The sequence below is a fragment of the Streptomyces sp. NPDC028722 genome, assembly GCF_040637655.1.
Classification (GTDB): domain Bacteria; phylum Actinomycetota; class Actinomycetes; order Streptomycetales; family Streptomycetaceae; genus Streptomyces.
In genome coordinates, this window is record NZ_JBEZWU010000030.1 from 57672 (window position 1) to 99028 (window position 41357).

General features: G+C 71.8%; 31 protein-coding genes, 1 tRNA gene and 1 rRNA gene. 13 read left to right on the plus strand and 20 right to left on the minus strand.

Features of this window, described 5'->3' with window-relative positions; translation table 11 throughout:
* Positions 1 to 120: 120 nt before the first annotated feature.
* Positions 121 to 528: a MazG nucleotide pyrophosphohydrolase domain-containing protein gene (locus AB0F03_RS32230; RefSeq protein ID WP_361998494.1), complete on the minus strand. Its 408-nt coding sequence runs from the start codon at positions 526 to 528 to the stop codon at positions 121 to 123.
* Between the two features lie 106 nt (positions 529 to 634).
* Here AB0F03_RS32230 and AB0F03_RS32235 point away from each other — a divergent pair, with 106 nt between their 5' ends.
* Positions 635 to 1633 (plus strand): TAXI family TRAP transporter solute-binding subunit, encoded by a 999-nt coding sequence (locus tag AB0F03_RS32235; RefSeq protein ID WP_361998496.1) that lies wholly within the window; start codon positions 635 to 637, stop codon positions 1631 to 1633.
* A 23-nt stretch (positions 1634 to 1656) separates the two neighbouring features.
* On the opposite strand, the gene AB0F03_RS32240 is transcribed toward AB0F03_RS32235, so the two are convergent.
* Positions 1657 to 3063 carry a HAMP domain-containing sensor histidine kinase gene (locus tag AB0F03_RS32240; protein ID WP_361998499.1) on the minus strand — a complete coding sequence of 469 codons (1407 nt, stop codon included), beginning with the start codon at positions 3061 to 3063 and terminating at the stop codon, positions 1657 to 1659.
* Positions 3064 to 3072: 9 nt separating this feature from the next.
* Positions 3073 to 3759, minus strand: coding sequence for a response regulator transcription factor (locus AB0F03_RS32245; protein WP_361998502.1), 687 nt, complete (start codon positions 3757 to 3759; stop codon positions 3073 to 3075).
* 290 nt (positions 3760 to 4049) lie between these two features.
* On the opposite strand from AB0F03_RS32245, the gene AB0F03_RS32250 reads away from it, so the two are divergent.
* The 8 genes from AB0F03_RS32250 to AB0F03_RS32285 all read left to right on the plus strand — a co-directional run bounded on the left by AB0F03_RS32250 (position 4050) and on the right by AB0F03_RS32285 (position 10377).
* Positions 4050 to 4826: an amino acid ABC transporter ATP-binding protein gene (locus tag AB0F03_RS32250; protein WP_361998505.1), complete on the plus strand. Its 777-nt coding sequence runs from the start codon at positions 4050 to 4052 to the stop codon at positions 4824 to 4826.
* A 79-nt stretch (positions 4827 to 4905) separates the two neighbouring features.
* Complete coding sequence (locus AB0F03_RS32255; RefSeq protein ID WP_361998508.1) at positions 4906 to 5742, plus strand: glutamate ABC transporter substrate-binding protein; 837 nt, start codon at positions 4906 to 4908, stop codon at positions 5740 to 5742.
* A 75-nt stretch (positions 5743 to 5817) separates the two neighbouring features.
* Positions 5818 to 6483, plus strand: a complete 666-nt coding sequence (locus AB0F03_RS32260; protein WP_361998511.1) for an amino acid ABC transporter permease — start codon at positions 5818 to 5820, stop codon at positions 6481 to 6483.
* A complete protein-coding gene (locus tag AB0F03_RS32265; protein ID WP_361998513.1) occupies positions 6480 to 7373 on the plus strand; it encodes an amino acid ABC transporter permease in 894 nt (297 codons plus the stop codon). Before AB0F03_RS32260 ends, AB0F03_RS32265 begins: the two co-directional genes overlap by 4 nt.
* 177 nt (positions 7374 to 7550) lie before the next feature.
* Positions 7551 to 9155, plus strand: a complete 1605-nt coding sequence (locus AB0F03_RS32270) for an FAD-dependent monooxygenase (RefSeq protein WP_361998515.1) — start codon at positions 7551 to 7553, stop codon at positions 9153 to 9155.
* 90 nt (positions 9156 to 9245) lie between these two features.
* Positions 9246 to 9317 carry a putative leader peptide gene (locus AB0F03_RS32275; protein WP_309544753.1) on the plus strand — a complete coding sequence of 24 codons (72 nt, stop codon included), beginning with the start codon at positions 9246 to 9248 and terminating at the stop codon, positions 9315 to 9317.
* A 71-nt stretch (positions 9318 to 9388) separates the two neighbouring features.
* On the plus strand, positions 9389 to 9940 hold the full coding sequence (locus AB0F03_RS32280; protein WP_361998518.1) for a cysteine dioxygenase: 552 nt from the start codon (positions 9389 to 9391) through the stop codon (positions 9938 to 9940).
* The gene (locus tag AB0F03_RS32285) at positions 9937 to 10377 is read left to right on the plus strand and encodes a rhodanese-like domain-containing protein (RefSeq protein WP_361998520.1); all 441 of its coding nucleotides are present in this window, start codon (positions 9937 to 9939) and stop codon (positions 10375 to 10377) included. The genes AB0F03_RS32280 and AB0F03_RS32285 overlap by 4 nt, the downstream gene beginning before the upstream one ends.
* 183 nt (positions 10378 to 10560) lie before the next feature.
* On the opposite strand, the gene recX is transcribed toward AB0F03_RS32285, so the two are convergent.
* The 4 genes from recX to AB0F03_RS32305 form a co-directional block, all read right to left on the minus strand.
* Entirely contained in the window at positions 10561 to 11523 is a 963-nt protein-coding gene (gene recX / locus AB0F03_RS32290; RefSeq protein ID WP_361998522.1) for a recombination regulator RecX, read from the minus strand.
* Between the two features lie 3 nt (positions 11524 to 11526).
* The gene (gene recA, locus AB0F03_RS32295; protein WP_361998525.1) at positions 11527 to 12654 is read right to left on the minus strand and encodes a recombinase RecA; all 1128 of its coding nucleotides are present in this window, start codon (positions 12652 to 12654) and stop codon (positions 11527 to 11529) included.
* Between the two features lie 359 nt (positions 12655 to 13013).
* Complete coding sequence (locus tag AB0F03_RS32300) at positions 13014 to 14147, minus strand: AI-2E family transporter (RefSeq protein ID WP_361998572.1); 1134 nt, start codon at positions 14145 to 14147, stop codon at positions 13014 to 13016.
* A gap of 273 nt (positions 14148 to 14420) precedes the next feature.
* Positions 14421 to 14615, minus strand: coding sequence for a DUF3046 domain-containing protein (locus tag AB0F03_RS32305; RefSeq protein ID WP_356945834.1), 195 nt, complete (start codon positions 14613 to 14615; stop codon positions 14421 to 14423).
* Between the two features lie 80 nt (positions 14616 to 14695).
* On the opposite strand from AB0F03_RS32305, the gene AB0F03_RS32310 reads away from it, so the two are divergent.
* The 3 genes from AB0F03_RS32310 (at position 14696) to AB0F03_RS32320 (ending at position 22031) form a co-directional block, all read left to right on the plus strand.
* On the plus strand, positions 14696 to 15640 hold the full coding sequence (locus tag AB0F03_RS32310) for a hypothetical protein (RefSeq protein WP_361998528.1): 945 nt from the start codon (positions 14696 to 14698) through the stop codon (positions 15638 to 15640).
* Positions 15641 to 16083: 443 nt separating this feature from the next.
* Complete coding sequence (locus tag AB0F03_RS32315) at positions 16084 to 21144, plus strand: ATP-dependent helicase (RefSeq protein ID WP_361998531.1); 5061 nt, start codon at positions 16084 to 16086, stop codon at positions 21142 to 21144.
* A gap of 41 nt (positions 21145 to 21185) precedes the next feature.
* Positions 21186 to 22031: a DNA-formamidopyrimidine glycosylase family protein gene (locus AB0F03_RS32320; RefSeq protein ID WP_361998534.1), complete on the plus strand. Its 846-nt coding sequence runs from the start codon at positions 21186 to 21188 to the stop codon at positions 22029 to 22031.
* 186 nt (positions 22032 to 22217) lie between these two features.
* Here the strand turns inward: AB0F03_RS32320 and AB0F03_RS32325 are convergent, their stop codons facing one another.
* The 10 genes from AB0F03_RS32325 to AB0F03_RS32370 form a co-directional block, all read right to left on the minus strand.
* Complete coding sequence (locus AB0F03_RS32325) at positions 22218 to 22493, minus strand: hypothetical protein (RefSeq protein WP_361998537.1); 276 nt, start codon at positions 22491 to 22493, stop codon at positions 22218 to 22220.
* Between the two features lie 138 nt (positions 22494 to 22631).
* Complete coding sequence (locus tag AB0F03_RS32330; RefSeq protein ID WP_361998539.1) at positions 22632 to 23102, minus strand: DNA starvation/stationary phase protection protein; 471 nt, start codon at positions 23100 to 23102, stop codon at positions 22632 to 22634.
* Positions 23103 to 23300: 198 nt separating this feature from the next.
* Entirely contained in the window at positions 23301 to 23672 is a 372-nt protein-coding gene (locus AB0F03_RS32335; protein ID WP_361998542.1) for a helix-turn-helix transcriptional regulator, read from the minus strand.
* A gap of 109 nt (positions 23673 to 23781) precedes the next feature.
* On the minus strand, positions 23782 to 24327 hold the full coding sequence (locus AB0F03_RS32340) for a CinA family protein (protein ID WP_361998544.1): 546 nt from the start codon (positions 24325 to 24327) through the stop codon (positions 23782 to 23784).
* Positions 24324 to 25097: a CDP-diacylglycerol--glycerol-3-phosphate 3-phosphatidyltransferase gene (gene pgsA / locus AB0F03_RS32345; RefSeq protein ID WP_361998547.1), complete on the minus strand. Its 774-nt coding sequence runs from the start codon at positions 25095 to 25097 to the stop codon at positions 24324 to 24326. The genes AB0F03_RS32340 and pgsA overlap by 4 nt, the downstream gene beginning before the upstream one ends.
* Entirely contained in the window at positions 25094 to 26566 is a 1473-nt protein-coding gene (gene rimO, locus AB0F03_RS32350) for a 30S ribosomal protein S12 methylthiotransferase RimO (RefSeq protein ID WP_361998550.1), read from the minus strand. The genes pgsA and rimO overlap by 4 nt, the downstream gene beginning before the upstream one ends.
* A 91-nt stretch (positions 26567 to 26657) precedes the next feature.
* Positions 26658 to 27494 (minus strand): RodZ domain-containing protein, encoded by an 837-nt coding sequence (locus AB0F03_RS32355; RefSeq protein WP_361998553.1) that lies wholly within the window; start codon positions 27492 to 27494, stop codon positions 26658 to 26660.
* Between the two features lie 278 nt (positions 27495 to 27772).
* Positions 27773 to 30541, minus strand: coding sequence for a DNA translocase FtsK (locus tag AB0F03_RS32360; RefSeq protein ID WP_361998556.1), 2769 nt, complete (start codon positions 30539 to 30541; stop codon positions 27773 to 27775).
* 124 nt (positions 30542 to 30665) lie between these two features.
* Entirely contained in the window at positions 30666 to 31346 is a 681-nt protein-coding gene (locus tag AB0F03_RS32365) for a response regulator (protein WP_361998559.1), read from the minus strand.
* Positions 31347 to 31658: 312 nt separating this feature from the next.
* Positions 31659 to 37118: a HAMP domain-containing protein gene (locus AB0F03_RS32370; protein WP_361998561.1), complete on the minus strand. Its 5460-nt coding sequence runs from the start codon at positions 37116 to 37118 to the stop codon at positions 31659 to 31661.
* Positions 37119 to 37533: 415 nt separating this feature from the next.
* On the opposite strand from AB0F03_RS32370, the gene AB0F03_RS32375 reads away from it, so the two are divergent.
* A complete protein-coding gene (locus tag AB0F03_RS32375; RefSeq protein WP_361998563.1) occupies positions 37534 to 40290 on the plus strand; it encodes a SpoIIE family protein phosphatase in 2757 nt (918 codons plus the stop codon).
* Between the two features lie 35 nt (positions 40291 to 40325).
* Here the strand turns inward: AB0F03_RS32375 and AB0F03_RS32380 are convergent.
* The 3 genes from AB0F03_RS32380 to rrf all read right to left on the minus strand — a co-directional run.
* Positions 40326 to 40401: transfer RNA gene (locus tag AB0F03_RS32380), tRNA-Thr, on the minus strand.
* Between the two features lie 84 nt (positions 40402 to 40485).
* On the minus strand, positions 40486 to 41148 hold the full coding sequence (locus AB0F03_RS32385) for a DegT/DnrJ/EryC1/StrS family aminotransferase (RefSeq protein ID WP_361998574.1): 663 nt from the start codon (positions 41146 to 41148) through the stop codon (positions 40486 to 40488).
* A gap of 116 nt (positions 41149 to 41264) precedes the next feature.
* Positions 41265 to 41357, minus strand: a 5S ribosomal RNA gene (rrf, locus tag AB0F03_RS32390); the annotation flags it as partial.

A 41357-nucleotide genomic window follows, 5' to 3' on the forward strand; every position in this document is an offset into this window, starting at 1 on the left:
ACCTCCGGCACAGGCCCGGGGAGGCTGACGGGCACCGGTCCGCCGGCCCCTCGCGGGGCAGGTCACGCGGGGCCTGCCCAGGACTCACCGGCCGCCGCCGACCGGCGCTCGCCGCCGAAGTCAGGCCGCGCCGCCCGGTGTCCAGCCCTGGCGGCGCAGTACGGCCGACACGTCCGGCGCCCGGTAGTGCTCGCCCTTGAGGACCTTGCCGTCGGCCCGGCGGGCCACCTGGCCGTCCGGGCCGAGTTTGCTCATGTTCGCGCGGTGGATCTCGCCGATCACCTCGTCGAGGTCGATGCCGTGCACCAGTGCCGTGCCGTACGCCACGTACACCACGTCGGCCAGCTCCTGCGCGAGCCGGTCGAGCGGGCCCCCGACCGCCACCTCGGCGACCTCCGCCGCTTCCTCGGCGAGCAGTTCCCCGCGGTGGGCCGCCAGCGCGGGGTCCACCTCCGTCGGCGTGCTGCGGGCGTCGAGGCCGAAGGCACGGTGGAACTCACGGACGAGACCGGCGGGCGAAGTGCTCATACGGCGACTCTAACGGCCGCCACTGACAGGGCCCGTCGGCCGCGGCCGCCCCCGGAACGGCCACGGCCCTGGTCAGTGCCGCGCATCGGCTGGCAGGATCGCCCGCATGTCCAAGACGTTCCCCCGTATCAGCAGGCGCCGGGCGCTCCAGGGCGTGGCCGCCGGTGTCGTGGCCCTCGGGCTGCTGCTGTGGTGGCTGCTGCCCCTGGGCGAGAAGCCGCCGAGCGGGACGATCGTGTTCAGCACCGGTACCCCCCGCGGGGTCTACCAGGAGTACGGCGAGCGGCTGCGCGCCGAGCTGGCCAGGGACATGCCCGGCCTGAAGGTGAAGCTGCTGAACAGCGCCGGTTCGCAGGAGAACGTCCAGCGGGTGGCGACCGGGCGGGCGGACTTCACCATCGCGGCGGCCGACGCGGTGGCGACATACGGACTGCGGCACGGCGAGGGCGCCGGGCGGCTGCGCGGGGTGGCCCGGCTCTACGACGACTACGTGCATCTCGTCGTGCCCCGCGGTTCCGGCATCCGAAGCGTCGCGGACCTGCGGCACCGGCGAGTGGCGACCGGGCTGCCCGACTCGGGGGTGCGGCTGATCGCCGACCGGGTACTGCGCGCCGCCGGGATCGACCCGGTGAAGGACATCACCCCGGTGTCGGACGGCATCGACACCGGACCCGACCAGCTCCAGCGGGGGAAGATCGACGCGTTCTTCTGGTCGGGGGGACTGCCCACGAAGGGGCTGGTCGCGCTGGCGAAGAAGGCGGCCTTCCGGTTCGTGCCGATCGACGACGCCCTCATCGCCCGGCTGCACGGCGAGGGCGAGGCGGCGCGCTACTACCGGGCCACCAACATTCCCGAGTCGGCCTATCCGGGCGCGCAGCAGGGCGCGCAGGTGCCGACGATCGCGGTGTCCAACGTACTGATCACCCGGACGGACCTGGACCCCCGGCTCACCGAGTGGCTGACCCGCACGGTGATCAAGAGCCGGGACGGCATCGGCGCCCACGTCCACTCCGCCCAGCTGGTGGACCTGCGCACCGCCATATACACCGACCCGCTCCCGCTCCAGGAGGGCGCCCGGCGCTACTACCGGTCGGTGAAACCCTAGACCGCGGGCCCGAGGGCGGCTGCCTAACGGTGTTCCGCGTGCCGCGGGACCGTGACCGTCACACGCAGTCCGCGCGGCTCGTGGTGGGCGTAGCCGATCGAGCCGCCGCCCGCCGCTAGCAGGGCGCGGGTGATGGACAGGCCCAGGCCCGACCCCCGTACGTTCTGGTGCCGGCCGCTGCGCCAGAAACGGTCGCCCACGCGCGCGAGTTCCTCGTCGGTGAGGCCGGGGCCGGTGTCGGTGACGACGACCGTGGAGGTGTCGCCGTCGGCCCGGACGGCCACTTCCACCGTGCCGTCCTCGGGGGTGAACTTCACGGCGTTGTCGATCACCGCGTCGAGGGCGCTCGACAGGGCGATCGGGTCGGCCCAGGCGGTGGTGGGCGGACAGTCCCCGGTCAGCCGTACGCCCTGGGCACGAGCGGCCGGCGACCAGGCGGCCACCCGTTCCTCGGCCAGCGCGCCGATGTCGGTCAACCGGAGGTCGGCCTCGGCGTGTTCGGCCAGCGCCAGGCCGAGCAGGTCGTCCAGGACCTGCGCGAGGCGTTTGCCCTCGGTGCGGACGGAGGCGATCTCCTCGTTGCCCTCGGGGAGTTCGAGTGCGAGCAGTTCGATGCGCAGCAGCAGCGCCGAGAGCGGGTTGCGCAGCTGGTGCGAGGCGTCGGCGACGAAGGCGCGCTGCTGCTCCAGCACGGCCTCGACGTTGTCCGCCATCTCGTTGAACGACCGGGCCAGCCGCCTGAGTTCCGGCGGCCCCCCGGCGGCCGCGACCCGGGATTTCAGGCGGCCGGTGGCGATGTCGTGGGTGGTGGCGTCCAGGACCCGTACCGGCCTGAGCACCCAGCCGGTCAGCCGCAGCGCCGCGCCGACGGCGAGCAGCATGGCCGCGCTCTCACCGGCCCCGATGAGCAGCCAGCCGCGCAGGATGCTGGAGCGCATCTGCCCGGTGGGTGAATCGGTGACCACGACCGCGACGACGTCCCCGTCCCGGATCACCGGTGAGGCGACGACGAGCCGGCTGCGCTGCCAGGGCCACACCTGCCGCGGGTCGTGGCTGCGCCGGCTGAGCAGCGCCTCGTCGAACGCCGTACGGACCTCCCCGGCCTGCGGTACGAACCAGTCGCCGGGCGCGTTCGCCATGGCCGAGCCGTTGCGGTAGAAGACACCCGCACGGATGCCGTAGACGCCGTAGTAGCTCTCCAGTTCGCTGCGCAGACTGTCCTGGCGCTCGTCCGTGGTGGTGCGGCGGGAACCGGTGGGTCCGTCGGTGACGAACTGGGCGAGCGCCGCGAAGCGTGCCGTGTCGTCGATCCGGTCGACGACGACCCGCTGCTGCTGGGCGGCGGCCCAGCTGACGGCCAGGGGGACGCCGAGCGCGAGCAGGACCGCCGCCAGCAGGACGATGAGCAGCGGCAGAAGGCGTGTGCGCACCCGTCCCCGCTAGGCGGTCGGGGCGACGAGCCGGTAGCCGACGCCGCGTACGGTCTCGATCAGCGCGGGCATGCGGAGCTTGCCCCGCAGGGAGGCGACGTGCACCTCCAGCGTGCGGCCGGTCCCCTCCCAGCTGGTGCGCCAGACCTCGCTGATGATCTGTTCGCGCCGGAAGACGACCCCGGGCCGCTGGGCGAGCAGCGCGAGCAGGTCGAACTCCTTGCGGGTCAGCTGGACCACCGAGCCGTCCACGCTGACCTGACGGGTGGGCAGTTCGATCCGGACGGAGCCGAGGAGGAGGGCGTCCTCGCCGCCGGCGGCGGGGTCCTCGTGGACGGTGCGCCGGCTGACGGCGTGGATGCGGGCGAGCAGTTCCCCGGTGTCGTACGGCTTCACCACGTAGTCGTCGGCGCCCAGGTTGAGCCCGTGGATGCGGGAGCGGACGTCGGACCGCGCGGTGACCATGATCACCGGGGTGCCGGTGCGCTTGCGGATCTTGCCGCAGACCTCGTAGCCGTCCTGGTCGGGCAGACCGAGGTCGAGCAGGACGACGCCGAAGCCGTCGCTCTCGGGGACCAGTGCCTGCAACGCCTCCTCGCCGCTGCGCGCGTGGGTGACGTCGAAGCCGTGCCGCGCGAGGACGGCGGACAGGGCCGCGGCGACGTGGTTGTCGTCCTCGACGAGGAGCAGTCTCATTCCGGCCCCCTCCGTTTTCAGTGGTCGTACAGTCGGTGGTCGCGGGGTCTTGTGCCGCACGCGCGCGCGTGCACCATGGCAGTGACGCCCATGGAGAGGACGGCGTCAAGAGGGCCCGGGTTGCCCGCCGTTTCCGTTACCCGGCCGATATGTGCGCGGCGGCGCGTACTACGACACGTGTCCGATTGCTATCGGATCGTGATGCTCAAGTTCCCCTCAGATGTGATGACGCAGGTCACAGCCGCTCACTACTGTCCTCGGAAACCCGAGGAGGACGGAGCCTGAGAGCGATGACCAAAGTAGCGGTGGCCAAGGAAGACGTGGCCACGTCCGACGACCTGGTCGTCCTGAGCGGCGTCAACAAGCACTTCGGCGCGTTGCACGTGCTCCAGGACATCGACCTGACGATCGCCCGCGGCGAGGTCGTCGTGGTCATCGGGCCCTCCGGGTCCGGGAAGTCGACGCTGTGCCGCACCATCAACCGCCTGGAGACGATCGACTCGGGCGCGATCACGATCGACGGCAAGCCCCTGCCGCACGAGGGCCGCGAGCTGGCCCGGCTGCGGGCGGACGTCGGCATGGTCTTCCAGTCCTTCAACCTCTTCGCGCACAAGAGCGTGCTCGAGAACGTGATGCTGGGCCAGCTCAAGGTCCGCAAAGCGGACAAGAAGCAGGCCGAGGAGAAGGCGCGCGCCCTGCTGGACCGGGTCGGCGTGGGCACCCAGGCCGACAAGTACCCCGCGCAGCTGTCCGGCGGCCAGCAGCAGCGTGTCGCGATCGCGCGGGCGCTGGCGATGGACCCGAAGGTCATGCTCTTCGACGAGCCGACCTCCGCCCTCGACCCCGAGATGATCAACGAGGTCCTCGAGGTGATGCAGCAGCTCGCCCGGGAGGGCATGACGATGATCGTCGTCACGCACGAGATGGGCTTCGCACGGTCGGCCGCGAACCGCGTGGTCTTCATGGCCGACGGCCGGATCGTCGAAGAGGCCGCGCCCGACCAGTTCTTCAGCAACCCGCGCAGCGACCGGGCCAAGGACTTCCTGTCCAAGATCCTGCACCACTGACGGCGTCGCCGCGGTACCGCCCCGGACGCGTCACCCGCGCCCCAGGGGCCTCGTTCCTCACCACCAAAGGATGTTCAGCATGAAGCTCCGCAAGGTCACCGCCGCCTCGGCCGTCCTCCTCGCCCTCTCCGTGTCCGCCACCGCGTGCGGCGGCGACAAGAAGGACGACAACGGCTCCTCCGGCGGCGGCAAGAAGATCACCGTCGGTATCAAGTTCGACCAGCCGGGCATCGGCCAGAAGACCCCGCAGGGCTACGCCGGTTTCGACGTGGACGTGGCCACGTACGTCGCCAAGAAGCTCGGTTACGGCGCGAACCAGATCGAGTGGAAGGAGTCCAAGAGCGCGGACCGGGAGACCATGCTTCAGCGTGGTGACGTCCAGTTCATCGCCGCCTCCTACTCGATCACCCCGGAGCGTCAGAAGCTGGTCGACTTCGCCGGCCCCTACCTGCTCGCCCACCAGGACGTGCTGGTCCGCGCGGACGACAACTCCATCAAGTCACCGGCCGACCTGAACAAGAAGAAGCTGTGTTCGGTCACCGGTTCGACCTCCGCGCAGAACGTCAAGGACAAGCTCGCTCCCAAGGCGCAGCTCCAGCAGTACCCGACGTACTCGGCGTGCCTGACCGGTCTCCAGAACAAGGCGATCGACGCCCTGACCACCGATGACTCGATCCTCGCCGGTTACGCCTCCCAGGCCCAGTTCAAGGGCAAGTTCAAGCTGGGCGGCCTGAAGATGACCAACGAGAACTACGGCATCGGCGTCAAGAAGGGCAGCGACCTCAAGGCGAAGATCAACAAGGCGCTGGAGCAGATGGTCTCCGACGGTTCCTGGGACGCGGCCGTGAAGAAGAACTTCGGCCCGGCCGGCTACAAGAACGAGCCGGCGCCGAAGATCGGCGACGTCAAGAGCTGAGGCAACGCCCGGGAGATGCGCCGCCCGTGAGGGCGGCGCGTCCGGGCACCCCAACACGCGGAAGCGCGGGAGATCGTGTTCGACTTTCTTGATGGTTACGACGTACTGGGCGCCTTCTGGACGACCGTGCAGCTGACGCTGCTCTCCGCCGTCGGCTCCCTGGTCTGGGGCACTCTGCTGGCCGGCATGCGGGTGGGCCCGGTGCCGCTGATGCGCGGTTTCGGCACCGCCTACGTGAACACCGTGCGGAACATCCCGCTCACGGTGATCATTCTGTTCTCCTCGCTCGGCCTCTACCAGACGCTGAACATCAGCCTCGGATCCGACCAGACGGACACGATCAACTTCCGGCTGGCGGTGCTGGGTCTGACCGTCTACACGTCGGCCTTCGTGTGCGAGGCGATCCGGTCCGGCATCAACACCGTGCCGGTCGGCCAGGCGGAGGCCGCGCGGGCCATCGGCCTGAGCTTCACCCAGGTGCTGTTCCTGGTCGTGCTGCCGCAGGCCTTCCGGGCCGCTGTCCTTCCGCTCGCCAACGTCCTGATCGCCTTGACGAAGAACACGACGGTGGCGGCGGCGATCGGCGTCGCCGAGGCGGCCCTGCTGATGAAGAACATGGTCGAGAAGGAGGCGCAGCTGCTGCTGATCTCCGCGATCATCGCCTTCGGCTTCTGCTGCCTGACCCTGCCGACCGGCCTGATCCTCGGCTGGGTGGGCAAGAAGGTTGCGGTGAAGCGATGACTTCGGTTCTGTACGACGCCCAGGGGCCGCGCGCCAAGCGGCGCAACGTCCTCTACACGGCGCTCTTCATAGTCGCCTTCGCCGCCGTCGGCTGGTGGGTGTACTCGGCCCTGGACGAGAAACACCAGCTGGACTGGGTGCTGTGGAAGCCGTACCTCAGCGGCTCCGAGGCCTACACGACGTACATCTGGCCCGGCCTGGAGAACACGCTGAAGGCCGCGGCCGCGGCGATGGTCATCGCCCTGCCGCTGGGCGCGGTCCTCGGCATCGCGCGGCTCTCGGACCACCGGTGGATCCGCGTCCCGGCCGCGATCGTCGTCGAGTTCTTCCGCGCCATCCCGGTACTGGTCCTCATGATCTTCGGACTGGCGCTGTACTCCCAGTACACGAACGTCACGACCGACGGCCGTCCGCTCTACGCGGTCGTCACCGGCCTGGTGCTGTACAACGCGGCGGTGCTCGCCGAGATCGTCCGCGCGGGCATCCTCGCCCTGCCGAAGGGGCAGTCCGAGGCGGCCATGGCGATCGGTCTGCGCAAGAACCAGGTGATGCGGCTCGTCCTGTTGCCGCAGGCGGTCACCGCGATGCTCCCGGCGATCGTCAGCCAGCTGGTGGTCATCGTGAAGGACACCGCGCTCGGCGGTGCCGTCCTCACCTTCCCCGAACTGCTCTCCTCGGCGAACACGGCGAGCGGCTACTACGGCGCCAACACCATCGCGTCGTTCACGGTGATCGCCGTGATCTACCTGATCATCAACTTCTCGCTGACCTCGTTCGCGAGCTGGCTCGAGGGCCGGCTGCGGCGGCGCAAGAAGTCGACCGGCGCGGTGCTCGGTGCCCAGGACGTGGCGGACGTCGCGGGCACCGCGGCGACGGGGGTATCCGCCTGACCGCCGGTCAGACCCGAATGCACCACCAGGAGGCAGTGGCGTCATCGCCACTGCCTCCGGTCGCTTGACGCAAACCTTGCCAATGGGTTGCATACCTCGTGTGATCGTGCACCCCGTTCCACCTTCCTGTTCACTCGTCTCCGTCAGGGCATCGTCACGGGCAGGGGGCGCCGCGTCATGGACCCGGTGATCATCGTGGGAGCGGGGCCCGTCGGACTGACGCTCGCCCTGTCGCTGGCCCGTCAGGACGTGCCCGCCGTCGTCCTGGACGAGGGCCCCGGCAAGGACGAACCCCGCCCGGCGCGCACCGTCGTCCTGCGCGAGGACACGGCCGCCCTGCTGGAGCGGCTGACCGGGGTGGCGCTCGGGGAGCAGGGCGTGCGCTGGGCCGGATGGCGTTCCCTGCGGCGCAAGCAGGTGATGAGCGAGATCACTTTCGACGAGGCCGGTCCCGCGGCTCCGCTGCACATCGCCCAGCACACCCTCACCGGTGCCCTGCGCGCGGCCCTCGCCGACGAGCCGCTGGTACGGGTGGCTGTCGACAGCCGCCTGGACGCGATCGAGCAGGAGCGTTCCGGCGTCACCGCGCGTACCCGCGGTACCGGCGGCACCTGGTGGCGGGGCAGCTACCTGGCCGGCTGCGACGGCCCCCGCTCGACCGTGCGCAAGCTCCAGGACATCCGCTTCCCGGGCCGCACGGCGGTGGAGCGGCACGCGGTCGCCGCGCTGCGGGTGGAACTCCCGTGGGAGGCTCACGCGTTGCTACACCGGATGCCGCCGTGGCGGCAGTCCGGGCCCCCGGCCGGGGAGGTCACCGCCCGCCCCCTCCCGGACGGTGTGTGGCGCCTGGACTGGCTGCTGCCGCCGGGCAAGGACCTGGTCACGCCCGACATCCTGCTGGCCCGCGTCCGCGAGACCCTCGCGGGCTGGTCGGACGGTTCCGCACCGGTGTACGACCTGCTCGACACCGGAGTCCACACCGTCCACCACCGCCTCGCCCGCCGGTGGCGCGCCGGCCGGGTCTTCCTCGCGGGGGACGCGGCGCATCTGCTCGGCGCGCTCGGTACGCAGGGGCTCGACGAGGGGCTCCGGGACGCCGACAACCTCGCCTGGAAGCTGGCCGCGGCCTGGCACCACGGCCCGCACGAGGCCCTGCTGGACAGCTACCAGACCGAGCGGCGCGCGGTGGTCGCCGCCCGGCTGCGCGCCGCCGACCAGGCGCTGCCGGTGCTGCGCGGCGGGGGCGGGCTGCGCCACATCGTCCCCGGCGCCGCCCGGAGCCAGGACGCGCTGCTGGCGGACGGTCATCTGGGGCGCGGCCCGCTGGGCGGACCCGGGACGTACGCCGGCTCGCCGCTCGCCCCCGGGCGCCTGGAGGCGGAGATCGCGGTCGGCACCCCGCCCGGCGCGCCGGTGACCGATGTGCGGGTCACGGCGGAGGACGGGTCCTTCGTCCGGTTGCGCGACCGGCTCGGCCGCGGTGCGCTGCTCGTCGTCCTGATCGCGCCCGGCACGGGTGTCTGGGACCGCAGGCACTGGATGTCCGCCGGGGTGATGCCCCGGCTGGCGGCGGCGGTTACCGCGCTGCCGCACCCCGCCGAGCTGCTGGTCGCCGAGAGCTACCCGGGTGCGCCGGCGCACAGCGTGCTGCTCGTACGCCCCGACGGTCACCTGGTCACGGCCCTGAGCGGGGTCCGCCCGGCCGACCTGTACGCGGCGGCCGAGGCCACGCTGGGCGGCGCGGTGAAGGAAGGGGCGGAGGCCGGTTCGGGCGCGCGCTGACCGCGCGCCCCTCACCCCCGTCCACAGGGTGACTGTCGGTTGACCGGAGTGCGGCAGCGTGCTGTACTCCGGATCGTGACCGACACCTGTGTGCGCCTGTGGCGGAGGGTCCATATGGACCTCGTCCGCTACGCGGGCTGCGTGTGTCGCCCGTCCTGCTGAATTCGCGTCTTTCTCCCTTTCCGGGCGCCGTCGCGCGCCCGTTTCCGCGAACCTGCTCCAGGACGGTGCATGTGTCTGTCCCCTCCCCCGCCCCCTCCCTGTCCGCTGCCGCCTCCCCTGCCGTCGGCGCGGGACCCACCCAGGCCGAACTCCTCGACTTCGTCCGGCGCACGGCCGCCGACGCGGAACTGATCGCCTCCCTGCCGCTCGACCCCGAGGGCCGCACCTGGGTGCGGCTGGAGGGTCCCGGCGGCAGCGAGGCCTGGCTGATCGGCTGGCCGCCGCGCACCGGCACCGGCTGGCACGACCACGCCGACTCGGTCGGCGCGTTCCTCACCGCCTCCGGCGACCTCACGGAACACTCCCTCGCCGCCCGGCTGCCCACCGACGGCTGGAAGACGCTGGAACTCACCGAGGGCGTGGACCGCACCCGGCGGCTGTCCGCCGGCAAGGGACGCGCGTTCGGCCGTCACCATGTGCATGAAGTACTGAACGAATCCGGTGACCGACACGCGATCTCCGTCCACGCCTACTACCCGCCGCTGCCCAGGATCCGCCGTTACAGTCGCACCGGCCAGGTGCTGCGCCTGGAGCAGGTCGAACGCCCGGAGGACTGGCAGTGAGCGGCACCGTCGAGCAGTCGCAGGCGGCGCGCGTGCCGGGCGGACCGCCGCCGGGCATCGACGACCTCCTGAACCGCGTGCGGGCGGGCTACCGGCGCGTCGAGGCACGTGAGGCGTACGAGGCGGCGCAGGCCGGTGAGGCGCTGGTGGTCGACATCCGGTACGCGGCCCTGCGGGAGCGTGACGGGCTGATCCCGGGCGCCCTGGTCATCGAGCGCAACGAACTCGAGTGGCGCCTCGACCCACAGGGCAGTCACCGTGTCCCGCAGGCCACGGGACACGATGTGCGGGTCGTCGTCGTCTGCAACGAGGGGTACGCCTCCAGCCTCGCGGCCGCGTCCCTGCACCAATTGGGCCTGCACCGGGCGACGGACCTGATCGGCGGCTTCCAGGCCTGGCGCGCGGCGGGGCTGCCGGTGGAGCCGGCGCGGTCCTGAACCACGGCAGGCCGCGTGCCCCGACTGGCTGGACTGGTACAACTACCAGCTACCCCACACCGGCATCGACGGCCACACGCCAGCCGGCCGCGTCACCAGCCAGCCGCGTCACCGACCTGCCGGGACAGCACACCTAACCCCACCCCGGCGCCGGTTCCCGTCGGCCGGCCCCGGAGGGCCGCGTCAGAAGAGGTCCCCGTCTCCGAGGAACTCCGTGTCCTCGCCCTCTTCCTCCAGGGCCTGGCGGACGATGCGGAGGGCCATGCCCTCGGAGTAGCCCTTGCGGGCGAGCATCCCGGCGAGGCGCCGGAGCCGTTTGTCCCGGTCGAGGCCGCGCGTGGCGTGCAGTTTGCGGGCGACCAGTTCGCGGGCGGTCGCCTCCTCCCGCTCGGAGTCGAGCTGGGCGACGGCCTCATCGATCAGCGTCGAGTCGACCCCCTTGGTGCGCAGCTCCCGGGCGAGTGCCCGGCGGGCGAGTCCCCGGCCGTGGTGCCGGGACTCCACCCAGGCGTCCGCGAAGGCGCCGTCGTCGATGAGCCCGACCTCCTCGAACCGGGAGAGCACCTCGTCGGCGACGTCGTCGGGGATCTCCCGGTTGCGCAAGGCGTCCGCGAGCTGCTTGCGGGTGCGCGGGGTCCCGGTGAGCAGGCGCAGGCAGATCGCCCGGGCCCGCTCAGCCGGGTCCCCTGAAGACTCCCCCCGCTCGGCCCTCGACGAGGGAAGGGCGTCTTCGTCCTCACCGGGCGCGTCCCCGAAACCGCGCCTCCGGCCACGTCTGCGGCCGCCACCCCGCGGGCCGCCGTTGGCTCCGGAGCCACGGCCGGACGAGCCGGCCCTTCGCGGCTCACCGTCCACGGCCGCCGGGTGGGCGCCGCCGTCACCCCCGTGTCCATCGGTGGCTCCGTACGCGTCGGACCCGTCGTCGGCGTCACGCCCGCCGTACTCGCCGTACGTGCCACGCCGCCCGGACTCGCCATAACCGTCGTCCGGATACCCGTCGTCCCCGGACCCGGCACCCCGGTGCCCGTCGCCCCGGTGTCCGTCGTCACCGTCCGTGGCGTAGCCCGGCCGGCCCCCGGTGCCCCTCCCCCGTAGGGCGCCGGGGGAGGCGTACTCGTACTCGGCCCAGTCGGTTCGTCGTGTCACGGGTCAGCTCTTGGCTGCGGTGGCCTTGGGCTTGGCGGTCTTGGCGGCTGCCGGGGCGGGCACCGACTTGGCGTCGTCCGCCGCCGCGGTGGTGACCGCCGCGTCCGCGCCCGGCTCCACGGCGGGCTTCTCCGGCCGGACGCCCACGCCCAGCTTCTCCTTGATCTTCTTCTCGATCTCGTTGGCCAGGTCGGGGTTGTCCTTCAGGAAGTTGCGCGCGTTCTCCTTGCCCTGGCCGAGCTGGTCGCCCTCGTACGTGTACCAGGCGCCGGCCTTGCGGACGAAGCCGTGCTCCACGCCCATGTCGATCAGGCCGCCCTCACGGCTGATGCCGTGACCGTAGAGGATGTCGAACTCGGCCTGCTTGAAGGGCGGCGCCACCTTGTTCTTGACCACCTTGACGCGGGTGCGGTTGCCCACCGCGTCGGTGCCGTCCTTCAGCGTCTCGATACGCCGGATGTCGAGCCGCACCGAGGCGTAGAACTTCAGCGCCCGGCCACCGGTCGTGGTCTCCGGGGAGCCGAACATCACACCGATCTTCTCGCGGAGCTGGTTGATGAAGATCGCGGTGGTCTTGGACTGGTTGAGCGCGCTGGTGATCTTCCGCAGGGCCTGGCTCATCAGACGGGCCTGGAGACCGACGTGGCTGTCGCCCATCTCGCCCTCGATCTCCGCGCGCGGGACGAGCGCCGCGACGGAGTCGATGACGATCAGGTCGAGGGCACCGGAGCGGACGAGCATGTCCACGATCTCCAGGGCCTGCTCGCCGTTGTCGGGCTGGGAGAGGATCAGGTTGTCGATGTCGACGCCGAGCTTCTGCGCGTACTCGGGGTCGAGGGCGTGCTCCGCGTCCACGAACGCGACCTGGCCGCCGGCCTTCTGGGCGTTCGCCACCGCGTGCAGGGTCAGGGTCGTCTTGCCGGAGGACTCCGGTCCGTAGACCTCGATGACACGGCCGCGCGGCAGGCCGCCGACGCCGAGGGCCACGTCGAGCGCGGTCGACCCGGTCGGGATGACCTCGATGGGCTCCTTCGACCGATCGCCCATGCGCATGACCGCGCCCTTGCCGAATTGCCGTTCAATCTGTGCGAGCGCGGCGTCGAGCGCCTTCTCGCGGTCGGTTCCTGCCATGGGTTCCACCCGGTTTGCTTGAGTCGATCGCTTCACGTCAAAGACGCTAACGCCTGCCACTGACAATGCGCCCCGACGCAGGCCCAGCCTGTGGATAACCGAGGGGCACCTACCCTCGAATCGGGACGTAATCCCCTGCCGAAAGCCTCGCCTGAGCCTCCATGTGAATGGATGTTCGATTTTCATGTCAAGCGCACCCCGCGGGCGGGCAGGGTTCCCGCGGGGCGGCCGAACGGCTCCGGCCGACGCTCACCGTGCGGACGGGCGACATGCGGCCCTACGGCCAACGAGCGGACGAGCGGACGAGCGGTCGTCCGGACGGGCTACCGCGGCGGTCCGTCGCGGTCATCGCCCCGGCCCTACGGCCGCTCCTGCCCGCCGGGACGGCCGGACCACAGCCGGCGGACGCGCGTGAGCGTTCCCGGACCGGCCGGCCGGCCCTGGTGCCCGTGCACCCGGGGGTCGTCCGTGACGGCGTACCGCTTCACGTACGCCCCGAGGAACGCCTGGAGCGTGGCCACCGCGGGGATGGCGATCAGCGCGCCGACCGCACCGAGCAGCGCGGTGCCCGCGATGACCGAACCGAAGGCGACCGCCGGGTGGATGTCCACCGTCTTGGCGGTCAGCTTGGGCTGGAGCATGTAGTTCTCGAACTGCTGGTAGACCACGACGAAGACCAGCACCCACACCGCGTACCAGGGGTTGACGGTGAACGCGATCAGCATCGGCAGCGCGCCCGCCAGGTACGTCCCGATGGTGGGGATGAACTGCGACACCAGACCGACCCAGACACCGAGCACGGGCGCGTACGGCACGCCCAGGGACTCGAGCAGGATGTAGTGCGCGACCCCGGAGATGAGTGCCATGAGGCCGCGCGAGTAGAGATAGCCGCCCGTCTTGTCGACGGCGATCTCCCACGCGCGCAGCACCTCGGCCTGACGGGCGGGCGGCAGGACGGAGCACAGGGCGCGGCGCAGCCGGGGGCCGTCCGCGGCGAAGTAGAACGAGAACAGTCCGATCGTCAGCAGCTGGAAGAGGCCGCCGAGGACCTGCGCGGACACGTCGAGGACACCGGCCGCGCTGTTCTGCGCGTACTTGCGCAGCCAGTCGGAGTGGAGCAGCCCCTCCTGGACGTCCACCCGCCGGAGTTCCGTGTGGAAGCTCTTGTTGATCCAGTGGATGAGCGAGTCGAGGTAGTCCGGGAAACCCTCGATCATCTTGATGATCTGGCCGGCCAGCATCGACCCGAGCAGGGTGACGAAACCGGCGGCGATGACGGTCAGCCCGAGGAAGACCAGGAAGGTGGCGAGCCCCCGGCGCATCCCGCGGCCCGCCATCCGGCTCACCGCCGGCTCGATCGCTAGAGCCAGGAAGAACGCGATCAACATGTTGATCAACAGGGCGGTCAGCTGGTGGAAGGCCCAGCTGCCCAGCTGGAACGCGGCGATCAGCGCGAGCGCGAGCACCATGGCGCGCGGCAGCCAGCGCGGCATCCGGCCGGGCGGGGTGACGGCCTCGGGGGCCGGAGCCCGGTCGGGCGGCGTCGCCGCCGGTGCCGTGTGCCGGTCGGACGGGGCGGACGGCTCGTCGCCGTCGGCGGGCGGTGCCAGGGAGTCCTCGTGAGTCGATGCCACGGGCCAAGTCTCGCCCACGCCAGGGACAGCCGGTGCCCGTGGGCGGCCTTCGTGACAGATCAGTGCCGTACCGCCGGGTCCCCCACCGGTCTCGGCCCGCGCGCGCAGCGCATTCCGGCCGGCCGGTGTCCGTCAGCGTCTCTCGCCGGGCACGCTCATGACGGCGCAGACCACGCGCCACACGTCCTTGGCCTCCCAGCCGGCGTCCAGTGCCTCGTTCACCGTGCGTCCGCCCAGCTCCGCCATGACGTGATCACGCGCGAAGGTGTCGGCGTACTCCGGACCGAAGTGTTCCGCCATCCGCTGCCAGAAGACCGTCAACCGCATGACACCAGTATCCCGCCCCTGAGTGTGGGCCCTGGCCGGGAGTGCTTTCCGAGACCGCTTTCCGTCCTACGGTCTGACCCATGTCCGAAACAGGAGTCTCCCCACTCCCCTCCACGCCTCCGGCGCGCTCCCCGCTCCTCCGCGCCGAGCAGTTCGTGTGGCTCACCGCGCGCGTGCTGGAGCAGCGCCTCTTCGCCCACCACTTCCTGCACGGCACCCCGGACGCGGTGGAGACGGCGCTGGACGCCTACCGCAACGAGGACGGCGGCTACGGGCACGCGCTCGAACCCGATCTGCGCGGACCGGTCAGCCAGCCCCTGCACACCGCGCACGCCCTGGGCGTGCTGGACGCCATCGGGCGGTGCGGCGGACAGCGGGTGGAGCGCGTGTGCCGCTATCTGACCTCCGTCTCCACCGCGGACGGCGCGCTGCCGGCCGTCCACCCCAGCCAGCGCGGGTATCCCACGGCGCCGTTCGTCCCGGTCGTCGACGACCCGCCCAGCGAGCTGCTGGCCACCGGACCGGTGGTCGGCGTGCTGCACCGCAACGCGGTGTGGCACGCGTGGCTGTTCCGGGCCACCGACTTCTGCTGGCAGGCCGTGGAGTCCCTGGAGAAGTCCCACCCCTACGAGGTGGAGGCCGCCGTGACCTTCCTGGACTCCGCTGCCGACCGCCCGCGCGCGGAGGCCGCCGCCGACCGGCTGGGCCGCCTGGTGCGGGAGCAGCGCCTCGCGGCGCTGGACTTCGGCCGTCTCGACGCGTTCCCGGTCGCCCCCGGTTACGCCCCGGGCGAGCACCACTTCCCGCACGACTTCGCCCGCGGCCCGGACTCGCTCGCGCGCGCGTGGTTCACGGATGACGAGATGGCGCGCTCGCTGGACCACCTGGCGGCCGAGCAGCGGGAGGACGGCGGCTGGCCGGTCCGCTGGCGCCAGTGGGCCCCGGCCCCCGCGCTGGAGGCACGCCCCCTGGTGACGATCGAGGCACTGCTCACGTTGCGGGCACACGGCCGCTTCGTGGGCTGACCGGCCCGGTGCGCGGCTCCGTGTACTGACCGGTCGGGCGCACGGCCTCTTCGTGGGCCGGCCGGTCCAGGGCGCCGGAGGTCCCGTCCCGCGCGCCGGACGGGACGGGAACGGCTCGGCCCAGCCGTACCGGCGGGGACCCCTTCCCGCGCGCCGGAGAAGCCTGCCCGGCATGCTGGACCGGCCGGCCGTGCCTCACGCGCCGACGGCCCGTACGCCCACCGTCCACCGCCACGGCCGCGACGCGCGGGTCTCGACGCGCGAGGTTCGGGGTTCGGGTCGGGTTCGGCGCCTGGCCGTAGCACCCCGCCACGTCGCCGCCCCGCCCCGCGCCGCGCCGCCCGCCCGCACCGCGGTGGGGCGCCCGCGGGGCGCAGGAACCTCGCTCGTCCGGATTTGCCCAGGTCAGGGCGATTGTCAGTGGGTGGGTGCAGGATGGACGCATGGTCAGCTCCGCACACCGAGCCCTGGACGGCTTCTCCCCCGCGACCCGCGGCTGGTTCACGGGGGCGTTCTCCGCGCCCACCGCGGCCCAGGCCGGCGCGTGGCAGGCCATCCGGGAGGGCTCGGACGTGCTGGTGGTCGCCCCGACCGGCTCGGGCAAGACGCTGGCCGCGTTCCTCGCCGCCCTGGACCAGCTGGCCTCGGCCCCGCCCCCGGCGGACCCGAAGAAGCGCTGCCGGGTGCTGTACGTGTCGCCGCTGAAGGCCCTCGCGGTCGACGTCGAGCGCAATCTGCGCAGTCCGCTGACCGGCATCCGCCAGGAATCCGTGCGCCTGGGCCGGCCCGAGCCCGAGATCCGGGTCGGCATCCGCTCCGGTGACACCCCCGCCGCCGAGCGCCGCGCGCTGTCCACGCGCCCGCCGGACATCCTCATCACCACCCCCGAGTCGCTGTTCCTGATGCTGACGTCGGCCGCGCGCGACGCGCTGGCCGGCGTGGAGACGGTGATCCTGGACGAGGTGCACGCGGTCGCGGGCACCAAGCGCGGCGCGCACCTCGCGCTCTCCCTGGAGCGGCTGGACGAACTGCTGCCGAGGCCCGCCCGCCGGATCGGCCTGTCGGCGACCGTGCGCCCGGTGGACGAGGTGGGCCGGTATCTGTCACCGGGCCGCAAGGTGGAGATCGTCCAGCCGGAGTCCGGCAAGGAGTTCGACCTGTCCGTGGTCGTCCCGGTCGAGGACATGGGCGAGCTGGGCGGTTCCCCGGCGGCCGACGCGGCCGGGGGCGGCGAGCGGCCGTCGATCTGGCCGCAGGTGGAGGAGCGGATCGCCGACCTGGTCCAGTCCCACCGCTCCACGATCGTCTTCGCCAACTCCCGCCGGCTGGCCGAGCGGCTGTGCAACCGGCTCAACGAGATCGCGTACGAGCGCGCCACCGGCGAACCCCTGGACGAGCACCACGCCCCGGCCCAGCTGATGGGCGGCTCGGGCGCGGCCCAGGGCGCGCCCCCCGTGATCGCCCGCGCGCACCACGGCTCGGTCTCCAAGGAGCAGCGCGCCCTGGTGGAGGAGGACCTGAAGGCGGGCCGGCTGCCCGCGGTGGTCGCCACGTCCAGCCTGGAACTGGGCATCGACATGGGTGCCGTGGACCTCGTCGTGCAGGTCGAGTCCCCGCCCTCCGTCGCCTCGGGCCTCCAGCGCGTGGGCCGCGCGGGACACCAGGTCGGCGCCGTCTCCACCGGTGTGGTCTTCCCGAAGTACCGGGGGGACCTCGTCCAGGCGGCCGTGGTCACCGAGCGGATGCGCACGGGCGCCATCGAGTCCCTGAAGGTGCCCGCGAACCCGCTGGACGTGCTCGCGCAGCAGCTGGTCGCCATGACGGCGCTGGACACCTGGCAGTTCGACGACCTGCTCGCCGTGGTCCGCCGCGCCGCCCCGTTCGCCTCGCTCCCCGAGTCGGCGTTCACGGCGACGCTCGACATGCTCGCGGGCCGCTATCCGTCGGACGCGTTCGCGGAGCTGCGCCCGCGCGTGGTGTGGGACCGGGTGGCCGGGACGGTCACCGGCCGGCCCGGCGCCCAGCGTCTCGCCGTCACCTCCGGCGGCACGATCCCGGACCGTGGCCTGTTCGGGGTCTTCCTCGCCGGTTCCGACCCCAAGAAGGGCGGCGGCCGGGTCGGTGAGCTGGACGAGGAGATGGTCTACGAGTCCCGGGTGGGCGACGTCTTCACGCTGGGCACGAGTTCCTGGCGCATCGTGGACATCACCCGCGACCGGGTTCTGGTCTCCCCGGCGCCGGGCGTGCCGGGCCGGCTGCCCTTCTGGAAGGGCGACCAGCTCGGCCGTCCGCTCGAACTGGGCCGCGCGGTCGGCGCGTTCCTGCGCGAGGTCGGCTCGCTGTCCAAGGAGGACGCCCGGCTGCGCCTGCTCACCGCGGGTCTGGACGCCTGGGCGGCGGACAACGTGCTGTCGTACCTCGACGAGCAGCGCGAGGCCTGCGGCCATGTCCCGGACGACCGGACGATCGTCGTGGAACGGTTCCGGGACGAGCTGGGCGACTGGCGGGTCGTCGTGCACTCGCCGTTCGGTGCCCAGGTCCACGCCCCCTGGGCGCTCGCCCTCGGCGCGCGCCTGTCCGAGCGGTACGGCATGGACGCGCAGGTCATGCACGCCGACGACGGCATCGTGCTGCGCCTGCCCGACGCCGACCTGATGGGCCTGGACCTGCTGGACCAGGAGCCGGTGAAGGCCGGCACCGAGTACGACGGTGACCAGGCCCCGGTCGGTGCGGCGGACGTCGCCTTCGACAAGGGCGAGGTCGACCAGATCGTCACCGACCAGGTCGGCGGCTCGGCGCTGTTCGCCTCCCGGTTCCGCGAGTGCGCCGCCCGCGCGCTGCTGCTGCCGCGCCGCACCCCGGGCAAGCGCACCCCGCTGTGGCAGCAGCGGCAGCGGGCCGCCCAGTTGCTCCAGGTGGCGAGCGAGTTCGGCTCGTTCCCGATCGTCCTGGAGGCGGTCCGCGAATGCCTCCAGGACGTCTTCGACGTTCCCGGGCTGGTCGAGCTGATGGGCGAACTCGAGTCCCGCAGGGTGCGCCTGGTCGAGGTCACCACCCCGGAGCCGTCACCGTTCGCCCGCTCCCTGCTGTTCGGGTACGTCGCCCAGTTCCTGTACGAGGGTGACTCCCCGCTGGCCGAGCGCCGTGCCGCCGCGCTGTCCCTGGACTCGAGGCTGCTGGCCGAGCTGCTGGGCCAGGCGGAGCTGCGCGAACTGCTCGACGCGGAGGTGCTGACCGAGCTGGAGCGCGAACTCCAGTGGCTCACGGAGGACCGCCGGGTCAAGGACGTGGAGGGGGTCGCCGACATACTGCGTCTGCTCGGCCCGCTGACCGACGCAGAGCTGGTCGCACGGGGCGCGGACCCGCAGTGGGCGCGGGAGCTGGCCGCCGCCCGCCGCACCATCAGGGTGCGGATCGCGGGCGCCGAGCACTGGGCGACCGTGGAGGACGCGGGCCGGCTGCGCGACGCGCTCGGCACGGCGCTGCCCGTCGGTGTCCCCGAGGCCTTCACCGAGCCGGTCAAGGACCCGCTGGGCGACCTCCTCGCGCGGTACGCCCGCACCCACGGCCCGTTCACCTCGGCCACGGCGGCGGCCCGCTTCGGCCTGGGTGTCGCGGTCACGGAGGGCGCCCTGCAACGGCTCGCCGCCAACGGCCGAGTCGTCCAGGGCGAGTTCCATCCGGCGGGCATCGGCCAGGAGTGGTGCGACGCGGCCGTACTGCGCCGCCTGCGCCGCCGCTCCCTGGCAGCCCTGCGGCACGAACTGGAACCCGTGCCGCCGCCCGCGCTCGCGCAGTTCCTGCCGCAGTGGCAGCACATCGGCAAGGGCCACGGGCTGCGGGGCATCGACGGACTGGTGCGCGCGGTGGAGCAGTTGCAGGGTGCCTCGGTGCCCGCCTCCGCGCTGGAGAAGCTGGTCCTGCCCTCCCGCGTGGCCGCCTACACACCCTCGATGCTCGACGAGCTGACCGCCGCGGGCGAGGTGGTGTGGGCCGGAGCGGGCGCCCTGCCCGGCAAGGACGGCTGGGTCTCCCTCTACCTGGCCGACGCGGCACCGCTGCTGCTGCCGTCACCGCACCCGCTGGAGCTGACCCCGCTGCACCAGTCCGTCCTGGACACCCTCTCCGGCGGCTACGGCCTGTTCTTCCGGCAGATCGCCGACCAGGTCCGGGCCACCGCCCACCCGGAAGCCACCGACCCGCAACTGGCCGACGTGCTGTGGGACCTGGCCTGGTCGGGCCGGCTCACCAACGACACGCTGGCACCGATGCGTTCCCTGCTGGGCTCGGGCCGTACCGCGGGCTCGACCGCGCACCGTGCCAAGCGCAGCGTCCCGCGCGGCCGGTACGGCTCCCTGACGGCCGCGGCGCGCACCGCCTCCCGCACCGGCCCGCCGACCGTCGCCGGCCGCTGGTCGCTGCTGCCCGCGGCCGAGCCGGACGCCACCGTGCGCGCGCACGCGCTGGCCCGCACGCTCCTGGACCGGCACGGCGTGGTCACCCGCGGCGCGGTCGCCGCGGAGGGTGTCGAGGGCGGCTTCTCGGCGGTGTACCGGGTGCTGTCCGTGTTCGAGGAGAGCGGCCAGGCCCGGCGTGGTTACGTGGTCGAGGGGCTGGGCGCGGCCCAGTTCGCGATGGACGGCGCGGTGGACCGCCTGCGTGCGGTGGCGAACGCCCGCGAGCGGTCGCAGGGCCTGCCCGTCCCGGCCGGTCCCAGCGGCTTCGGGGCCCCGGGCGGCGCGAACGGTTTCGCCGACCCGGGCTTCCCCAATCCGTTCGGCGCCCCGTTCGACGCGCCCTTCGGCACAGCCGACGGCACTCTGCACGGCCACACACCCCCCGGCACCTTCGACGGGACCGACGGCGGTCTCGCCCACCCCGGTCTGGACGGCGACTTCACGTGGCCGCCGGAGGACCGCCCCACCACCGCCGGTGACAGCGCGCCCCGCGGCCTCGCCGACCCCTTCGCCTCCCCCGGTTACGGCGGCCCCCGCGGAGGCGGCCCCGCCCCCTACGCCTCCCCCGGTGGCTCGCGCCCCTACGGCTCCGCTCCCTACGGTCCGGCCGCGCACCGGAGCCAGGGCAACGGCCGTACGGGCACCCCGGCACCCGACCCCCGGGCGGTGGTCCTCGCCGCGGCCGACCCCGCGAACGCCTACGGCGCCGCCCTCCCCTGGCCGGAGCCGCCGACCGGGGCCGGGCACAAGCCGGGCCGCAAGGCGGGCTCACTGGTCGTACTGGTGGAGGGCGAGCTGACGCTGTACATGGAGCGCGGCGGCAAGACACTGCTGGCCTGGCCCGCCGCCCCGGACACCGACACCTCCGACGACCCCCGTCTCGGTACGGCCGCCGAGGCGCTGGCCGCGGCGGCCCGCGCGGGTTCGCTCGGCACGGTCACGGTCGAGCGGATCAACGGCGCCCAGGCCCTGACCTCGCCCGTGGGCGCCCTCCTGGAGACGGCGGGATTCGTGGCGACACCCCGTGGCCTGCGCCTGAGAGCATGACCGGCACCGTGGCCGCGCCGAGCGCGTGGCACTCTTGACGCATGCCCGAAGGTGACACGGTCTGGCAGGCCGCGCGACGGCTGCACGAGGCCCTCGCGGGCAGGGCGCTGACCCGGAGCGACTTCCGGGTGCCGAAGTACGCGACGGTCGACCTGGCCGGCCGCACGGTGCTGAACACGATCCCGCGCGGCAAGCACCTGCTCACCCGGTTCGAGGGCGGTCTGACCCTGCACACGCATCTGCGCATGGAGGGAGCGTGGAAGGTGTTCGGCACGGGCGAGCGCTGGCGGGGCGGCCCGGCGCACCAGATCCGCGCGGTCCTCACCACCGCCGACCGCGCGGCCGTCGGCTACCGCCTCACGGTCCTGGAGCTGCTGCACACGACCGACGAGGAACGGGTCGTCGGCCACCTCGGCCCCGACCTGCTCGGCCCGGACTGGAACCCCGAGCGCGCTCTGGCCAACATCCTCGCGGACCCCGCCCGTCAGCTCGGCGAGGCCCTGCTCGACCAGCGCAACCTGGCCGGCATCGGCAACGTGTACAAGAGCGAGCTGTGCTTCCTGCTCGGCGTGACCCCCTGGCTGCCGGCCGGCGCACTCCCTGCGGACCGCGCCGAGAAGCTGCCCCTCCTGGCCAAGAAGCTGCTGGAGGCGAACCGCGACCGCCCGGTCCGGCAGACCACCGGCCTGCCCCGACAGGACCTGTTCGTCTACGGCCGCGCGTCCCGCCCGTGCCTGCGCTGCCACACCCCGGTGCGGGTGGCCGACCAGGGCGACGGCTCCCAGGAACGGCCCACGTACTGGTGCCCCACGTGCCAGACGGGCCCCACTCCCGCACCGGGCTCACCGCAACGCTGGCGCGAGAAGTACCCCCGCCGCACCGGCTGACCGCCCGCCACGAGACACCCCGACACCTCACCACCCTGCACACCGGCACCGCGGCACCTCACCACCCCGCACCCCGACACCTCACCACCACGCCCTGGCACCGCCACACCACCACGCCCCGGCAGCGCTGCACCCCCGCACCCCGGCACCATCCCGGCACCCTCACGCGCCGGCGCCCTCGCGCCTTCACGAGGAGTCCGACACTTCGCCCAAGGGGGGCTGCGGCGCCGTGGTGATGTCGCCCGCCCGCCAAGCGGCCTCCCAGCTGCCGGGGGGCACGGCCCCGGCAGCGCGCCGCTTGGGCGCGCAGTGCACGGGCAGCACGCTCAGCCCCCAGCCGCCCAACACGACGGCACCTTCCAGCACACCCGGGCCCTCGCCCACGGCGAGCCGCAGCACGGCCCACCACCAGGCCGCGCCGCAGCCGAGTGCCACCCCGTAGCGCACTATTCGCCCCACCATGCCCGCCACCACCTCCAGCCGGACGCCAGACCGTCGCCCGTCCCGCTCGGGAGGCGCACCACGGGCTCACCGAGGCAACGCCGGACACTCGCTCCACGGACGGACCGGCACCGGGGGCCGCCGTCCTCCGGTGAGCCGTTACGCGTGCTCCGCCTGGAACATCCAGTGGTGCTTCTCCAGGTCGGCGGTGATGCCGATGAAGATGTCCTGGGAGACCGGGTCTGCCTCGCCGGTCGCGTTCACCCGTTCCCGCATGCGGACGATCACCGCACCGAGCGCGTCCACCATGGTGCCGACCGCGTCCGTGTCCTTGATCCATCCCGCCGGAGCGGTGCCGATGCCGCTCCCGGAGGCGACCGAGGCGGCGCGCCCGTCGGGCGGGACGCCCAGCGCCGACGCCCGCTCGGCCACGGTGTCGGAGTGCGTGCGGGCGGAGTCGACCACCTCGTCCAGCTGGAGATGGACGGAGCGGAACCGTGGCCCGACGACGTTCCAGTGGATCTGCTTGGTGACCAGGGAGAGGTCCACCAGATCGACGAGCGCACCCTGGAGCGCCCCGGACACGGTCTTCAGGTCCGCGTCGGCCAACGGGCTCTTCACGACGTACATCCGCTTCCTCCGGTGCTTCGGCCCCGTCACGTCCCTCCACGATGACCGCACCGCCCGACTCCGGCAAACGGACGAAGGACCGGGAGCCCGCGCGGAGCGCGTGGTAAAGCGGAAGCCCCGGCCGGCTTCCCAGGGGTCACTGGGGAGAGCCGGCCGGGGCCACACTCGTATCGGGTTCTCGGGCCGCGTACACGCACCCTAGGCGGCGACCACGTCCACGGCCTCCGCGGGTGCCTTGATGGTCACCCGTTCCGGTGGCACGCCGGCCACCGAGACGGAGCCCAGCATCGGCCGGACCGGCGCGGGTACGTGCTCGGCCGCGGCGGACTGGGCCAGTTCGGCGAGCGCCAGTTCGTCGCTCACTTCTCGCATGAGTTCCGACATCCGTACGTCCAGCGCGTCGCAGATGGCGGCGAGCAGCTCGGAGGAAGCCTCCTTCTGCCCCCGCTCCACCTCGGAGAGATAGCCGAGTGAGACTCGGGCGGACGAGGAGACTTCGCGCAGAGTACGGCCCTGGCGTTGGCGCTGCCGACGCAGCACGTCACCCAGCAGGCGACGGAGCAGAATCATCGGTGGCTCCCTCCTCGGACCGCGTAGCCGCATCCTTCTCGCCCCACCGTACCGCCTCGCGCCGCGGCCGTGCGGGGAGCGATGTCGTGTTCACTCAGGGCTGCAAACATCAATACCCCCCGTTCCGTTCCGTATCCTGTGCCCGCTCATTCCCGGTCTGTTCGCCCGCAAGCCGCTCCAGAAGCACTGCGAGTACGCTCCGTACACTCTCCATACGAATTTCCGCACGGCTGCCGTTCAACCGCAGACCCTCGACTTTTCCGCCACCGGCAGAACCGCTCCCCGCTGTGGGAGGTCCGTCGACGGCGACGTACACCGTCCCGACGGGCCGGCCGTCCTGCGGGTCGGGGCCGGCGACCCCGGTGGTCGCGATGCCCCAGTCGGCTCCCAGCGCCTCGCGGACTCCGGCCGCCATCTCGGCCGCGACCTGCGGATCCACTGCTCCACGCTGAGCCAGCAGAGTGGCGTCCACGCCCAGCAGCCGATGCTTCAGCTCGGTGGCGTAGGCGGTGACCGAGCCCCGGAACACCCGGGACGCCCCCGGCACTCCGGTGATCTCCGCGGCTACCAGGCCCCCGGTCAGCGACTCGGCGACGGCGAGGGTCTCGCCCCTCACTGTCAGTAGTCGCACCAGTTCGGTGGCCGCGGAACTCACGCTTCCTTCTCCTCCAACGCCGCCGCGCGCTCGGCCATTCCCTGTCGCCGCAACACAATGGCTTGTCTTACGTAGTCGAGGCCGGTGACGACCGTGAGGACGACCGCCGCGGCCATCACCCAGAATCTGAGGCTGGCCAGCCACCCCGTCAGCGGCAGGACGTACATCCCGACGGCCACGCCCTGGGTGAGCGTCTTGAGCTTGCCGCCCCGGCTGGCGGGGATCACGCCGTAGCGGATGACCAGGAAACGCAGCAGGGTGATGCCGAGTTCCCGGCCGAGGATGACGGCCGTGACCCACCACGGCAGATCGTCCAGGGCCGACAGACAGACGAGCGCCGCCCCCATGATCGCCTTGTCGGCGATGGGGTCGGCGATCTTCCCGAAGTCGGTGACCAGGTCGTATGTACGCGCCAGATGCCCGTCGAACAGGTCGGTGATCATGGCGACGGCGAAGGACGCCCAGGCCAGCGAGCGCCAGGCCGGGTCGTGACCGCCGTCGGCCAGCATCAGGGCCACGAAGCCCGGCACCAGGACCAGCCGGAGCATCGTCAGCAGATTGGCGACGTTCCAGACGCTGGCCTGGTTGACGGCCGCGGCCGCGATCTTCCCGCCGCGGGCCGGCTTGCCGCCGCCGTCGTGGGCCGTGGCCGGGCCCGAAGCAGAACCGGAGACCTCGGACGTGTCGCCGTCGGCAGCGGCGGCGGTGCCCGGAGCGCCCTGCGCGCCGCCGGTGGGGCCGCCCGCGGCGGATGCCGGGACTCCGGTCATCTGCCCGCCTCCTCACTACACGCGAGCGAGCCGGTCAGCGGCTCGGCGACCAGGTCGACACCTTCCGTACCGACCACCTTCGCCTCGACCATACGTCCGACCCGCAGGCCGGCGCCGCTCGTGAGCAGGACGTGGCCGTCGGTCTCCGGGGCCTGGTGCTCGGCGCGGCCGTGGACGCCCTCCTCCTCGTCGACGGACTCCACCAGAACGTGCACGGTCTCGCCGACGCGCTCCTCGGCGCGCTGCGAGACGAGTTCCTCGGCGAGCCGGGAGATCCGCGCCAGCCGCTCGGCGACGAGGTCCTCGTCCAGCTTGTTCTCGTACGTCGCCGCTTCCGTGCCGTCCTCGTCGGAGTAGCCGAAGACACCGATGGCGTCCAGCCGGGCGCCGTTCAGGAAGCGCTCCAGTTCGGCCAGGTCGGACTCGGTCTCGCCGGGGAAGCCGACGATGAAGTTGGAGCGCACGCCGGCCTGGGGTGCCTTGCCGCGGATGGTGTCGAGCAGCTCGAGGAACCGGTCGGTGTCGCCGAAGCGGCGCATGGCGCGCAGCACGTCGGGCGCGGAGTGCTGGAAGGACAGGTCGAAGTAGGGCGCGACCTTGGGGGTGGAGGTCAGCACGTCGATCAGGCCCGGGCGCATCTCGGCCGGCTGGAGGTAGCTCACCCGCACCCGCTCGATGCCGTCGACCTCGGCCAGCTCCGGCAGGAGGGACTCCAGCAGGCGGATGTCGCCGAGGTCCTTGCCGTAGGAGGTGTTGTTCTCGGAGACCAGCATGATCTCCTTCACGCCCTGCTCGGCCAGCCAGCGGGTCTCGTTGAGGATGTCACTGGGGCGGCGGGAGATGAAGGAGCCGCGGAAGGAGGGGATGGCGCAGAACGAGCAGCGCCGGTCGCAGCCCGAGGCGAGCTTGACCGAGGCGACAGGGGCGCCGTCCAGCCGGCGGCGCAGCGGCGCACGGGGGCCGGAGGCGGGCGCGACGCCCTCGGGGAGGTCGGCAGGGGCGTGGCCGGGCAGCGCCACCACCGCGGCCGACTCCTGTCGCTGGGCGGGGCTGATCGGGAGCAGTTTGCGCCGGTCCCGGGGGGTGTGGGCGGCGTGGATGCCACCGGAGAGGATGGTCTGGAGGCGGTCGGAGATGTCCGCGTAGTCGTCGAAGCCGAGCACGCCGTCGGCCTCGGGCAGCGCTTCGGCCAGCTCCTTGCCGTACCGCTCGGCCATGCAGCCCACGGCCACCACGGCCTGGGTTCTGCCGTGGTCCTTGAGGTCGTTGGCCTCCAGCAGGGCGTCGACGGAGTCCTTCTTGGCGGCCTCCACGAAGCCGCAGGTGTTGACCACGGCGACGTCGGCGTCCGCGGCGTCGTCGACGAGCTGCCAGCCGTCCGCCTCCAAACGGCCTGCGAGCTCCTCGGAATCCACCTCGTTACGAGCGCAGCCGAGAGTGACGAGTGCGACGGTACGGCGTTCAGGCATGAGCTCAAGACTACTTCGTCCCGCTGACAGCCCATGTCGACGGGGTTGGCCGAGCCCGGCCGACTCCGTCACATCCGCGCAGCGGGGCCGGTCAGCCGGCCACCGGGTCGCCCTTGGTGTAGGTCAGGCGCTCCACCGCGCCGGGCTTGAAGGTGTCGTCGATCTTCTTGCCGTTGACGTACAGGTCGATGGCGCCCGCGTCGCCCAGGATCAGGTTGATCTTGGTGCTGTCCTGGAACGTCTTCGACTCGCCCTTCTTCAGCAGCCCGTCGAAGAGCATCCGGCCGTTGTGGTCCTTGGCCGAGATCCAGCTGCGTCCGTGGGGCGCGCTGACCTGCACGGTCACCTTGTCCTGGGGTGCGGCGGCGATGGCGCTGTCGGAGGGCTCGCCGGTCGGCGCGGCGGGCTTCGCCTTCTTCGGCGTCGCCGAGGCGGTCTTGCCGGCGGCGGGCGTGGCACCCTCGGCGACCTGTGCCCGGGAGCCGCCGCCACCGCCCTTGACGGCGGTGAAGCCGACGAAGCCGATCACCACGACGATCGCGGCGACCATGGCCGCGGTCCAGTTCGGTCCGCGCCGCTCGGGCCGGATCCGCTCCGCCTCGAACATGGGTGCCGCGGGGGTGGGTGCGGGGCGGCCGCCGTGCTCGGCGTCGTACCGGGCGATCAGCGGACCGGGATCGAGGTGGACGGCCCTGGCCAGCGTGCGGATGTGACCCCGGGCGTACACGTCGCCGCCGCAGGGGGTGAAGTCGTCCGCCTCGATGGAGTGGACGATGGCGAGTCGGACACGAGTGGCACTGCTGACGTCGTCCACCGTCAGCCCGGCCGCGATCCGCGCCTGCTGCAAGGCACGGCCCACGGAGGGTCGGGCCTCCTGGGACTCGTCTGGGATCGGACGCTCGTCTTCAGGGGAGTTGCCGAGGGACACGGGGGCGCCTTTCGAGCGTGTAGCCACCTGTGCTGGAAGCTCAGTCTAGGGGGGGTGCGAAAGGGTGGGGCAAGCGGGCGGCGGGACTTTGTACACCATCGGATCGGCCCGGAACACCGACAGCCGGACAGGCAGGTACCCCAGGATGGCGGGCCTACCTGTCCTCTCGCTCAACTGGACGTACGACCAAGGGAAACGGTTGCTCACCGATGTCTAACGGGTGGGTCACGGGGTCCGGCCGGTCGGCGTAACCCACGCCCGCCGGACGGTCCTTCGCGCTACCCCTCACTCTCCCCGCGTATCACCGCGAGCACGCCGTCCAGTTCGTCGGGTTTCACGAGGACGTCCCGCGCCTTGGAGCCCTCGCTCGGTCCCACGATGCTGCGGGACTCCATGAGGTCCATGAGCCGCCCGGCCTTGGCGAAGCCGACGCGCAGCTTGCGCTGGAGCATGGACGTCGACCCGAACTGGGTGGAGACGACCAGTTCGGCCGCCTGGCACAGCAGGTCGAGGTCGTCGCCGATGTCCTCGTCGATCTCCTTCTTCTGCTTGCTGCCGACGGTGACGTCGTCCCGGAAGACGGGCGCCATCTGGTCCTTGCAGTGCTGGACGACGACCGCGACCTCCTCCTCGGTCACGAACGCGCCCTGCATACGCGTCGGCTTGTTCGCACCCATCGGCAGGAACAGGCCGTCGCCCTTGCCGATCAGTTTCTCGGCGCCCGGCTGGTCGAGGATGACCCGGGAGTCGGCGAGCGAGGAGGTGGCGAAGGCCAGCCGGGAGGGCACGTTGGCCTTGATCAGACCGGTGACCACGTCCACCGACGGGCGCTGGGTGGCGAGCACCAGGTGGATGCCGGCCGCGCGCGCGAGCTGCGTGATGCGCACGATCGCGTCCTCGACGTCCCGCGGGGCGACCATCATCAGGTCGGCCAGCTCGTCGACGATCACCAGCAGGTACGGGTACGGCTGTAGCTCCCGCTCGCTGCCCTCGGGCGGCTTGACCTTGCCCTCGCGCACCGCGCGGTTGAAGTCGTCGATGTGCCGGTATCCGTAGGCGGCCAGGTCGTCGTACCTGAGGTCCATCTCGCGGACCACCCACTGGAGTGCCTCGGCGGCCCGCTTGGGGTTCGTGATGATCGGCGTGATCAGGTGCGGGATGCCCTCGTAGGCGGTCAGTTCCACGCGCTTGGGGTCGACGAGGATCATCCGGACGTCTTCCGGGGTCGCCCGCATCATGACCGAGGTGATCAGGCAGTTGATGCAGGACGACTTGCCGGAACCGGTCGCGCCGGCGACCAGCATGTGCGGCATCTTCGCCAGCGAGTGCATGACGTACCCGCCCTCGACGTCCTTGCCGAAGGCGACCAGCATCGGGTCGTCGTCCTCGGCGGACTCCGCGAGACGCAGGACGTCACCGAGGTTGACCATCTCCCGGTCGGTGTTCGGGATCTCGATGCCGACCGCGGACTTGCCGGGGATCGGGCTGATGATCCGCACATCGGGGCTCGCCACCGCGTAGGCGATGTTCTTGGTGAGCGCGGTGATCCGCTCGACCTTCACGGCGGGGCCCAGCTCGACCTCGTAACGGGTGACCGTCGGGCCGCGGGTGAAGCCGGTGACGGCCGCGTCGACCTTGAACTCCGTGAACACCTGGGTGAGCGAGGCGACGACCGCGTCGTTGGCCGCGCTGCGCGCCTTGCCGGGGCCGCCGCGCCGGAGCAGGTCCAGCGAGGGCAGCGCGTAGGTGATGTCACCGGAGAGCTGGAGCTGTTCCGCGCGCGAGGGCAGCTCCCGGGGCACCTCGGGAGCCTTCTTGGTCAGGTCCGGCACGGGTCCGGACGCGACCCGTTCCTGCTTCGGCCGGGGCGCCGGGGCGGGCACGGGCGAGGTGGCGGGTGCCGGGACCGGCGAGGTCGCCGGCGCGGGCACGGGGGCGGTGTCCTCGCGGTGGTCCGCGCCCACCCCGTGCGTGAGGTCGGCGACGAGCGGGGACGGCGGCATGCCGTGCTGCACGGCCCCGTCGAGCGAGGCGGCGGCGGCCGCGGCGACGTCCACGGCGTCCGGATGCCGCTGCGGATCCGGCTGGGGCACGGCGGAGCGCCTGGGGCGCCCGCGGCGCTGCGTGAGGGCCTCCTCCTCGGCCCTGCCGGGGTCGTACGCCCGGGGGGCGCGGGAGCGTCCGCGCGGACGCGCCGGCGGCGCCTCGCGCCACTGTTCGTCGTAGTCCTCGCCGTAGTACGTGCCGTCCTCGGCGAACCCGTCGGTCTCGTGGTCGGGCAGCAGCCCCAGGCTCACACCGAGCGCCCGCAGCCGCTGAGGGACGGCGTTGACCGGGGTGGCGGTCACCACCAGCAGGCCGAACACCGTCAGCAGCACCAGCAGGGGCACGGCGAGCACCTCGCTCACGGCGTACGTCAGCGGGGTGGCCGCCGCCCAGCCGATGAGGCCGCCGGCGTCCCTTATGGCCTGCATGCCGGCGCTGCGCGCGGGCGCGCCGCAGGCGATGTGGACCTGCCCGAGCACCCCGACGACGAGTGCCGACAGGCCGATCACGATCCGGCCGTTGGCCTCCGGCTTCTCCGGATGCCGGACGAACCGTACGGCGATCACCGCGAGCAGTATCGGCACCAGCAGGTCGAGCCGGCCGAAGGCGCCGGTGACGAGCATCTCCACCAGGTCGCCGACGGGCCCCTTCAGATCCGCCCAGGTGCCGGCCGCGACGATCAGGGCGACGGCGAACAGCAGCAGGGCGACGCCGTCCTTGCGGTGGGCCGGGTCGAGGTTCTTCGCGCCCTGCCCTATGCCGCGGAAGACGGCGCCGACGGCGTGCGCGAGACCCAGCCAGAGGGCGCGCACGAGCCGGTAGAGGCCCCCGGTGGCGCTGGGAGCCGGCCTCGGCGGCACGGCCTTCCTCGCCGCCGGCTTCCTGGCGGGCGCCTTCCTGGCCGCGGCCTTCTTCACGGCGGCCTTCTTCACCGCAGCCTTCGCGGGAGCTGCCACCTTCTTCGCGGGCTGCTTCTTGGCTGCGGACGGACGTGAGGCCATGGATGTGAGGTTACCGGGGGAGACGACGGCGGACACGTGTGCCCACAGCTTCACCCGTTCGTGTCGCGCCTGTGGAGGACCGGAACTGACGCCCGCTCATCGACAAGTCGGGACCCGGCACGCGTCAGTTCTGGGACGGCAGGGAGGCGCCGCCGCCCGTGCCCGGTTCCAAAGCGTCGAGCGCGCGGCGCAACCCGGTGAGCTTGCGCTCCAGATGGGCCGCCGTGGCGACGGCCGCCGCGTCCGCGGAGTCGTCGTCCAGCTGCTTGGACAGTGCCTCGGCCTGCTCCTCGACGGCCGCGAGCCGCGCGGAGAGCTCCGCGAGCAGTCCGGCCGACTCCCGTCCGGCGACCGCGCCCTTGCCGGCGCCGCCCTCCAACTGGAGCCGCAGCAGCGCCGCCTGCTCGCGCAGCTGGCAGTTCTTCATGTACAGCTCGACGAAGACCGAGACCTTCGCGCGCAGCACCCACGGGTCGAACGGCTTGGAGATGTAGTCCACCGCGCCCGCCGCGTAGCCCCGGAAGGTGTGGTGCGGGCCGTGGTTGATCGCCGTGAGGAAGATGATCGGGATGTCACGGGTCCGCTCGCGCCGCTTGATGTGCGCCGCCGTCTCGAAGCCGTCCATGCCCGGCATCTGGACATCCAGCAGAATGACCGCGAAATCGTCCGTGAGCAGCGCTTTGAGCGCTTCCTCCCCGCTCGATGCCCGCACCAGCGTCTGATCGAGCGCAGAGAGGATGGCCTCCAGCGCCAGCAGATTCTCCGGCCGGTCATCGACCAGGAGGATCTTGGCCTTCTGCACCATGGCCCGCCCTCCTCGCCCCGGCGGTACGCCGGGCGCCGCCCCAGGGGACGACTCCCTTTCGCCGCCCGTCCTTGTGCCGGTCATCGTAGCCGCACCCCGCCTGTCGCCACACCCTGTCACCGTGATGTCACTGTGCACATAGAGGAAACGCGGCGGAGCCCCGGAGGGTTCCCGGAATCCCGCATTCCTGCGTGTTCCCCGCCATCATGATGCAACAACCTCCGGCACCCTCCCGACGTTCCCGCGAGTTCACGCCACACCCGGCCGCACCGCCCGACGCACCGCGCCCCGCCGCACCGCCGCCCGCCGCACTCACTCCGGACTCATCCACTGGCGCATCACCGACAGCAGGTGGTCGGGGTCGACCGGCTTGGTGACGTAGTCCGAGGCCCCCGACTCGATCGCCTTCTCCCGGTCGCCCTTCATCGCCTTCGCCGTCAGCGCGATGATCGGCAGCCCCGCGAACTGCGGCATCCTGCGGATCGCCGTGGTCGTCGCATACCCGTCCATCTCCGGCATCATGATGTCCATCAGCACGACCGCCACATCGTCGTGCTGCTCCAGCACCTCGATGCCCTCACGGCCGTTCTCGGCGTACAGCACCGAGAGGCCGTGCTGCTCCAGGACGCTGGTCAGCGCGAACACGTTGCGGATGTCGTCGTCGACGATCAGCACCTTCTCCCCGCCGAACCGCACCGCGCGGCCCGGCTGCGAGGCGCTCTCCTGCTCCGTCGCCGCCGCCCACTGCCCGGCCCGCTGCCCCTCCGCCGGCAGGCTGCGCCGACGGCGCCGGAAGAGGGCCGCCGGACCGTTCTGCGTCTCCCGGTACGACTTCACCTCGGCCGGCGTCTCGATCTCCGCGGCCGACAGCTCCAGGGACCTGCGTGCCTCGGAGGCGACCAGGTCACCGGCCTCCAGCGCGGCCACAGGCTGCTGGTAGCCCTGCGGCGGCAGCTCGCTCGGGTGCAGCGGCAGGTACAGCGTGAACGTCGAGCCGCGGCCCGGTTCGCTCTGCGCGTGGATCTCACCGCCGAGCAGCTGCGCGATCTCCCGCGAGATCGACAGGCCGAGCCCGGTCCCGCCGTACTTGCGGCTCGTCGTGCCGTCCGCCTGCTTGAACGCCTCGAAGATCACCCGCATCTTGCTGGCCGCGATGCCGATACCGGTGTCGGTCACCGAGAACGCGATCAGCTCACCCTCGGGATCGGCCAGCGAACCGGCCTCCAGCAGCTGCTCCCGGATGGACTGCGGGACCGCCGCGCCGGCGGGCCGGATCACCAGCTCCACCGACCCGGAGTCGGTGAACTTCACCGCGTTGGACAGCAGGTTCCGCAGCACCTGGAGCAACCGCTGCTCGTCGGTGTGCAGGGTGGCCGGCAGCTCCGGCGAGACCCGCACCGACAGGTCCAGGCCCTTCTCCGCGGTCAGCGGCCGGAAGGTGGCCTCCACGTAGTCCACGAGCTGCACGAGCGCGATGCGCGTCGGGGAGACGTCCATCTTGCCCGCCTCGACCTTCGACAGGTCGAGGATGTCGTTGATCAGCTGCAACAGGTCCGAACCCGCGCCGTGGATCGTCTCGGCGAACTCCACCTGCTTCGGCGACAGGTTCCCCTCGGCGTTGTCGGCGAGCAGCTTGGCCAGGATCAGCAGCGAGTTGAGCGGCGTGCGCAGCTCGTGCGACATGTTGGCGAGGAACTCGCTCTTGTAGCGCATCGACACCGCGAGCTGCTCGGCACGCTCCTCCAGGACCTGCCGGGCCTCCTCGATCTCGGTGTTCTTCACCTCGATGTCCCGGTTCTGCCGGGCCAGCAGCTCGGCCTTCTCCTCCAGTTCGGCGTTGGAGGCCTGGAGCGCCTTCTGCCGGTTCTCCAGCTCGGCCGACCGCTCCCGCAGCTGCTCGGTCAGCTCCTGCGACTGCTTGAGCAGCTTCTCGGTCTTGGTGTTGACCGAGATGGTGTTCACGCTGGTCGCGATCATCTCGGCGATCTGGTTGAGGAAGTCCTTCTGGATCTGCGTGAACGGCGTGAAGGACGCCAGCTCGATCACGCCGAGCACCTCGCCCTCGAACAGCACCGGCAGCACGATCACCTGCGCCGGCGGAGCCTCGCCGAGCCCGGAGGCGATCTTCAGGTAGCCGCTGGGCGCCCTGTCCACCAGGATCGTGCGCTTCTCCTCGGCGGCCGTGCCGATCAGCGCCTCACCCGGCCGGAACGACGTCGGCATGGAGCCCATCGAGTAGCCGTACGAGCCCAGCATCCGCAGCTCGTAACCGTCCTCGCCGCCATCGGTGGCCTTGCCCTCCATCAGCGGCATCGCGAGGAAGAACGCACCGTGCTGCGCGGACACCACCGGCGTCAGCTCGCTCATGATCAGGGAGGCCACGTCCTCCAGGTCCCGGCGGCCCTGCATGAGCGCGGAGATGCGGGCCAGATTGCCCTTCAGCCAGTCCTGCTCCTTGTTGGCGATCGTGGTGTCGCGCAGGTTGGCGATCATCTTGTTGATGTAGTCCTGAAGCTCCTGGATCTCGCCGGAGGCGTCCACGTCGATCTTCAGGTTGAGATCACCGCGGGTCACCGCGGTCGCCACGCGCGCGATGGCACGCACCTGCCGGGTCAGGTTCCCGGCCATCTCGTTCACCGACTCGGTGAGGTCCCGCCAGGTGCCGTCGACGTCCCGCACGCGTGCCTGGCCGCCGAGCTGCCCCTCCGTGCCCACCTCGCGGGCCACGCGCGTGACCTCCTCGGCGAAGCTGGACAGCTGGTCGACCATCGTGTTGATCGTCGTCTTCAGCTCCAGGATCTCACCGCGCGCGTCGATGTCGATCTTCTTCGTCAGGTCACCCTTGGCGATGGCGGTGGTCACCATGGCGATGTTGCGCACCTGACCGGTCAGGTTGGACGCCATCTGGTTCACCGACTCGGTGAGGTCCTTCCAGGTACCGGCCACCCCCGGTACGTGCGCCTGGCCGCCCAGGATGCCGTCCGTGCCCACCTCCCGGGCCACCTTGGTGACCTGGTCGGCGAACGAACTCAGCGTCTTGACCATCGTGTTGATCGTGTCGGCGAGCTGCGCGACCTCACCGCTGGCCTCGATGGTCACCTGCCGCGTCAGGTCACCGTTGGCAACCGCTGCGGCCACCTGGGAGATGTTCCGCACCTGCATGGTCAGGTTGTTGGCCATCAGGTTGACGTTGTTGCTCAGGTCCTTCCAGATACCGGTGACACCCGGCACGTGCGCCTGCCCGCCCAGGATGCCCTCGGTGCCCACCTCACGGGCCACCCGCGTCACCTGCTCGGCGAAACTCGACAGCTGGTCGACCATCGTGTTGACCGTCGTCACCAGTTCGAGGATCTCGCCCTTGGCGTCGACCGTGATCTTCTTCGACAGATCGCCCTTGGCGACCGCCGTGGTGACCTCGGCGATGTTGCGCACCTGGATGGTCAGGTTGTTCGCCATGAAGTTCACGGACTGCGTGAGGTCCTTCCAGGTGCCGGAGACACCCTGGACCTCGGCCTGCCCGCCGAGCATGCCCTCCGTGCCCACCTCACGGGCGACCCGCGTGACCTCCTGCGCGAACGACGACAGCTGGTCCACCATCGTGTTCAGCGTGTTCTTCAGCTCCAGGATCTCCCCGCGCGCGTCCACGGTGATCTTCTGGGAGAGGTCACCGCGCGCCACCGCCGTGGCGACCTGCGCGATGTTGCGCACCTGCGCGGTGAGGTTGCCGGCCATGCCGTTCACGGAGTCGGTCAGGTCCCGCCACACACCGGCGACCCCGGGCACCTGCGCCTGCCCGCCGAGCCGGCCCTCCGTACCCACGTCACGCGCGACCCGGGTCACCTGGTCGGCGAAGGCGGACAGCTGGTCCACCATCGTGTTGATCGTGTTCTTCAGCTCGAGGATCTCGCCGCGCGCGTCGACGTCGATCTTCTGCGACAGGTCACCGCCCGCCACCGCCGTCGTCACCTGGGCGATCTGGCGCACCTGCGAGGTGAGGTTGCCCGCCATGAAGTTGACGGAGTCCGTCAGCTCCTTCCAGGTGCCGGAGACGCCGTCCACCCGGGCCTGACCGCCCAGCCGGCCCTCCGTACCCACGTCCCGGGCCATCCGCGTGACCTGGTCGGCGAACGAGGACAGCTGGTCCACCATCGTGTTCACGGTGTTCTTCAGCTGGAGCATCTCGCCGGAGACGTCCACGGTGACCTTCTGCGACAGGTCGCCGTTGGCCACCGCCGTGGTCACCTGGGCGATGTTGCGGACCTGTCCGGTGAGGTTGCGGAACGCGGTGTTGACGGAGTCCGTCAGGTCCTTCCACGTCCCGGCCGCCCCCGGTACCTGCGCCTGGCCGCCCAGCTCACCCTCGACACCGATCTCCCGCGCGACCCGCGTCACCTCCGCACCGAACGAGGACAGCTGGTCCACCATGCCGTTGACGGTGTTCTTCAGTTCCAGCATCTCGCCGGCCACGTCCACGGTGACCTTCTGCGACAGGTCACCGCTGGCCACGGCGGTCGTCACCGCGGCGATGTCGCGCACCTGCGTGGTCAGGTTCCGGAACACCGTGTTGACGGAGTCCGTCAGGTCCTTCCACGTCCCGGCCGCGCCCGGCACGTTCGCCTGCCCGCCGAGCCGCCCCTCCGCGCCGACCTCGTTCGCCACGCGCGTGACCTCGTCCGCGAAGATCCGCAGCGTCTCGGTCATCTGGTTGATCGTCTCGGCGAGCTGCGCGACCTCGCCGCGCGCCGGAACCGTCACCTTCTGCGACAGGTCACCACTGGCCACAGCCGTCGTGACCTGCGAGATCCCGCGGACCTGCGCGGTCAGGTTGCCGGCCATCGTGTTGACGGAGTCGGTCAGCTCCTTCCACACGCCGGCCACCTCGGGCACCCGCGCCTGACCGCCCAGAATGCCCTCGGTGCCCACCTCCCGGGCCACCCGCGTCACCTCGGAGGAGAACGACGACAGCTGGTCCACCATCGTGTTGACGGTGTTCTTCAGCTCCAGCATCTCGCCGGCGACATGGACGGTCACCTTGCGGGACAGGTCACCCCGGGCGACCGCCGTGGTCACCAGCGCGATGTCCCGCACCTGCGCCGTCAGCCGGTACGCCATGGTGTTGACGGACTCCGTCAGGTCCTTCCACGAACCCGACATCCCGCGCACCTGGGCCTGCCCGCCGAGCTTGCCCTCGGTGCCGACCTCGCTGGCCACCCGCGTGACCTCGTCCGTGAACGTCGACAACTGGTCGACCAGGTTGTTGACGGTGCGGCCGACCTTCAGGAACTCACCGCGCAGCGGATGCCCCGTGCCACCGTCCGGACCCTGCGTCCGCAGTTCCATGCGGGGCGAGAGATCACCCTCGGCGACCGCCGTGAGCACCCGGCTGACCTCCGACACGGGCCAGACGAGATCGTCCACCAGCGCGTTGGAGTTGTCGACGGCCGCCGCCCAGGAGCCCTCGCAGGCCCCCGTCTCCAGCCGCTCCGTGAGTTTTCCCTCACGTCCGACCATGCGCCGCACCCGCGACAGTTCGCCGGTGAGGTGCAGATTGCGGTCCGCCACCTCGTTGAAGACGGCGGCGATCTCCGACATCACGCCGTCCCCGGACACCGTGAGCCGCTTGCGGAAGTTCCCGTCCCGCATCGACACGAGCGCCGCCAGCAGCCGGTTCAGGGCCGCCGTGTCCACCTCGGTGGTCGCGCCGCTCCTGCCCAGGGACGGTCCGCCCTTCGCGCGCGTCCTCGTACCCCGCGTCGCCGCGCCAGACTCCACTGTGTCCCTCCCGGAGGGGTAGACCGCCACTGCTGTGCCCGGCCGCTTCCGCCCGGCGTGCCGTCATCGGCACACCGGGCACCGGCGCACCGGTTCCTACTGCGTGTTCCTGCCAGTTCCGCCCAGACGGGATCCGGCCTCACCAGGGGCTGCTGCCCACCCGTACGGAACGCACGCAGCCCGACCCGACCTCCATCGCAAGCCTGCCCAGTGTTTCACCCCGGCCGAACCAGGCCATAACAGTTCGGCAGCTTCGCACATCGTCCGCACACCGTGGGGGGTGAACACCGGCGACCGGCATCCGCTCGGACCGTGAAGGTAAGTAACCTTGCGAGCGGCTGTCCAGCCGCACCGGTCCGACCGGCCTGGGCGGTGGCACGAGCACGAGCGGGCATCGGAGGGGCGGCCGCACACCATGACCACCGGAGTGATCCCCGGGGGACAGCCCCCGGAGCCACAGCCGACGGGCGAGCGGATGCCGCAACAGCGGCGCGAGCCGGACGGCCCCGCAGCCCTGCCCTCCGACGACCGGCCGAGGAGTTCTGTGATCACCGCGCGCGCGGCTGCCAGTTTCGAGCCCGTCGGACGATCGGTCGCCACCGCCCGGTCCTTCGTCCGCGACACCCTCCAGGGCTGGGGGTTCGCCGACATCGTCGACGACGCCGTCGTCCTGACCAGCGAGCTGGTGACCAACGCGGTCGTCCACGCGGGCACCCACGCGGAGGTGCTGTGCCTGCGCACCGAGGACGGCGTGCGCATCGAGGTCTCCGACCGCTACCCGGAGCGCGAGGTCCCCCTCCAGAGCAGCGCCGTCGCCATGGGCAGCCCCGACCGCGAGGGCGGCCGCGGCCTCCAGCTGTGCGCGGCCCTGGCCACCCGCTGGGGCGTGGACTACACCCCCACCCACAAGAACGTCTGGTTCCAGCTCAACCTGCCCGCACGCGCGGTCGGCACCCGCGCCGCCGGCCCCGCCCTGCCCGCCGACCTGCTCCCGCTGGCCGACGGACGGGTCCGCGTCGCGGTCCTCCAGGTCGACCGCAAGGGCACCGTCAGCGCCTGGAACGAGGACGCCGAGGAACTGTTCGGCTTCCCCGCGGCCGAGGTCGTCGGCAAGCCCCTCACCGAACTGGCGGCCTGGCCGCACACCCCGGGCACCGGCACCGGCATCGCCGAGGCCTTCCAGCTGTCCCGCTGGGAGGGCACGTACGGCATCCGCGGCGCCGACGGCCGCGTGGTCCAGGTGTACGCCTCCCATCTGCGGGTGCGCGACACCGGCGGCGAGCCGTCCACCGTCTGCCTGCTGGTCCGGGACCACGAGCGCGCCGTCCTCCAGACGCCGTCCCGCGTCCCGGCCACCGACCAGACCTCGTCTGGCGACGGGCAGAACACCGATCCCTTCGAGGTGTTCATCGGCTCGCCCGCCCCCGACGACCTCGACGGCCTGCTCCAACGCACGGTGGAGCGCGCCCGGGACATGCTGGACGGCGACTCCGCGTTCCTGCTGCTCGCCACCGACGACGAGACGGAGCTGGAGGTCCGCGCCTCCACCGGCCTGCCCTCCGCACGCCAGCGCTTCGCACGCGTGCCCGTCGACGCGGGCCCGGGCCGCTACGGCTCCGCGCGCATGCCCGCCGTCCACGACGACCTGGCCGCCGTCCCCGGTGCCGTCCCGCTGCTCGCCGGCACCGGCATGCGTTCGGTCGTCACCGTCCCGCTGAAGGTCGAGGGCCGCCTGACCGGCTCCCTCGGCGTCGCGGCGGAGGCACCCGGCCGCTACACCAACGAGGAGGCCCTGCGCCTCCAGTTCGCCGCCGACCGCATCGCCCTGGCCGTCGAGTCGGCCCGCCTCGGCGAGCTGGAACGGCTGCGCCGCGGCTCCCTGAGCTTCCTGGTCGAGGCCTCCGACCTGCTCGCCGGCACCCTGGACCGGGACCAGACGCTGGCCCTGATGGCGCAGATGACCGTCCCCACCCTGGCCACCTGGTGCGCGGTGTACACCATCGCCGACCAGGCGTCCGAGCCGTACCTGTCGTACGTCCTGCACGAGGACGAGGAACTCATCGACGGCATCAAGTCGTTGCTGTCGAAGGTCTCCCCGCCGGATCCGGTGCCCACGCCCGGCGCCCGCGTCTGGACGATCCCGGGCGAGGTCGCCCACCGGGCGGCACTGCGCAGCTCCATGCGCAGCCTGGGGCTGGCCGGCGGTTCCACCCAGTTCTCCTCCGCCATCGGCCCGACGCTCGCGACGGCCTCCGCCGTCGGCGGGGAGACGGTCGTACTGCCGCTCGTCGCCCGCAACCGCGTCATCGGCATGCTGACCCTCGGCAAGCCCACCGACGAGCACTTCCGCCAGGAGATCCTGGAGCTGGCCGAGGACCTGAGCCGTCGGGCCGCCCTCGCCCTGGACAACGCCCGCCTGTACTCGGAGCGCACGGCCATCAGCCAGGCACTCCAGCGCAGCCTGCTCCCGCCGGGCCTGCCGCACATCGACAACGTCGAGGTGGAGGTCATCTACCGCGCGGCCGGCGAGGGCAACGAGGTCGGCGGCGACTTCTACGACCTCTTCCCCATCGGCAACGGCGCGTACGGCTTCGCCATCGGCGACGTCTGCGGTACGGGCCCGAACGCGGCGGCGGTCACCGGCCTGGCCCGGCACGCCCTGCGCCTGCTGGCCCGCGAGGGGCTGTCGGGGCCGGCGGTCCTGGAGCGCCTGAACTCCGCGATCCTCGACGAGGGCGACCGCAGCCGCTTCCTGACCCTCCTCTACGGCGAGCTGCGCCCGCAGGAGGACGGGAGCGCCGAGCTGAAGGTGGTCTGCGCCGGCCACCCGCTGCCACTGCGGCTGCGCCAGGACGGCACGGTCGTGGCGGCGGCCGAACCGCAGCCGCTGCTGGGCGTCATGGAGGACCTGGAGCTGTACGAGGAGACGGTCACCCTCGACCCCGGTGACGTGCTGCTCTGCGTCACGGACGGCGTCACCGAACGCCGGGAGGGCACGCGCATGCTGGGCGACGACGGCCTCGCCGACGTCCTGACGACGTGCACGGGCCTGACGGCGGGGGCGGTGGCGGCACGCATCATGCGCGCGGTGGAACGCTTCGCCTCGGACGCCCCGTCGGACGACATGGCGATTCTGACGATGCGGGTCCCGGAAATCCAGCAGGAGGCATGAGAAAAGCCCCACCCGGAAGGGTGGGGCCTTTTCACTGGAGCCCCCAAACGGAATCGAACCGTTGACCTTCTCCTTACCATGGAGACGCTCTACCGACTGAGCTATAGGGGCCGGTCGCTTTCGAGGTTTCCCTCGCGGCGACGAAGAAACTGTACCCCGGACTGGCCCGAGTTCCCAAACGCGTTCGGTGCCTGTTCAGAAGGCGGGCTGGAGCAGTCCGCCGAGCGCGTTGCAGGCGGAGACGATGCGCTGCATCTCGCGTTTCGTCAGTGAGGCGTCCACCGGCAGTGCGAGCGTCTCGTCGGCGGCCAGTTCGGTCTCGGGCAGTGACACGCAGCGGCGGAACTCCGGCAGCCGGTGCACGGGGGTCTTCACCGGTACCCGGCAGGCGACTCCCTTGCCCCGCAGGGCGCGTGCGAAGGCGTCCCGGTCCGGCCGGCCGTTGCCCGGCACGCGGACGACGTACTGCTGGTAGGTGTGCCCGTCCCCGCCGTCCGGCGTCCGCACGCCCTTCAGCCTGGCGTCGAGATAGCCGGCCCGCTCCCTGCGCTGCGCTGTCTCGTCGTACGGCGCCTCGGACTCGGCGTGTTCCAGCACGAGCAGCCCGTGCCGCCGGCCGAGCGCGAGCAACCGCCCCATATCGGCCCGCCGTCCGAAGCGGTGCACGGCAACGACGGCCGCGGTACGGGGGGTTATGGCCGCGTCTATGGCCTCGGGGGCGACGCAGTAGGTCACCGGGTCTATGTCGGCGAACACCGGGAGCGCGCCGGCCAGTATCACGGCCTCAGCCACCTCGGTGTTCCCGAAGGCCGGTACGACGACCTCGTCACCGGCTCCGACGCCGGCGGCCCTGAGCAGTGCAGCAGTTCCCATGTGCTGGATGCTGGGCGCGCAACGTGAACGACACGTTACGCACAACAGAAAAAGGCCGGACCCTGAACCGAAGTTCAGGATCCGACCTTTTCTGAAAGGTTGTTCGGCGGTGTCCTACTCTCCCACAGGGTCCCCCCTGCAGTACCATCGGCGCTGTGAGGCTTAGCTTCCGGGTTCGGTATGTAACCGGGCGT

What these genes read in the sequence shown, in the direction of transcription:
- AB0F03_RS32250 (WP_361998505.1), top strand. Translation starts at nt 4,050, where the DNA reads ATGACCAAAGTAGCGGTGGCCAAGGAAGACGTGGCCACGTCCGACGAC.
- AB0F03_RS32255 (WP_361998508.1), top strand. Translation starts at nt 4,906, where the DNA reads ATGAAGCTCCGCAAGGTCACCGCCGCCTCGGCCGTCCTCCTCGCCCTC.
- AB0F03_RS32300 (WP_361998572.1), bottom strand. Translation starts at nt 14,147, where the DNA reads ATGCCGCGCTGGCTGCCGCGCGCCATGGTGCTCGCGCTCGCGCTGATC.
- AB0F03_RS32230 (WP_361998494.1), bottom strand. Translation starts at nt 528, where the DNA reads ATGAGCACTTCGCCCGCCGGTCTCGTCCGTGAGTTCCACCGTGCCTTC.
- AB0F03_RS32360 (WP_361998556.1), bottom strand. Translation starts at nt 30,541, where the DNA reads ATGGCCTCACGTCCGTCCGCAGCCAAGAAGCAGCCCGCGAAGAAGGTG.
- AB0F03_RS32305 (WP_356945834.1), bottom strand. Translation starts at nt 14,615, where the DNA reads ATGCGGTTGACGGTCTTCTGGCAGCGGATGGCGGAACACTTCGGTCCG.
- AB0F03_RS32235 (WP_361998496.1), top strand. Translation starts at nt 635, where the DNA reads ATGTCCAAGACGTTCCCCCGTATCAGCAGGCGCCGGGCGCTCCAGGGC.
- AB0F03_RS32335 (WP_361998542.1), bottom strand. Translation starts at nt 23,672, where the DNA reads ATGATTCTGCTCCGTCGCCTGCTGGGTGACGTGCTGCGTCGGCAGCGC.
- AB0F03_RS32365 (WP_361998559.1), bottom strand. Translation starts at nt 31,346, where the DNA reads ATGGTGCAGAAGGCCAAGATCCTCCTGGTCGATGACCGGCCGGAGAAT.
- AB0F03_RS32270 (WP_361998515.1), top strand. Translation starts at nt 7,551, where the DNA reads ATGGACCCGGTGATCATCGTGGGAGCGGGGCCCGTCGGACTGACGCTC.
- pgsA (WP_361998547.1), bottom strand. Translation starts at nt 25,097, where the DNA reads ATGACCGGAGTCCCGGCATCCGCCGCGGGCGGCCCCACCGGCGGCGCG.
- AB0F03_RS32375 (WP_361998563.1), top strand. Translation starts at nt 37,534, where the DNA reads ATGACCACCGGAGTGATCCCCGGGGGACAGCCCCCGGAGCCACAGCCG.
- AB0F03_RS32325 (WP_361998537.1), bottom strand. Translation starts at nt 22,493, where the DNA reads ATGGTGGGGCGAATAGTGCGCTACGGGGTGGCACTCGGCTGCGGCGCG.
- recA (WP_361998525.1), bottom strand. Translation starts at nt 12,654, where the DNA reads ATGGCAGGAACCGACCGCGAGAAGGCGCTCGACGCCGCGCTCGCACAG.
- AB0F03_RS32245 (WP_361998502.1), bottom strand. Translation starts at nt 3,759, where the DNA reads ATGAGACTGCTCCTCGTCGAGGACGACAACCACGTCGCCGCGGCCCTG.
- AB0F03_RS32310 (WP_361998528.1), top strand. Translation starts at nt 14,696, where the DNA reads ATGTCCGAAACAGGAGTCTCCCCACTCCCCTCCACGCCTCCGGCGCGC.
- AB0F03_RS32315 (WP_361998531.1), top strand. Translation starts at nt 16,084, where the DNA reads ATGGTCAGCTCCGCACACCGAGCCCTGGACGGCTTCTCCCCCGCGACC.
- AB0F03_RS32265 (WP_361998513.1), top strand. Translation starts at nt 6,480, where the DNA reads ATGACTTCGGTTCTGTACGACGCCCAGGGGCCGCGCGCCAAGCGGCGC.
- rimO (WP_361998550.1), bottom strand. Translation starts at nt 26,566, where the DNA reads ATGCCTGAACGCCGTACCGTCGCACTCGTCACTCTCGGCTGCGCTCGT.
- AB0F03_RS32330 (WP_361998539.1), bottom strand. Translation starts at nt 23,102, where the DNA reads ATGTACGTCGTGAAGAGCCCGTTGGCCGACGCGGACCTGAAGACCGTG.
- AB0F03_RS32320 (WP_361998534.1), top strand. Translation starts at nt 21,186, where the DNA reads ATGCCCGAAGGTGACACGGTCTGGCAGGCCGCGCGACGGCTGCACGAG.